General features: G+C 41.6%; 26 protein-coding genes and 1 pseudogene. 11 read left to right on the forward strand and 16 right to left on the reverse strand.

Annotated elements, in window-relative coordinates:
- Positions 1–455: 455 nt before the first annotated feature.
- Positions 456–2,525: a hypothetical protein gene (locus Q0791_RS11340; protein WP_299006221.1), complete on the forward strand. Its 2,070-nt coding sequence runs from the start codon at positions 456–458 to the stop codon at positions 2,523–2,525.
- Between the two features lie 123 nt (positions 2,526–2,648).
- Here Q0791_RS11340 and hda read toward each other — a convergent pair whose 3' ends face one another.
- The 3 genes from hda to Q0791_RS11355 form a co-directional block, all read right to left on the reverse strand.
- Entirely contained in the window at positions 2,649–3,359 is a 711-nt protein-coding gene (hda, locus tag Q0791_RS11345) for a DnaA inactivator Hda (protein WP_298773513.1), read from the reverse strand.
- Positions 3,360–3,415: 56 nt separating this feature from the next.
- Positions 3,416–4,705 carry a DUF2066 domain-containing protein gene (locus Q0791_RS11350; RefSeq protein WP_299006224.1) on the reverse strand — a complete coding sequence of 430 codons (1,290 nt, stop codon included), beginning with the start codon at positions 4,703–4,705 and terminating at the stop codon, positions 3,416–3,418.
- A 266-nt stretch (positions 4,706–4,971) separates the two neighbouring features.
- Positions 4,972–5,985: an endonuclease/exonuclease/phosphatase family protein gene (locus tag Q0791_RS11355; protein WP_299006227.1), complete on the reverse strand. Its 1,014-nt coding sequence runs from the start codon at positions 5,983–5,985 to the stop codon at positions 4,972–4,974.
- Between the two features lie 427 nt (positions 5,986–6,412).
- On the opposite strand from Q0791_RS11355, the gene Q0791_RS11360 reads away from it, so the two are divergent.
- Positions 6,413–6,790 carry a hypothetical protein gene (locus Q0791_RS11360; RefSeq protein ID WP_299006229.1) on the forward strand — a complete coding sequence of 126 codons (378 nt, stop codon included), beginning with the start codon at positions 6,413–6,415 and terminating at the stop codon, positions 6,788–6,790.
- Positions 6,791–7,166: 376 nt separating this feature from the next.
- Here Q0791_RS11360 and Q0791_RS11365 read toward each other — a convergent pair whose 3' ends face one another.
- The 8 genes and pseudogenes from Q0791_RS11365 to Q0791_RS11400 all read right to left on the reverse strand — a co-directional run bounded on the left by Q0791_RS11365 (position 7,167) and on the right by Q0791_RS11400 (position 22,660).
- Positions 7,167–8,069, reverse strand: coding sequence for a hypothetical protein (locus tag Q0791_RS11365; protein ID WP_299006232.1), 903 nt, complete (start codon positions 8,067–8,069; stop codon positions 7,167–7,169).
- A 232-nt stretch (positions 8,070–8,301) separates the two neighbouring features.
- Positions 8,302–10,986 carry a discoidin domain-containing protein gene (locus Q0791_RS11370; protein ID WP_299006234.1) on the reverse strand — a complete coding sequence of 895 codons (2,685 nt, stop codon included), beginning with the start codon at positions 10,984–10,986 and terminating at the stop codon, positions 8,302–8,304.
- A gap of 134 nt (positions 10,987–11,120) precedes the next feature.
- Positions 11,121–13,679 (reverse strand): exo 1,3/1,4-beta-D-glucan glucohydrolase, encoded by a 2,559-nt coding sequence (locus Q0791_RS11375; protein WP_299006237.1) that lies wholly within the window; start codon positions 13,677–13,679, stop codon positions 11,121–11,123.
- A complete protein-coding gene (locus Q0791_RS11380) occupies positions 13,676–14,944 on the reverse strand; it encodes a sugar MFS transporter (RefSeq protein WP_299006241.1) in 1,269 nt (422 codons plus the stop codon). The genes Q0791_RS11375 and Q0791_RS11380 overlap by 4 nt, the downstream gene beginning before the upstream one ends.
- Positions 14,945–15,061: 117 nt before the next feature.
- Positions 15,062–18,013 carry a TonB-dependent receptor gene (locus Q0791_RS11385; protein WP_299006244.1) on the reverse strand — a complete coding sequence of 984 codons (2,952 nt, stop codon included), beginning with the start codon at positions 18,011–18,013 and terminating at the stop codon, positions 15,062–15,064.
- A 207-nt stretch (positions 18,014–18,220) separates the two neighbouring features.
- Positions 18,221–20,362: pseudogene (locus Q0791_RS11390) on the reverse strand (glycoside hydrolase family 16 protein); the annotation flags it as partial.
- 289 nt (positions 20,363–20,651) lie between these two features.
- A complete protein-coding gene (locus Q0791_RS11395) occupies positions 20,652–21,500 on the reverse strand; it encodes a LytTR family DNA-binding domain-containing protein (RefSeq protein WP_299006248.1) in 849 nt (282 codons plus the stop codon).
- Positions 21,497–22,660, reverse strand: a complete 1,164-nt coding sequence (locus Q0791_RS11400) for a histidine kinase (protein ID WP_299006250.1) — start codon at positions 22,658–22,660, stop codon at positions 21,497–21,499. The genes Q0791_RS11395 and Q0791_RS11400 overlap by 4 nt, the downstream gene beginning before the upstream one ends.
- Before the next feature lie 349 nt (positions 22,661–23,009).
- On the opposite strand from Q0791_RS11400, the gene recC reads away from it, so the two are divergent.
- The 4 genes from recC (at position 23,010) to Q0791_RS11420 (ending at position 34,083) form a co-directional block, all read left to right on the forward strand.
- The gene (gene recC, locus Q0791_RS11405) at positions 23,010–26,882 is read left to right on the forward strand and encodes an exodeoxyribonuclease V subunit gamma (protein WP_299006252.1); all 3,873 of its coding nucleotides are present in this window, start codon (positions 23,010–23,012) and stop codon (positions 26,880–26,882) included.
- Complete coding sequence (gene recB / locus Q0791_RS11410) at positions 26,879–30,619, forward strand: exodeoxyribonuclease V subunit beta (protein ID WP_299006254.1); 3,741 nt, start codon at positions 26,879–26,881, stop codon at positions 30,617–30,619. Before recC ends, recB begins: the two co-directional genes overlap by 4 nt.
- A 44-nt stretch (positions 30,620–30,663) precedes the next feature.
- A complete protein-coding gene (gene recD / locus Q0791_RS11415) occupies positions 30,664–32,811 on the forward strand; it encodes an exodeoxyribonuclease V subunit alpha (RefSeq protein ID WP_299006275.1) in 2,148 nt (715 codons plus the stop codon).
- 231 nt (positions 32,812–33,042) lie between these two features.
- Complete coding sequence (locus tag Q0791_RS11420; protein ID WP_299006256.1) at positions 33,043–34,083, forward strand: D-alanine--D-alanine ligase; 1,041 nt, start codon at positions 33,043–33,045, stop codon at positions 34,081–34,083.
- Between the two features lie 79 nt (positions 34,084–34,162).
- Here Q0791_RS11420 and Q0791_RS11425 read toward each other — a convergent pair whose 3' ends face one another.
- The 4 genes from Q0791_RS11425 to Q0791_RS11440 all read right to left on the reverse strand — a co-directional run bounded on the left by Q0791_RS11425 (position 34,163) and on the right by Q0791_RS11440 (position 38,138).
- Positions 34,163–35,737, reverse strand: a complete 1,575-nt coding sequence (locus tag Q0791_RS11425; RefSeq protein ID WP_299006259.1) for a hypothetical protein — start codon at positions 35,735–35,737, stop codon at positions 34,163–34,165.
- 105 nt (positions 35,738–35,842) lie between these two features.
- Positions 35,843–36,388 (reverse strand): hypothetical protein, encoded by a 546-nt coding sequence (locus Q0791_RS11430; protein WP_299006261.1) that lies wholly within the window; start codon positions 36,386–36,388, stop codon positions 35,843–35,845.
- Positions 36,389–36,457: 69 nt separating this feature from the next.
- Positions 36,458–36,964, reverse strand: coding sequence for a hypothetical protein (locus Q0791_RS11435; RefSeq protein WP_299006263.1), 507 nt, complete (start codon positions 36,962–36,964; stop codon positions 36,458–36,460).
- Between the two features lie 58 nt (positions 36,965–37,022).
- Complete coding sequence (locus tag Q0791_RS11440) at positions 37,023–38,138, reverse strand: hypothetical protein (protein ID WP_299006264.1); 1,116 nt, start codon at positions 38,136–38,138, stop codon at positions 37,023–37,025.
- A gap of 226 nt (positions 38,139–38,364) precedes the next feature.
- On the opposite strand from Q0791_RS11440, the gene Q0791_RS11445 reads away from it, so the two are divergent.
- The 5 genes from Q0791_RS11445 (at position 38,365) to Q0791_RS11465 (ending at position 45,778) form a co-directional block, all read left to right on the forward strand.
- Positions 38,365–38,811, forward strand: coding sequence for an RpiB/LacA/LacB family sugar-phosphate isomerase (locus tag Q0791_RS11445; RefSeq protein ID WP_299006265.1), 447 nt, complete (start codon positions 38,365–38,367; stop codon positions 38,809–38,811).
- 339 nt (positions 38,812–39,150) lie between these two features.
- Complete coding sequence (locus Q0791_RS11450) at positions 39,151–39,831, forward strand: TIGR00153 family protein (protein WP_299006266.1); 681 nt, start codon at positions 39,151–39,153, stop codon at positions 39,829–39,831.
- Between the two features lie 23 nt (positions 39,832–39,854).
- Positions 39,855–41,123, forward strand: a complete 1,269-nt coding sequence (locus tag Q0791_RS11455) for an inorganic phosphate transporter (protein WP_299006268.1) — start codon at positions 39,855–39,857, stop codon at positions 41,121–41,123.
- Positions 41,124–41,958: 835 nt separating this feature from the next.
- A complete protein-coding gene (locus tag Q0791_RS11460) occupies positions 41,959–43,185 on the forward strand; it encodes an alpha-xenorhabdolysin family binary toxin subunit A (RefSeq protein WP_299006270.1) in 1,227 nt (408 codons plus the stop codon).
- Between the two features lie 169 nt (positions 43,186–43,354).
- Positions 43,355–45,778 carry a hypothetical protein gene (locus Q0791_RS11465; protein ID WP_299006271.1) on the forward strand — a complete coding sequence of 808 codons (2,424 nt, stop codon included), beginning with the start codon at positions 43,355–43,357 and terminating at the stop codon, positions 45,776–45,778.
- A 9-nt stretch (positions 45,779–45,787) separates the two neighbouring features.
- On the opposite strand, the gene Q0791_RS11470 is transcribed toward Q0791_RS11465, so the two are convergent.
- Positions 45,788–45,988, reverse strand: coding sequence for a hypothetical protein (locus Q0791_RS11470; protein WP_299006273.1), 201 nt, complete (start codon positions 45,986–45,988; stop codon positions 45,788–45,790).
- Positions 45,989–46,072: the final 84 nt, after the last annotated feature.

Here is a 46,072-nt window from a genome sequence, read left to right on the forward strand (position 1 = left end):
GGCCGGATATACGTATGCAGTTTTACCCATAGTTACTCAAAAGTATCACTTGTATTAAGTGAGGTGTCCATATATGTTTCCGTTTGAGCCTATAGGGACATATTCACGGCGCGTTATTTTTGTATTCGCACAAAAGACTGCGGCAGCAATCCCCTTTGGCCCTCTGTGAGTGGGAACTCACGATGTTCTATATAAGCGAAGCTTAATATTTAATCTCCCCGACTGTGAGTGGAAACTCACAACACTCTCCCCAACATTCCCAACTCCCCTTATTTATATTATTTTTATGCGACATTCTATGTTTCATTCTATGTCACAGCCTATGTTACAACCTATGTTACAACTTATGTTACATTACTGTAAAAACAGGTAGAATAGATTGTTTACCCTTACAACTGACAACTGACACTGACTCTTAATTCCTACTATCACCCTATAATAAGGAAAAACCACAAATGGAACGGATCTCTTTTTCTCGCCTGATGATGGGCTTAACCCTCACTTTCGCTATCACAGCCTGCGGCGGTGGGGGCGATGATCTCAATAATGACAGCGCCAATAATAACAGCAATAATCATCTCGATAACGACACGCCCACTGGCAATATTGGCGCCAGCCTTGCTGGATGTGACACCTTAAGCGGACAAGCAGCCAATGATATACAATGGACACTTGTCAACACAGATCCTGCACTGCAATTTCAAGTCGAACCTGACTATTATGCTGAGCAGTCAGGTGCCATTTTAGCGAAAATGCCAAACAACAGCGCCAACTACCAATATCACTGGCAACAGTTAAGCGGCGAGCCACTCACCTTACTCTCCCCCCATAGCCCTTTGTTAGCCTTTGAGCCCGCAAGCGAAGGCACTTATACGCTGCAAGTCAATGTCGTCGAAAAGTATCCTGCTCAAGATTCGACTCCTCAAACTTGGCAAGAAACCCTGAATATTAATGTCAGTGGAGTCAAAAACCTTAACGCACAAGTCAGAGTCAGCCATCAAGCCACGCAGGGGAGCTTAGTCAGCTTACGTCATCATTTAATGAGTGACACGGCTGCCATGACGAATTTAACTTGGTGTATAGCTGCGGGCCCAAATATCTTAGTTGACTTTACGCAAATCGACCGCCCTCTTTTTGCTGCCCCCAGTGTCACAAAGGATACTTTAAGCTCGCTACGCGCCATTGCCACTATTAATGGTGAGACGGTTATCGATGATGTCCATGTGCTGATCACCAAAGAAGAGGCCATCACCTCCCATTATTTTCCCTCTCCTTTAACACGCACTTTTGCCTATAATGCTAACTCTCCCTACGCGGCCACCTTGGAGCAATGTGTGTATAGCAACACGCTAACCCAGCCTTGTTTATTATCAAGCCTGCCGCTCATTGGCCAGCAAAGCAGCCAAAATGCCATGAAAGCAGCGATTAGCAATCGTTTACTGGTTTCCCACCAATGGATGGGAGATAACTTTATGCAATTTCTTGAGCAGATGGATCCACAAGGGGATTTTTTAACTTTATTACAGTCTGTGACCGCCATAGTGATCAGCAGCGATATTCGCCCCTCTTTTTATTGGGCGTTAACGGGCGCGATTTACTTAGATCCTGACAATTTATGGCTCACAGCGAATGAACGCGATACCATTAGTGAAGAGCCCGATTATCGCAGTCAGTTTGGTGAGTCGCTTAATTTCTTGATCCCTTGGCGATACGTCAAGAATAATGATTATGCTTCTGAATATTACTCTATCGCCAATAGAGGGGCACGCTCCCTTGATTCTCTCACTTCTGATCTTGCCTCTTTGCTATACCATGAACTCGCTCACGCTAATGACTATTTTCCTGTAGAACTCCATAGCCAATTACAAGGCCCCAGACTCATCGATGACTTTGAATGGATAAGCAATGCAGACTTATTGATTTCAACGAAACTGATGCAACAAAGTCCACTGACCAGTGAACCTCTGCTCGACTTAGCTAACGTGAGTTTTAGAGGGGAAGAGGCAAGCAGCACACAGCAAGCTTACACACCCAATGATGTCAGTGGCTTTTTTAGTCAAGATCATGCTAATGCTTATTATGCTTATAGCAGCCAACAAGAAGACATGGCCATGTTATTTGAAGAAGCCATGATGAGCTATCGTTTTGGCATTCAAAGAGACATTGCCGTTACCGATAAACCGGCTAACGCGACGGCCAATAATATCACCCTCAGTTGGGGACAACGTGGCCGCATTGGTGAAGAAAAAGTCTCTGAACGATTTGCGCTGATTGGCGCCTCTATTTTACCCACTATCGATGCGCAAGTGATCCAAAGTGCGCTACCTGCGCCCATTGAGTTAACCTCAGGATCCACTTGGGCACAAAGCTTAACGCAAACGCTCAATCCCTCGAACAAGCAAAATGAAAAAAATAAAGACAATGCCCTTGATAAACACGATCAGCTTATGGCAAAACCTAATAGCCCAATGATGGTAGACAAGCATCGCCCTCATCCCCCTTTAAAGCTCAGTGGTCAGCGTTAAGTTCAACATGACAAAGGCCATAGTTCATATTCTATGGCCTTTTTATATTTAAATGATTTGAAGATGTAAGCGCTAAACCGCTTGAGTCTCAAAGCTTATCAGTACAAAAAGCGACCTTACACACTACAGCCGCAACATTTCCTTAACAAAAGGAATGGTCAACTTTCTCTGGTGAATGAGTGACGCTTTATCGAGTCTATCCAATACATCAAATAAGGTTCTGAGATCCCGCGCGAGACGATTTAATAAAAACCGCCCCACATCATCGGGCAATTGTAAGCCTCGCATGGCAGAACGCCTTTGCAAGGCTGCAAGTTTTTCATCGTCCGCCATGGGCTGTAACTGATAATTGAGTCCCCACTGCATACGTGAAACTAAATCCGGTAATACAAACCCCGAATCGGTAGCAGAAACTTTTGCACTGACAATCAAAGCACTGTGATCTTGCTCGATAAGCCGATTATACAGATCAAAAATGGCTTCTTCCCACAGTGGATGACCAGCAATGGCATCCACATCATCGATACACACTAAGTCGATATTCTCTAACCCTTCTAACAGTGCTGTAGATATACTGGCATGGATCCCCAAAGGAATATAAAAGCTGCTGCGGCCTAAATCGTTTGCCTGAGCACAAGCAGCATGCATTAAATGGGTGCGACCTGATTTTTCTGGCCCCCAAACAAAAACGGCTTGTTTGGCTTTTCCTTGTGCACAATCTTGCAAGCTTTGGATCAGTTCATCATTACCTGCAGCCGGATAATAACTGTGAAAAGTTTCATCATCAGGCAGAGATACAGGCAATGACAATTGTAAAGGTGAACTTGACTTCACTCAGATAAGTCTCAATACGTTATTGTTTACTGACCCTATGTTAACATGCACAGCCACTAATGTCCTTTCCATTGATAAATCGTGGCGGCAACAGGCGCTGAAACCCCATTTTGACTCTCTGTTGGTGTTCCCGCTGACAGGGAAGTATCCATTCCTCTGCCTAGAGTCGCTCCCCTATTTGAAGACGCATAGCCACTATTGCTATCACTACCACTATCAGAATAAGCAGAATAAGAAGCGGTATTGTTCTCCAAGCTTGTATCACTCATGGCCGCCATTTTAGGCTCAGCCGCTTTAGAAAGCGGTGTTAATCTCGGCTCTAAATCCATCACACGAAATAAATCGGCTTGAGTACTAAAGAGCGAAAAATCATAAGTCACAGTGTCGCCTTTCATTTGCACCAGTTGCGCTGATTTGATCGCGCGTAACTGCTCTATATAGTGTTCTAGATCCACCATCTGTTTAATGGTATTCACACCAGAGAAGGTCACTTTTGTCATAAGTTGTGAACCCGAATCCACTGCCGCATACTGATCCACATAATATTCACTGACTTTAGCCATCATGGCACTAATGGCCGAATCCACATTCTGTGCATCACTGCTGATAGACACCAAAGGCGCACTTGACACCCCATCGCCCATTTTAGAATACAGGTTGAGTGTATAGTCCACTCCATTACTGCTGTTAGCAATCGATGCCATAATAAAGAAGTCAGCTTGATAACGACGGGACGCCTGTGCAACCGTATCAACGAACATGCCTCTCACATCGCTCACACTAATGCGCATTGAATCATCAAGATCCATCAAAGGAAAAAGAAAAGGCATGCCTCGATTATCGGCTTGACGAGAAAAATCACTTTTAATCTGACTAGTAGACTCATCACTGATAATTTGGCGTTGACCATTGTCATCATCGCTGACGAGCCAAATTAAAGTCAAAGGACGCTGTTTTCCCCAAACGGGTAAGTTGGCTTGCCTAAGCAAATCCACAATGCGGCGATTATCGAAATTCACCTTAAGGTATAATTGCCCTTCTTTTTCCTGATAACCATACTGTGTCATCAGAGCATTAGGATCATTATGTTTGGCCACAACTAATGGATTTTTAAGGGCACTTTGCAAACCGGAGTTTTTAAGCACTACATTATCAAAGGCTTGTTTAATGCCAACATTTCGCTGCTCGGTAGAGCGATTATCCACACTGACAAGGCTCTCATCCAATTGAGTGACTTCGGCAGCCGATAGACTAGAAGAAAAAATAACGAGAGTACTTAACAATAAAAGCGGTAACTTAACCATGACTTTCTGCGCTAGTTTTTTTTGCGCTAACTTACTATGCATTGGAATGTTCAGCATCTTTGGTGACTTAGCAATAACTCAAGAGTAGCAAAATTGTATCACAATAAAATGATTTTACCCCCTGTGTTCTTTATGCTTGTCAGTTATCATTAATAAAGTGCTTTTCTCCATCGCATCTTCCATCTTCTTACGAGTTCAGTTTTTTACCTAATTATTCCTATTTCACACTGCAGATGAATTAAAAAATGCCTACAACAGGATAAAGCATCGCACCTCTGGCATTAAGCTTGTTAAGCATTCAATCAGATCTAATCATTCTTAACCCAAGTAAAAGACGCATACATAGGTTCATGATCGCTAAGCTCAGTAAACTGAGTCAATTCATAATAATCACTTAAGGTTAAGGTATGGGTGTCACTGCGATTGGCATAACCAATTTGATCTGTATTTGCCCGCTCATGCTCACTGCAATAAGCGATACTGGTATCGTCTCCCTGAATCAAATCTTGGCAGGCCAGTCTTATGCCTGTTTGTGATAAGAAGTCTTCCCAAATTGCTTGATGTGCACTGGCTTGCGAATGATCGGCCCATTTAAGATTAAAATCCCCCGCCAATACTATGCTGGCATCGCTGGAGTACGCACTGATAAAGTCGGCCAATTGTTGCATTTGCCCACGTCTGGCCTCCATATCATAGTCACTGCGTCCGGCATCCATATGGGTATTATAAACATGGACTTCAAATCCTTGATTAACTTCCATTTTGGCCACAGTGAAGCCTTTCTCAGTTAAACAGTCGGGACTGGTATCAGTTAAATCACCATGACATGACACAAATTCTTCCGACTCAAAGCTTGATAATGAATAATCATCATCATCACGATTATTCATGTCAAAAGGAAACTTAGATAAACGTAATAAACCATCTCCATAAGAAATGATCCCCCCTCGCCAATGCTTAGAACGATATGGGTAATGAGTCACTTCGATACGTTCTTCATCTTTGAGGAAATCATGCTTATCCGGGCTGAACACTTCTTGTAATAGGACTATGTCATAGCTTGCAGTATTCAACTTTGATAACAAGGCTTTAAAATCACTTTTTGTATTACCACCAATACAATTGGGAAAACCATCTACATTATATGTCACCACATCAAACTGCCCTGATTGGGCATCATTGTAGCTGGGTGCACCTGCTTCTTGATAATCAAAGCCATTGGTACTTTTAGTGCCCAGAGGAGTAAATTCATAATCCCAACACAATGCAAATGCACTGTGACTCAGCATGGAAAGCATAGCGATAACAAAATACTTTTTCATTCATTATATCCTTTAATATTCCAGTGAAGATGAGTAACAAAATGACAGAAATGGTTTAAAAATATTATCGATATCTTTTTAAGCCACTTCATTAACTATTTTTAATAAAAGCATACTGACATGTGAACAAAAAGTTAAAAAGATCAAAATAAAGAACAGAGAATCCCATAAAAAATGCTAAAAGTGCCCTCTTAAAATAGATGCCCCCCTTTAATCGCCCAAATAACAACCAAAATCAAAAAGTAAACTTGTAATTTATGTAAAAGTAACATTAAATATTTAAACTCGTTCATTTGTTAATAGTTTGATGTGTTGAATGCAAAACAATTAAAAGTAAAAATCATCTGGCACTTTAATTGGACACTTTGTTTGGACACTTTGTTTGGAATAGTCAAAGTTGGCATGGTCAATTTCTAGGGAGGGATTTATGAAGTACTTCATTCTATTAGTTAGCGCACTTAGCCTATCAGCTTGTGTTTGTACAGATTCAAGGGATGCACCTGAAATCATAGCAAAAGCCTCTCCAATCGATTGCGATCACACACAATCAATACCAACACTTGCAGTAAAAGAACAAATTAAAGGCTGGGTTCTATTAGCTTATTCACTGGATAAAGAGGGTTTTCCTGTGAATATGGAAGTCATAGACTCTAATCCACAGGGGTATTTTGAAGAAGCCGCGCTGTCCACCTATTCCTCATGTCAGTTTGTCAAAACAGGGCATATTGAAGCCAATGAAAGACTCATGATGAACCTTAATTTTGATTATGCCACCTTACGGCCTTATGCCTCTATATACCCTTAACCTGAACTCGGGATAATGAGTGTCAAAAATGTGAGGTAACCCATTTAATATCAAAAGATTGAATGAAATTGGGTCATTCTTTATTTTCGAACTTGGCTTAATACTGCAATTTTTGTCGATATCAAGGCGTGATTTCGTACCTAATAGCAGGCTATTAGTAGAAAGCACAACACAGATAACGGCAGAAATAGTGCTATTAAGCGGCGCTGCTTATCCCGAATTCAGGTTATTTAAAAATACCGAAACATAGAGTAGGATGAGACGATAGTGCCTCATCCTTCTCACAGAACCCTAGGTACGGGCATCAAAGTAAAGGGACGCCCTTACTGTGCTAACCAACAAGGTTCACTCAATCTTATGTAAGATCAAAAAGCGATCAAGCCTTTCCCAATCTATGTTGAGCTAATATATCCTTGTATTGATCTAATATATTATCGGTTTTATTTATCTGTTCTTGATAGCCCCCTAAGCTGTTAGTTGGCGCTAAGCTTGATACAGAACTTGAAGCAGTGGAAGCCAAAGATGCGCTACTATCTGAATGTACTGTATTCATAGAATTTAACGAACTCATAGAACCCATAGAGCTCATCGATGCAGAGCTTAAAAACCTCTGTCTTAATCCACTGTGATTTGACAGTTCGGGGTGAATATCTCTATTAACTGAGTCGTTATTGTTATTATTGTTTGCCCCATATTCATTATCCGCTGCAGCATGATGATACTCAGTCACAGCAGCCCTGTAAGCAGGAGCAATATCTTCCTTAAGATCATCAATAAACTGCATTCTCTCATATTGAGCTGAAGTCATTAAATAATATCCCTGAGTCGAAAAGCTATACGTCTTTTCTTCATCAGACGCAAACTCACGCATACCGATTAACTTAAATGACAATTCGCTAGGGCCCTGCTGAGTCACAATCGCCTTTAATCTGGCGCTGTGTGCGATGATTTCATCAGGATTCTCACTATAGAGAGCCACATTTTCAAAAAAGGTCAGCGCATTATCGACAAACTTAGCATTTTCAGCAGGACTGGCGCACTTAGCAGGATTGTTTTCACGCTGAATTTGAAAGTCAACCATGCCTTTAAAGGCATCCATGGTTTCATGGTATGTTTCTGTACAAACCGCCAGCTTAGGGCAATGGGTCAATAAGAACTTATCAACAGATAACACCAATGATTGTAACGAGCGTTGAAGCGTATTCCCCGTCGCCCAATCCATCGCCATACCACTGATAAATGTGTCCCCAGCTGGGGACTGTACACTAGAAAAGCCCATAAAAATATCCTTTAAAATAATTAATTTAAAAAGATATTACGGGCTTTTTCCCTGCGCTTCTTCCTAAAAAAGAAAAACCTATCAAAAAGTGTTAATAGCAAATTTAGACATTCGTTTAGCAAGCAAGTTAAAATTCGATGAAATGTCATTAAAATGATTAAGTGAGCAAACATCAGCTGCTCACCCATGAGTATTGCACTTATTATATGAATTTAGTACTCAGAAACCTGCATTAATGAAGGCTCATTTCCCAAATCGAATAGCCATATTGGGTACTGCGCTCCGTCGCCTCCAGTGTTAAATATCGATAGTGTCCATTGATATCAATAATATCTCTTCGCGCCCCAGCGCTGAGATTTGAAAACACTTTCACTTCCTTCCAAGTCTCACCATCGAGACTCCCTAATAAACGATAGCTGGCCGCACTGGCCATTTCCCAGTCGATATATAAATAACTGATAAATTGCTCTGTGTGTAAATCCAGTTGCACACTCACCTCATCGAGGCCATGTTCACTTTCCCAGCGCGTATCCATATTCCCATCAAGGAGTAAATCCACACTCTGCAATTGTGAACTCGCGGTCACACTAGGTTGTGGCTCACCACCTGTTAATTCAAGTTCCCAAATCGAATACCCATATTGAGTACTGCGCTCAATAGCATTAATGCGAATAAATTGATATTCACCCGATAGCGTAAAAACATCACTGCGCTGCCCCATAACGCCATCATTAAAGTGCGCCAGTTCGGTCCAATTCAAATTATCAAGACTGCCTTCTATTTTATAGGCTTTCGCATTTGCCGTTTCCCAGTGTATCTTTAATTGATTGACTCGCTCAGCTTGACCTAAATCGAGACTGAGCCAAACATTGCTCTCTCCGTGAACACTCTCCCAGCGACTGCCCATGTTTGCATCTATGGCAAAAGCGGCGGGCTGCATTTCCGAGCTGGCGAAAATCTCAGCTTGTGCAATTAAATCCTTAGTGCCAGGCTCAGGCAGATCACTCACACCTTGAGTAAAATAAATATGATCAATTTCTATGTCACTCAGTTCATTGCCCACACCAAAAAGCTCAAATAATTGGATCACATTGCTTAAATCGACTTCACCACTAAAATCCGTCATCGGAATAGTCACTTCATGCCACTGACCATCACGGGAAAAACCATCAGGATCGCTGCCGGGCGTAAACGCAATCCATTTTTGGCCAATATCTTTCATACTGCCACTTTTCATACCAATAAAAAATGACGCCGAAGACGTCGTTTTCATGGAAAAATGAAGCAAGCTCGACTCACCGCTAAACTGTGATAAATCATAATAATGCTTTGCTGTAAATGACAGGCCATACCAACCTGCGCCTGTTGATTGATATGACAAGCCATTATCCCCCTCATAAGGCGTAGCAGGCATTGCCGCTAACGTGTCTTCCCATATGTACAGCTCCCCGTCTAAGCCCAGTTCAAATGTGGAATCACCACTTTGAGTATCACTATATAGCACTAAGGTATTGTCGGGTGCTTCCTTCGCGACACTAGGACTGAAATAAATATCATCAATGGCCAATTCAAATGCCGCTGTCGGTGCATCACCTTTTAACATAAAGGCTTGTGATAGAGTATTAAAATCAACACCTAACAAGCTCAATGGAATACTCACTAAATGCCACTGGCCATCTCGAATCAATCCAAAATCCGTTTCCCCGTCGATTAAATCAATCCACGCATCCCCAGCACCAGCACTTGCCAAACCGATACCAATAGTCCCCGTATGAGTGGTTTTCATTTGAAAGTGTAAATAGCCATTTTGATGATGCATCATATTTAAATTATCATGCAAATAAACGCCTAATCCATACCAGCTACCTGTACCGACTTCAAAATTAAGCACATCATTGCCTTCCGCTGGCGTGGACGCCTCGCTGGCCTGCATGTTATTCCAAACATAAAGCTCGGCATCGGTGCCAAAACGTAAATGACTATCAATATGCTCCCCTTCAGAAAAAATGCCCACATAGCCCGTTTGCGCACTTTGCTCAGCAAAATGGATTTGGGTTTGATATTCAGGGGAGTCATTATCATAAATGCGAATAGAATCTACCCACATCTTGGCAGGCATAGGTGCGGTAATATAAGCATTATCATAAATGTCGGGAAATATTCCTCCCACCGCCATGTTTAAAATCAAAAAATGCGGTTGATTAAACGCACTAAAAGCCGGCTCGCTACTGTCGATGCTGATCACTTCGTTGGCCTCATCATCAATCCAGATGCTGATATGCGTGGGTGTCCATGTCATGCCATAGGTATGATACCCTTGTAAATCGTCATCGAGTTCAAAGTCATCAAACAAACCTTTTATCTGGCCGTATGAAGCCGGCCCCGTGTATTCATTGGACTCATGCCACCAATGAAACGCCCCCGATAATTCCTCATTGACTTTGCCTTTTAACAGCGCCGAAGCCATCCCCGCTTCCAAAATATCTATCTCACCACAATGAGGCCAACCCACTTGTCCAAAATCACCACCTAACTGCCAAAAAGCGGGCCATAATCCCGCATTTAAATCCGGCAATTTAATGCGTGCTTCAATGGTGCCATATTGATAAGTCATCCTTCCTATGGTTTTAAGCCGAGCAGAATGAAATCCTCCCTGCCCATTTTCAGTCACTTGGATCACCAGCTTTCCATCTTCAATAAAGACATTATCAGTATCATCGGTATAAGTTTGCAATTCGCTATTCCCGAAACCACTGTTACCCACATCAAATGTCCAGATACTCTGATCTAATCTTGGCTGATCAAACTCCTCTTCCCATACTAAGGTTTTTGCCTGCACGCTTTGCGATAATGCTAAAATAAACAAGCTTACTTTTATTATGAACAGTACCGCTCTTGCCTTTGCATTCACTTTCATATGTTGGCCTCGAGTTAATCTTTTAAGGAATAATATACCGAGTCATTACTGAGCAATAACACGGCATATCTATGTTGACTTGACGACAAAACAAGGAATATTCCTGACATCACATCAGGTTAAGCAAACAGAAATTAAAACAAATTAACTGGTGAACTCACATCTTGGCTCAATAACCCTGAGGTCAACTGAATATCCCGAATAGACAGTGATATCGGCGCTGGTGAAACCAGTTCAAAGGGCGAAGTGATATCCGTTAATTCGACCCCTTTATCCAAAAAGTATTGTAAGTCAATCGACACATTCACCCATTCTCCAGACTGACGCTGAGCCAACTGCTGAGCAATATCAATGCTGGCGCGGCAAGGGGCCTGATTGTTATGCTTTGATTGACAATCCATCGATAAATAAAGTGGCCCAGTCACCTCACTGTCCTTTTTAATGATGAGGGTTAAAACCGATGGATGCGTCAATACCGCCGAAAGATCTTCTTTATTTCCTTGAGCACTGACAAACTTGATGCCCGCTTGTTGGCTGCCATCTAAGGTTAATCTAAACGCATCTTCTTGCACCCTATCATCGATGGTGCGGTAGCCAATGCCAGGTAGACGCTGACTATTGGACTGAATAGGTACTTTTTGCCCGTCAGAAATCAGTAACATTTTCCAAGGCGCCATGACTTTGCCCATAAACAGCGGCGTTCCTTGGGACAATTGCATATCGGCATCAAAGGTGTCATTTAAGGTATTGGCTAGAAAATGAGATTGCTCATAGGTTAATCCATACCCATAAGGAAATAAGGGCTGATAATTCGCATCGCCTTTATTCACCGTTTGCAGGGGATCATTGGGCCAAGAAAATGACAACTTACCCTTAAAATCCGACTGAATCGCCCCTTTTGCATCAGTCAGTAGCACATCACTAATGGCTTTCCCTTCCGTTCCTGGCAACCAAGCCGCAACAAAGGCATCACTGGCATTGATTTCAGCATTCACCCACATAGGTCTGCCGCTGATAAAAACCGATACCACAGGGATCCCTTGGGCTTTTAAACGCCTCAGTAATGACAGATCCCTTTTTGTCTCCAGTTGATAAGCAAGGTGATCACGATCCCCCACACCTTCGGCGTAAGGCGTCTCACCAAATACCACAATAGCCACATCCGGTTTTTGGGTGAACTCACCTTGTTCGTTGAGTTCAACACGCCCACCCGCGGCTCGAATTTGTTCAGCTAAGCCATCAAAAATGGAGCTACCACTGGGAAAGTCTTTGTTTTGATTATTGGTGCCCTGCCAAGTAATGCTCCATCCTCCTGCCTGCTTACCTATGTTATTCGCTCCATCCCCCGCCACCAGCACAGAAAGTTTCGGGGATAGTGGCAAAAGATCATGATTATTCTTAAGTAAAACCAAAGACTCTCTCACCGCTTGCTGAGCAAGCATGCGATGAGACTCACTGCCGATTAAGGCGGTTTTACCGGATAAAGGACGCTTAGCAGGACTCGGTTTATCAAATAAATTTGCCCTTAATTTAACCCGCAAAATACGTGAAACCGCATCATCAATACGCGCCATCGGAATGATCCCGCTTTTAACTTGTGCGACGGTATTTTCTAATAAAGGTTTCCATGTTTTTGTCGGAGCCATAAACACATCAAGCCCAGCGATAATAGCTTGTGGACAACTGGTATTGTCGCAGCCAGGGATTTGTCCATGACCATTCCAATCCCCTACCACAAAACCATCAAATCCCATTTGCTCTTTAAGCACTTGAGTTAATAAATACTCGCTGCCATGTATTTTATTGTTCTGCCAACTATTAAAAGAGGCCATGACGGTCTGCGCCCCTGCACTGAGTCCTCCCACATAGCCTTGTGCATGCACATCAAATAACACTTGTTCTGAAGCAATATTATTGCCTTGGTCATCCCCTTTAATCGTGCCACCATCCCCTAAAAAATGCTTCACTGTACTGATCACACGATCTTCAGTCAGAAAATCATCATTGAGACTGCCTTGTAGACCCGTCACAATAGCCGATGCATAACGCTTAACAATATCAGGATCTTCTGAGAAACCTTCATAAGTGCGCCCCCATCTATCGTCTCTCACTGTCGCCACTGTGGGCGCAAACACCCAATCTATACCTGTTATCATGACCTCTGTGGCAGTCACTTGCGCAATTTTTTTCATCAACTCAGGATTATTGGCCGCCCCCAAACCAATATTATGGGGAAACAAGGTGGCACCAATCACATTATTGTGACCATGTACGGCATCGGTTCCCCACATAGTCGGAATACGGCTACCATCTAATGAATCATCAATAGAGGCTTGATACATGGCTTCAGCCAAGTCGACCCATTGCTCAACACTGGCATGTTTATTATTTTGAGGAAAAGCGCCGCCACCATTTAAGTAAGATCCAAACCCATAACGGCGCATATCATTCACAGTAATGTCGCGTATCTCAGGTTGGATCATTTGCGCTACTTTCTGTTCAATACTCATCCCTTTCACAAGCTGAGTGACTTTTGCCTCTAACGCAGGATCAATATTAGCTTTGGCTACCTGTTGAGGCCAAATGGATAAATCATACTGCTCACTCGACACTTTTGAATTTGTATCAAGGACCGCAGTCGAGCAAGACATCAGCACACTCAAGCTCGATACCCATAATATCGGCTTTATCATGATAAACACTCCTTGGCCTGCCCATCGGCCGAAAGAGGCATAGGCTTAGCGCCTTTTGCGCCATAATAAAAAATAAAGCCATAACAAAAAATGGGAAGAATAAAGGCTAATTGCACCCCTATGGCATCGGCTAAGACACCTTGCAGCAATGGCACTATAGCGCCACCTACGATAGCCAAACATAACACTCCCGCGCCATGGCTAGTGGCATCCCCTAATTTGTTAATCGCCAAACTAAAAATGGTGGGAAACATGATAGAGTTGAACAATCCCACTGCGAGAATTGACCACATAGCGACAGCCCCATCAAACACTATGGCCAATGTCACCAGCAGAATAGCCATAGCCGCATTCGTGGCGAGCACTTTACTGGCTGAAATATATTGCATCACAAAGGCACCAATGAATCGCCCGACCATAGCGCCACCCCAGTAATAGGCTATAAAACGTGCGGCTTGTGATTCTTCAAGGCCTGCGATATTGGGATCGTTTAAAAAGTTAATGAGAAAACTGCCAATGGAGACCTCGGCGCCCACATACAGAAAAATCCCTATCGCCCCTAACTTCAAATGCCGAAATTCAAGGGCCTTTGACACAGAAATACTGCCAGAGGCACTTTTGCCTAAATCCGGTAATTTGAGAAAGGCAATAATGGCCGCTAACGCCAATAAAGTCACCGCAATGAGTAAATACGGCATTTTGACCGCGGAAGCATTCAATGTTTCCGCGCCACTTAAAATCAGCCAAGCTCCAAAAAAAGGCGCTACCGTCGTGCCCAATGCATTAAAGGCTTGTACCATAGTTAAACGAGCAGACGCCGTTTTAGCGTCTCCCAAAGCACTGACATAAGGATTCGCCGAGACTTGTAATATTGTGATCCCCGATGCCAGCACAAACAGCGCAAGTAAAAACAAGCCATACACTCCCACCTCTGCGGCGGGATAAAACAATGCACAACCACTACTAGCAAGTATTAATCCCGTAATAATGCCTTTTTTATATCCAATACGTCCCACTAATGCTCCCGCTGGCACAGACACGAGAAAATATGCGCCAAAAAAACAAAACTGCACTAACATGGCTTGGGTATAAGATAAGGCGAAACTGTCTCTTAAATACGGAATTAAAATATCATTTAAACACGTAATGGCGCCCCACATAAAAAAGAGCGACGTTAATGAAACCAGTGCAAATCGCTGTTTTCCTGATGATGTCCCTGCAGCGATGGCCTGGTTAGACTCAGAGGTTACCGATATTCCTGCCATAATAAAAAATCCTATCAATAATGGTTATTAGCTGCTAAGTAATGATTATCACTCAACAAAAATGTGCCTATCATTTCATTCATTGAAAAATTGAAAATAATTGAGCCATACTTAAGATCAATTGAAGCTATACCTCACTCCCAAGGCGTATCGGGGTCCATATTGCCGCGCAAATAAAAACTGTTCTTCATAGCGGCCATAGCCTTGCTCAGTTTCATCATTTAAGTTAATGCCTTCAAAAAATACGGTAAATTCGTCACTGATGTTATAATTCACTATCATGTCCCACTGACCATAGGCTTTTGAAAATTGAGGAGGATTATCAGAGGAGCCTTGGGATTGACCCACACCGAGTAAATATTTATCTCGCCAGGCATAGGCCACTTTAATAGACCAATCATATTTTTCGTAAAACATCTGAAAGTTGGCCGAGTCACCTAATCCCGTTAAGGGGGATTGCTGCTCAAGACTGGTGACATCAAATTCCACATCCCCGTCAACAAAAGTGCCATTCACTCCCACTCCAAAGCCACTTTCGCCAAAGAGATATTGAAAGGCCAACTCATAACCATCGACTTGCTTATCATCACTATTAAAAGGCTGAGTGATCCCCCAATTAATTAACGGATCCTCAGATGTGGGCTCAATGTAACCTTGGCTGTTAACCGATGCGCCATTGGTTATCATTTGGGCATAAATGGCCTCATTGGTGGCCACTTCCCCTCTGGCATTGATATCGGCCTCTGCTTGTTGCCACCTAGGCCCTTGATAAATATCATGCAGTCCATCGATAGTTATATTAACGGTTTGACTAGAAAGAAAATTTTTAACGTCTTTTTTGAAATACCCCACCGAAGCATAACTGCCTTCGGCAAAATAATACTCCAAACTTAAATCAAAATTGGTCGACTCATAAGGCTTCAAGTTGGCATTGCCTTCAGTGCCCTCTCGCGATCCAATTTTAGGGCTGCTTGAAAGCTGTCGACCTCCGGCTAAATCGGCTAAGGGCGCACGGGAAATGGTCTTTCCCCAAGAGGCTCTTGCCACTATGTCATCGGTAACATCCACTTTAATATCGATCATAGGTAAAAATACGTCGTATTCACCTTGAGCAATAAATTGGCTATCTCCCTCATATTGAGTATGCCATTCGCTCCCCCCTTGCCACCACACTGCTGTAGGAACATCTTGAAACACGCGGCTGGTGACTGTGGTTTCCTCATACCGCAACCCCATATTCACTTGAATAGGGAAGGCTCCCCATTCAAATTCCCAAAAGGATTGAATAAACACACTATCTGTGTCTTCATTGACTGCACTGCTGGTAAAGGTCCCTTTATCACGATAAGCCGATGTGGAAAAATAATCGTCACCTAATACATCGGCGGTTAGAAAAGCCTCAGAGCGGGCCACCACTTCATCAAAATCAAAGGTGTAGTAATAACTGGGAAGTAGATCGCTTCCACCACCGGCAAACGCATTAAGAAAATCATCGGTGTTATTTAAGGTAAACATGCCATCGGGAAACATTTCGGGCCAAGCGGGATTAAATAAAAAACCACCGATTAAACCGCTCCATGCGTCTGTGCCGCTGGTTTCTTGCAGGGTTCTCGCCATTCCCACTTGAACATAGACTAATGGAATATCAAAAGTATTTTCCCACGTCCCCGTTAACTGGAACTGCTCGACACTGGCATCCCCCGTACTGTGTAAAAATTGACTGAAATGCGAATCAATTTCTCCCGGAGCCAATGTCGTGGTGCCATTATTCCAATAAATCTGAGAATGAGGTACTTCACCACGGCGATAATCATACGTCTTAGTCTGTAATTGATCTGAGCCAAGAACTAAGGTGCCTGCACTGCCCATATCGGGATCGGCGCCATTATCGGTTTCACTTTTTGAGTCATGATAATCAAAAGCAAAACTCCAACTGTCACTGGCCGCCCAAGCGATATTTGCACCAAAGGATTGCTCTTTGACTTCTACCGTACTTCTAGCGGCACTGTATGATCCGTCATTACCACTGATTTCTGTAAACACCGCACTGCCATTAGCATCCAACTCATAGGCATTGATATTGCCACCGTAATCATTCCACATTCCCCAGCCGATGGAGTTACTGGTGAGTTTAGCCTGAGTACCGGTATAATCTAATGTCAAAATCAATTCATCTATAGGGGCATACTGAAACACGGTATAACCATTGGTTTTAGTACGCTCAAGATCATCGATACTGTAATTCATGTCCCTTGGAAAAAAATAATCCCCCACAGGGTTACCATCAGCATCTAACGGACGACCATCAATGGCCTTATCAGCCGCTAAGTCCGGCAGCGCCACATTGGCCTGCCAACCTTGAATATTGGCCTCTTGTTGCTGAAAGTCTCGCTTTTGATGAGTTAAGAAAAATGAAAAACCTATACTCTCATCATTAAAGGTATTGCTATAAAGTGCGCTATATTCTGGCGTAACATCATTCCCTGCTTCATTGGAAGTATCGTGAATCGCCTTGGCCGACACGGACAATTTTTGTCCTGGGCTAAATAACGGCTTCATGGTCACAATATTAACCGTTCCACCTAATCCTCCTGTTGGAATGCTGGCCTTTGCGGTCTTATACACTTCAATCATGTTCACGCCATCGGAAGATAAATTTTCAAGATTATAAGAACGTGTATTACCCGTCGTCGGCATTTGGCGTCCATTTAATGTGACTAAGTTAAATTCAGGCCCAAAACCACGAATGGTCAGTTGACTGCCCTCTCCATTAGCACGGCTCACTGTCACTCCAGTGATCCTTTGCAAAGATTCCGCTAAATTGGTATCGGGAAACTTACCAATGTCCTCAGCCGAAATCACATCCACCACACCTGATTCGGCCCGCTTGAGATCCATAGAGCGAATTAAACTACTGCGGATCCCTTGTACTTCAATCACCTCCATTGCAGGCTCATCGATAGCAAAATGATCACTTTCCTCAGCCCAACTGATTGAATGTACATTGACTGATAAAAGTAGCGACACCCATATTGCTAAGGGTTTTCGATTAAATGGGTTATTATTCATTTTAATTTTCCCTACATCACTTCCATTGATTTTGGTAGGCATCAGCCTTTTATTATTTTAAAAAGAGCCGTTAGTCATGCCTTATAAAAAGGCATTAACTGTCAGTAAACGACCATGCTCTTTTGTAGGTAAAAGCATCCCCTCTAATAAAAAATTATCGAGTTAAACGAGATGTTCTCATTACTTAATGGGCTCATCAGGAAGAATGATTTTAAGGTTATCAATACGATACACCGCGCCCTCACCTTGTCCCCAACTAGGGAAGATCAGCAGAACATCAATGGCACTCACATCGAGCCCAGCAGCAACTAACTCGTTTAATGAAAAAGTGTATGTCTGCCATTCGCCTGTTAATGGCAACTGGCCATCATTGCCTTTTTCAAGGGGCCACTCCACCTGATAAAGTGCGTCATGAGATTCAATCTTAAATAACCAAGCCGCCTCAGCGTTACTGGGCTGAGACACCACTTTCATATCAAATTGCACCACGCCTTCTTGAGCGATATGACTGGCATCATAAGGTGCGGCTTGCGCCCCTTTTTTGACAAAGTCACTTTTAGAAATGAATCCCATCACAGTCGGTATGTCTCCAATGACAAACTCTGCCACGGCGCCATGCTCAACATCATCTTCTTTCACCGCTGGCGTCGTGCCACCACAGCAATCCCACATAGGCCAACTGTCATTTTCACTGTCTTCAAAGACAATCAAAGGCGGCGTTTCAAACACAAGATTGTCGATTTGATAAACCGCCCCTTCACCTTGTCCCCATGCAGGAAAAATCATCACCACATCAATCGATGACACATCTAACCCCGCATCCATCAAGGTTTGTACAGGAAAGGTATAAGTCTGCCATTCGCCCACTTGGGGCCTATTGCCTTCCAGAGTGTTGCCTTCCAAACTGTCAAATAGTGCTAATTCAACCGCAGTGGAGATCTCTGTATCAGGGTGAGTACTTTCTAATTTAAGGTACCAAGTGGCCGATACATCTTGTGGTAGGGCGATGACTTTAAGATCAAAACGTAAATAGCCATCCACTAATAAAGGAGAAGCATCATAGGGGCTGGCCATTCCTTTAGGATCTGTAATAAAGGGATCTTTGGTAATAAAACCATTAACCGTCGGCTCAGCATTGACATAAAACTCCATGACATCACCGCGAAGCTCATCACTTACTAGCCTCGGTGTACCGCCACCGCAGCAGTCCCATGCAGGCCAATTAGGGTTCATCTCGCCATAAAAAATCCTTAAAAGCTCAGCATCCCCCATGGCGACAGGAATGGGCGCCAAACCTTCCACTAAGGCATCATTCAAATTGTCATAACCGCCTCGAACCGTTTCACATCCTTTACCTGTATTCAAGTTTTGATTGCATTGATAAACACGAATATAATCCACTTCTAGATGTTGCCCTTGAGCAAAGGCATCGGCATCAATGCCAAGAGCATTGACGTTTTCAGGCCAATTTCCTCCGACGGCTAAATTTAAAATCATATAAAAAGCTTGATCAAAAGGCGCAAGATCCCAATGGGTGGTAAGCTCGCCTGTGGAGGCATCATAATACTCACTGAACCAGCCTCGATGCACTAACCCTGCTGCTTCCCCCTTACTGTTATAGAAAACATCGGATTGTCGCTGAGTTGCATAAAGGTAATCATCCACATACCAGCGGATCTCCCCAGCTTGCCATTCGATGGCATATTCATGAAAATCATCGGCGGGGTTATTGGCCATGGCATAGTCTTTGCCTGAATACACATTATTTGGCCACTCTTTACCGTAATGCAATGAACCATAGATACGATTCTCGGCTCGTCCATCGTCATCTTTCACCTTAAGATTAACTGCCTCAACAATATCGATTTCACCGGATTTGGGCCAAGAGCCATACACTTCATCTGTTGGCAATAACCAAAAAGCCGGCCAAGAGCCTTGGCCACTAGGCAGCTTTGCGCGGATCTCATAACGCCCATAGGTAAAATCACCTTGATAACGACTCACTAAACGCGCTGATGTATATGGCTTTTCAGCTCCTTGCTCAGCAGGCTTTGCCACTATGTGTAAAATCCCATTCTCCACATAGGCATTCTCATCACTATCGGTGTAACATTGCTGCTCTTCATTACCTGAGCCTGAGCAATCTTGTTCCCGTGTCCATTTTTTTTCATCAATAGCAGCACCATCAAACTCATCATTCCACACCATTTCCCAATCATCGACGGGCTGCAAAGGCTGGGTAATATGGCTTTCATTTTCAGAACTCTCACTATCACCGCAAGCTGACACGCCTGCAAACAAAGAAAGCAAGACCCACAATGAGGCGATTTTTCTTATCGAGTTATTCATCATTTGCACCTAAGTTACTTACTATTATTTTTATTCATTTTCTAATACGTTAAATGCCATAACATACTTGCCATACTCAAAATAGGCTGAAAACAACTTATGCAATAGTTAATAAAAAGTTGCAAATAAAACTCGATATGGTGAAAGGTAATTGCGACGTAACGTTAACTAACACGTCAAAATGTGAGGTACAGAATGTGAGGTACAGATTTACTCTTACGAAAACGTAAAGCGATACAGTATCATTCTAAGCAGAATGAAAAAGCCTCGCTCATTATGCAAGCTAATTCTACATATCAAAAGGTAAGGCTTGTCTTGCTTCAATGCTCTCTTGCAAGGCAGCATTATAATGCCGGCTCACTTTTAAATTCACATAATCCCCTAACGCGACCAAACTTTCATTGTTACGTAAGGCACGAATGCTTTTTATGCAATGAATATTCACTAAGGTGGATTTATGGATCCGTTTAAACACCCTAGCATCTAATTGACTGACTAATTTTTTCATAGTGATCCTCACTATATGCGTTTCATGCTCAGTGTGAATACACATATAATCTCCTGCGGCGTCGATCCAACGGATCCGTTTAACAGGCAGAAAAATTTTCTCATTTTCACTATTTTTAATCACTAACTCATGACAAAAAGTCCGTGGCAAAGGTGAGTCAGACTCCAACCAAGTTTCTAACTCGGCAACAGCAATGCCTGAAGTTTCACCAAGGGCATTGAGTAATTTATATTTCTCTTTATTCTCCCTTTGACTCGTATAACGCTCGACAATCCTTGCCACCGTTTTTTGCAATCGACTTAAGTTCACAGGCTTTAATAAATAATCAATCGCATTGAGCTCAAAAGCCTCTAACGCATATTCACCATAGGCACTGACAAACACCACCATAGGCAATACATCAGACTGCAGTGCCTGCACCACTTCAATGCCATTAAGGCCGGGAAGGTGTAAATCCAGAAATAAAATATTCGGCGTCAGTGCATGGCACAGTTCAATGGCTTCATCGCCATCGGACGCTTCTGCCACAATACTGATCTCCGGCAGTTTCTTCAAACGTAATTTCAGCCCCTCACGAGCAAGGGGTTCATCATCAACAATTATGGCGCGTAAAGGAGAAGGTAATATCATAATAACAAAGGCCTAAAAGGCATATTCAGTGATACACAAGTACAATGATTATCAGGCTCTGATAATGCAATATGGAAATCTTCATCAAACAAGGCGTTTAAGCGAGACTCTGTATTGCTCAGTCCTACGCCTAATCCTCTTATTTTTTCGATACTTTGCATTCCATGATGATCTTCATCCCTTCTATCGACATAATTATTATTTAATTTTCCATCGTCTAATACTTTCAATATTAAGCGATGACCTTCTACCTTAGCGTTAATCATAATATTTCCATGGCCTTTTCTCGGCTCAATGGCAAATTTAACGGCATTTTCCACTAAAGGTTGTAATAACATGCTGGGCACTTGAGCCTGAAGGGCATTTTCATCAATATCAAATGTCAGCTGTAAACGTTCACCAAATCGCACTTTTTCAATAGAAAGGTAGGCTTCAAGCAAGGCCATTTCTTTTTTTAAGGTCGTTAATTCTTGCACATTTTTATCTAAGGTATAACGAAAAAACGTACAAAGTTTATCCAGCATCTCACAAGCTTTATCATTATCATTTTTTAAAATGAGTGTGGAGATGGCATTCATGGTATTAAACATGAAATGGGGATTTAATTGATAACGTAGCATTTGTAATTGCGCGTCTTTTGCCGCCGTTTGTGCTCGCAATAATAACTCATGCTTTTTCTGTAATTGATTATTATATAGAAGGGTAAAAAAGATCGCGGTCCAAACAAACAAAGTGGTTAATGAGAATAACAACCAACCACCAAATTCCAACATGTTCCAGTCTGCATTCCAAGCTTGATGATACACTACCATCTTATAACTACTCAGCTTGATAATGTTGTACACTCCGCCTAAACAAGCGGCGGCCATGAAACTGCAACTGAGGGAAATATTTAAAGGCAAATGGATGAGACGACGAATGAGTAACCACTGCAAATAAGAAAAAACAAAACCACTTAAGGTTTCTATCATTAAATTCAGCAATTGGCCTGATAAATTAAAGTCCACATCCTCAAATTGCGGCCTAATGATGGCGAAAAAAACCACTAATGCGTACCCCAACCACCCTGCTACTTGCAGAGTCCAAAATTGCTGACTCAACGTTAAAGGCGCTTTCACTGGGGATCGTATTCCAGAATAAGAGGCTACATCTTCCATCATAAAATCATATCCTTATAAAGAAGCAACCAGCTTAGCGTAAAACTCACCTTAAAATCAATAAAGCCTCTTTTCAGCGCCACTTTATGCAACCGAAATCACTTCAGCCAAGATCACCCAATTAATGCTAGATAGAAACCCACATCTTTTTCAGCAAAGACATTTTCATCTTGATGACATGTAAAAACCGATGCGCCACTAAGTTAAACCTTTATTGCTTCTTCAAAGCGGTATAAATCGTCAATTAATGAATGTGATATTCTCTATTGATGAAAAGTCGAAGTCATTTCAATGCATTTCAGTATAGAATAGAGTCATTATTCATATCGCACATCGAGGCCTAACTCCAACCATGCTCTATTTGATCCAATCTAACATGATGGAAGCCCTCTCTAAACAATTAGCCAATGAACTTGCCAGTCCTCTGCCGAGTCTATCCTGTTTACAACCTGAGCACATATTAGTGCAAAGTCCAGGTATGTCGACGTGGCTGCGATTAGAAATTGCTAAACATAATAATATTGCTGCGGTATTGGAGTTCCCTCTGCCTTCTAGCTTCATCTGGCAGTTATGCCACACTTTGCTTGAGAATGTGCCTAAAGAAAATGCCTTTACCAAAGCCGCCATGACATGGAAACTCATGGATTTGCTGCCTCGCTTATTAGACCGAGAAACCTTCAAGCCACTCAAGAATTATTTGGCGGACACACAAACATCACAGACTAAGCCCTCTGAACCATCCCATGAGGACACTTTAGATGCGCATTCTCAGGAACCGCTGAAGCTTTCCCAAGATCCACTGAGACTTTCTCAGGAGCCGCTGAAGCTCTCCCAAGATCCGCTGAGACTTTCTCAGGAGCCGCTGAAGCTCTATCAACTTTGTGGCCGTATCGCCGACATTTTCGATCAATATTTAGTCTACCGTCCCGACTGGATAGCGGCTTGGGAAAACAACGAAGCCCCGCTCTCACTCAGCGAGGAACAAGCATGGCAGCCGGAATTATGGCGTGCCCTCATCGATTTTAATGCCAATGAATTACAACAAAGTCAATATCACAGAGCCAACTTGCATCATGCGTTATTTACCGCCCTTGATGATCCCAACACTGATTTATCCGGCTTACCCCAGCGACTCTTTGTCTTTGGTATTTCATCCATGGCGCCGCAAACCTTAGAGGTGATCCATTATTTAGCCAAGCGCATTGATGTCATCATGTTAAGTCTCAGTCCCTGTCAGCATTACTGGGGCGATATTATCGATCCCAAATTGCGCGCACGAATGGCGCTAGAATATGCGGGTAAAAAACAGCTTGATGCCTTATGGGAAGATAAACTCGAAGTGGGCAATCCCATCTTGGCCAATAACGGCAAAATGGGCCGTGAATTACTGGATCTTATTCTCTCTCTGCCCGAGAGTCATACTCAATTTAATTTTGATTGCTTTATCGATCCCCTTACCTTAGGCACCTCAAATACAGAGAATAATCCACAATCTCTGCTTGCAGGCGTACAATCTGATATTTTAAACCTTGAAACCCGCGGCCAAAGTCTTGGCCCCGATGCCAGTTTATATTTAAGCATTGAGGGTCGACGTCCATTAGATCAAAACGATACTTCTATTACGCTAAGAAGCTGTCACAGCCCATTAAGAGAAGTCGAAACTTTACACGATCATTTATTGGAAATGCTCAGCCAAAACCCTAAGCTATCACCGAAAGATATCGTGATCATGATGCCCGATGTGGCCGCATACGCCCCTTATATCGACGCCGTTTTTGCCGCTAAACAAGGTGCTCATTATCTTCCTTATGCCATAGCTGATAGAGGCGCGGCGCAAGAATCACCGCTTATTAATAGTTTCTTGCATTTGCTAAATATCAATCAAAGTCGTTTCGCATTAACCGACATATTAGGCATTTTAGAAGTCCCTGCCGTATTAAGGCGCTTTGGGCTGGATAATGACGACCTCAATCTTATCAGGCAATGGCTAGAGCAAGCGAACATTCGCTGGGGCCGAGATGAAAAAAGCCGAATGAAGCAAGATCTGCCGCCTTTTAATCAAAATTCCTGGGCATTTGGTATTAAACGTTTGTTATTAGGCTACGCCTTTAGTGACGCATCGCCTTTATATCATGACACCCTCGCTGTAGAAGGCATAGAAGGTCAGTCAGCTCAAGCTTTAGGTCAATTATTAAATTTCATTGAAACCATAGACAAACATCAAGTGTTACTCGCCACCCCTTTGCCCATCACGCAAAGGCAAGCCCAACTGGATGAGATGTTAAATGATTTTTATGAGGTGGATGACGATGAAAGAGAGCAATTGCAAACCGTACGCGATGCCTTGTGTAAACTCTCCACAGAGCTCAATGATGCCCAGCACCAACAAGATATTGCCATTGAAATCTTACATACTTGGTTTAAACAAACCTTATCAGAATCCCGTGTCGGCCAACGTTACTTAGCGGGCAGTGTGAATTTTTGTACTTTAATGCCCATGCGATCTATTCCGTTTAAACTGGTCTGTCTATTGGGCATGAATGACGGCATTTATCCTAGGGTTCAGTATCCTGTAGGCTTTGATCTTGTTGCACATTTTGGCCCTCGAAAAGGGGATCGCTCTCGAAGACTCGATGACAGGTATTTATTTTTAGAAGCGCTATTATCCGCCAGAGAGCAATTATACATCAGCTATATCGGCCACAGTGAACGAGATAACTCTGAGCGTATTCCATCCATGTTAATCACGGAGCTCGTGGAATACTGTCAGCTTTGCTATCTGCCTGAAAAATTTAAGCATTTAGAAGACAGCAGCGTCTCACCAACAGATATTCAATCGATTGAACAGGCGATTGAACAACAATTATTACAAAAAATGCCACTGCAACCTTTTGACAATAAGCTCTATCAAGCTCAATCAAGTGACAGTGAACAAGCTATTCAGCAAAGTTATGCCGCTCAATGGTGCCCAGTGCAAGTCAAACAGCCTAATGGCAATGATAAAGACAATGATAAGAATAAACACAGCTCATCGCACAATGCCAAGTTCAGTGAACAACACTCTTCTCAATACCGGTCTTTTATTGGTAACAGCACACACACAGATCAAGAGACGACTGATACTTTATCTGACGCTTTATCTGGCTCTTTATTATCAAAGCAAAGCCAAACCAATATTGATGCCATAGAAAATGACACTCACACTCTCGATTTATCGGCTTTCATTCGATTTTATCGCAATCCGGCGCAATATTTCTTTAAACGTCGCTTAAAAGTTGATCTCAACCTCGATATTCAAATTGATCATAACGATGAGCCTTTTTCTTTAAATAACCTTGAACGGCATAAATTACAAACGACGATTCTTGAGGATACACTCGACAAAAACCTCAGCCGACCAGATCCACAATTTTACCAAAAACTCCAAGCCAGTGGCGATTTACCTTTATCGCCCTTTGATACCTTATTATTGAATGAGTACCAAAAAGACTTGTTGCCTCTCATCGATAGAATTTATTACTTACAAGGTAAAACAGCAAAAGATAAAGCGATAAACAACACGGATATATCAGCTAACGAAGCACAAGAAATTGCAACAGAAGACCAAGAAAAAACTCAAGATTGTGATATTCAATTACACTTTGACGCTCCCTTTGACATCCAACTCACAGGCCGAATCGATAACATTAGCGTTAAAGGCTTAGTCAATTATCGCCCTGGCACTGCTAAAGCCAAAGATCTTATTCGAGTCTATATCAGGCATTTATGCCTCAATGCCATGGGCGTAAATCGTCCCAGTTACTTACTCGATGCCGGTAAGTTTCATGTATTTGACAGCCTCACCAGTGCGGCAGCCTATCAAGAATTACACACTTGGATAGCGTTTTTTTACGCAGGTTTAGAACAACCCCTTGCCTTTATTCCTAATACTTCTTTTGCCTATGCAGAAGCAGATGGTGAACATGCCAATAAACTTGACGCCGCCGCATCAGCTTGGCTCAACGAACAAACACAATTTGGCGATGCCAGCGATCCCCACTTTCACAGGTTATATCACTTTCCTGAAGACTTTCAAGAACACACCTTTGGTCATATCAGCCAGACTTTGCTGTCGCCATTACTGAGCTTATATCAGTCAGGGCCTTTAAAGCAGCTCAGTGGACATGTGGAATCGATGTCCTTAAGTCATTCAAACACTTCCGCGTCTAAGGAGGGATCACTATGAGTACAATGAGTACAATGAGTTCAGAATCCACTTTTCACACTTTGTCACAACGCCTTGATGCGCTTACTTTACCTTTTAAGGACAGCCGATTAATAGAAGCCAGTGCGGGAACAGGTAAAACTTATACCATCTCAGGCCTTTATTTAAGGCTTCTTTTAGGCATAGGTGTTGATACGCCCCTAAGTTGCGAGCAAATTTTAGTGGTGACCTTTACCAATGCCGCGACAGCAGAATTAAGGGATAGGATCCGCAAACGAGTACACACTTGCTTTAAATGTTTTATGGGGCTAAAGGTTGAAGATGATTTTATTGTGCAATTATACATGCAAACTCCCCTTGATGAACGCGCCCTGTGTCTTAAACGCTTAGATTTAGCCTTAAAGTCTCTCGATGAAGCCGCCATTTTTACCATACACGGTTTTTGTCAGCGGATCTTAGCCGATCTCGCTTTTGAGTCCTCCCTTCTGTTTGAATCAGAGTTTACCTTAAATGACAGCGAGTTTTTGCACCATGCTGTGCGAGATTTTTGGCGTGAACAATGTTATGCCTTACCGGAAAATATTGCCGGGATCATTCAAAAAAGTATCAAAGATCCTGAAAGTTTAGGCAAGCAATTACGCGCACTATTAGGGGCGAACCTTGCCGTTGCCGCCCCTAAACCTATGGCTTTTGATAAATTAGCCCAGCGCCTCACTCAAAGCTTAAATCGCTTTTATGCGCAATGGCCACAAGAAAAAGATGCCCTTGAAGCTATGCTCCATGCGTTACCTTTAAATGGCACCCGTTTTGGTAAAGCGGCAGATGGTTACCCAAAGCTTGCAAAAATGCTAGATGAACTGGATAATTGGGTGGCATCCCCTCAAGGTCCGGCACCGATAAAAGTGCTATCTCAGCTGGCATTAAGTGAATTAAAACTCACCAAGAAACATCCTATTCCCACAACCAGTGAAGCCCCCTTATTGGCACATATTGAACAGCTTTATCAGCTTTTCAATGAATTAGTTCCCGCTTTTTTATATCAAGCAAGGCAAGGCATTTCACAGCGGTTTGTGCGACAAAAAACCGAGCGTAATCTCATGACGCCCGATGACTTATTGTTGACTTTAGCCCATGCACTAAAGCCCGACATGTCTTGTCATACTGTAAACAATGCCAAAGGCGCAAGCCCTGCTCAAAAAGTCGAACTTGAGCAAAATGACACAGATCTCACTCAAGCCCACCATTTGTTAGCCAAGCATATCGCCAAACGTTTTCCCGTGGCGCTTATTGATGAATTCCAAGATACAGATCCCCTGCAATTTACGATTTTCAGTCAAATTTATCACAAGGCGCACTCGAATAATCATATCGGTTTATTGATGATCGGCGATCCTAAACAAGCCATTTATGCTTTTCGCGGCGCCGATATTCACACTTATATTCATGCAAGAGAGCACACCAGTGAGCATTACTCTCTAGACACTAACTACCGCTCCAGTAAAGCTATGGTGGATGCCACTAATCGCCTTTTTAGCCATCAAAGTGATGCTTTCATGAGTCAGTCTATTCCTTTTGAAGCCGTGAGTGCCGCAGATAGCGAAGGCAAAAAGGTATTAATAGACACATATACACAAAATGATGAACAAAATCTGCAAGTCAAGCAGAGCAGTGCGCTGCGTATTCAACTGCTCAGTGAGGATCCTGAAAAAGGGTTAAACAAAGTCACCGCCAGAGAACAACTGGCTCAAGCCTGCGGTGAAGAAATCGCTCGATTACTCAATGGCGCTCAACGAGAGCTATGTTTAATTGAAAACCGTGCCTTAATCGCAAAAGATATCGCCATTCTCGTTAGAGATAGAAATGAAGCGGCAGTCATGAAAAAGGCACTAGAGCAACGCCAAATTGGCGCGGTTTTTCTCAGCCGAGACAGTGTTTATGACACCCTTGAAGCGCGAGAGATGGCCATTATTTTACAGGCTATGGCCTTACCTAAAAACGAACAAGCCTTGCGCAGCGCTATGGCCACTCAACTATTAGGCTACAGCTGTGAACAAATACACACTTTTAACCTTGATGAAGAAATCAGGCAAGTCTTATTAGAGCAATTTTTTCAACTGCATCAATTATGGAGTCAGCGAGGGATCATGCCCGCCCTGCTCTTTTTAGCCAGAGAAACCCAACTCATTGAACGCCTACTGAGCAGTGAAAACGGCGAACGTCGGCTCACAGACTTTAGACATTTAGCCGAATTATTACAGCAAAAATCAACAGAACTCGATGGATGTAATGCCCTGCTAAATTGGTATCAACAAACCTTAATCGACAATACAGAAGCAGAAGAAGCCCAGCTGAGATTAGAAAGCGAACAAAACTTAGTGCAAATTGTCACGATCCACAAAAGTAAGGGACTAGAATACCCAATCTGTTTTTTACCTTTTGTGAGTTTGCCACGTTCTAGCCGTAAACCCAGTACCATGCTTTACCATAAAGAGGGACAATTGGTCTGGGATTTACTGCAAACGGATGAAGGATTTGACGCCTATAAACACGAAGTGTTGAGTGAAGATCTTCGCTTACTCTATGTGGCATTAACTCGCCCTGTTTATCGATGCTATTTATTCATTGCCAACCAAAGCAAGTTTACTAAAAAAGACGGCATTAAAAGCCAGCTCCATGAAACAGCCATAGGTTACTTACTGGGCATTAAAGAGGCAAAATGTGAATATAGCGATTTACAATTTGCCGCCAAGACACTGACCTGTGAGTCAATCAGTGTTGAGGATATGAATGAATGTATTCCCTGCACCCCTTTTCAACCACTCAAGCAGGATGAAAATATAATATTGTCACCTAAAACGCTCACACGTCAATTATCCACCCCATGGCGTGTTGGCAGTTATTCAGGACTGGTTAAAAATATTGGCCATGAAAAAATACAGCCTGGCGCGGATGATGAAGGCTTTTCTTCCATCACTATCGACGAGGAAGAAACCAGTCTAATCAATCGATTTACCTTTGAGCGAGGGGCGAATGCGGGTAGCTTCATGCACTTAGTACTAGAGCTGATTGATTTTACACAGGCAGAGACAGAGCTGGCTTTGCATCTGCCTCAAGCTATGAGCCAATATGGTATCGATGAAACTTGGTTTGATATGCTTTATGACTGGTACCTTGATTTACTCAGCGCGCCACTTTCTCACCATACAGACTTATCATTATCACACCTGCCACCCGCGGCTAAACTCGTTGAAATGGAGTTTTATCTTCCCATTAATACCCTCAATGCAAATAAACTCAATGCCTTACTCACTGAATACGGTTATAGTGCGCAATTACAATTTGATGATCTTAAAGGCATGTTAAAAGGCTTTATTGATTTAACTTTTGAGTACCAAGGGCAATTTTTTATCGCCGATTATAAGTCAAATCATTTAGGGAACCAGTTTGAGCAGTACCATCACGACGCTATGGCCCAAGCCATTAATGATCATCGCTACGATCTTCAATACATCATCTATACCCTCGCCCTTCACCGATACCTCACATTGCGTCTTGCCCATTATGATTTTGACCAACACATGGGCGGCTGTTATTACTTATTTTTACGGGGCATGTCAAAAGATCACCCTTTGTCAGGAATTTTTTACGACAAGCCCCCTAAGGCTCTGATATTGGCACTGGACCAACTGTTTGAAGGCTTGAATAACCAAGCTTTACCCCAGCCAGCGCCTCCCGTTCAACAAGAATTACTGCTATGACGTTTACCCACATTTCAGCTACTCAACATGAGCAAACGCCACATATGATCATTGAAAAAGACGGTGTCACCACTTTTCAAGCTTTACCCCAATTATTAAAAAAATGGGAAGAAGAAGGCCGTTTAACACCCCTCGATAGGCATTTTGCATTAGAGCTAAGTCATATCCATCAAGAAACATCGCCTCTATTTGTATTGATCTGTGCCCTTTTAAGCCAGCATTTATCTCAGCAACATACTTGCTTACCTCTGTCTCAAATCGCCTTTGATAATCCCTTACAAGAGAAAGTCAGCCATTGCCAAATAACCGCTTCACTTGAAGAGGTTATCGAGACCTTGTCTCGTTTCTCTGCCATCACAACACCTCACACTCAAACAGATGAAAAAGAAACCCAAATAGCGAATCATTCTCAGCGCTTAAGTGCGCCATTAGTGTTAGACAATGGCTATTTGTATCTGCAGCGTTATTATCAATTTGAGACCCGAGTCAGTGATACCCTTTTACGGCTGGCAAGGGATGTCACTCACTCTCTTAGCATTCAAGAATATAAGCATATTGCAACCACTTTGGACTTACTCTACCCCAATGCTCCTCAGTCCCAAAAAACCGCTATGCATGATGGGCAATGCTCAAACGAACAAAAATCAAACGAGCAAAAATCAAATGAAAACAAATTTGACTGGCAAAAAATTGCCACCGCCACTGCATTAACCAAAACACTGGCGGTGATCACTGGCGGGCCAGGAACAGGTAAAACCACCACTGTGACTAAATTATTATTTTTACTTTGTTTACAGCAAATAAGAGCGAGCTCGAACACTTCGAAAAACTTAACAATCAAACTAGTGGCTCCCACAGGAAAAGCGGCGGCGCGTCTCAGTGAGTCAATAAAAGCCTCAAAATCAAGGCTAAGGGATGAAATCACTCAATGGACAACAGACAAAGCTCACACAGAGCGTCATCTCATCGCATTAAACCAAATTCCTGAAGAAGCGGCTACACTGCATCGTTTATTAGGCGTGATCCCCAATTCACATAAATTTAGATTTGATGAGCACAACCCATTAAGGCTAAATATTCTCATTGTTGATGAAGCCTCTATGGTTGATTTACCTATGATGTATAAGCTTTTACATGCACTGCCTCAGCATGCAAGGCTGATTTTATTGGGAGATCAAGATCAACTGGCCTCCGTTGAAGCAGGTGCCGTGCTCGCCGATATTTGTGCAGGCTTAGCCACGTCCAATGCGTATCACCATCAATGGCAAATGCGATATTCACAGGATCATGCACAAGTATTATCACAAGTATGCAATACCGATCTTACCGCCTTTATAGACAAGCGCGGTCAAACACAAACCACTCACATTGGTGATAGCTTATGCATGTTAATGCACAGTCACCGCTTTAAGGGCGATGCCGGTATTGGTCAGCTAGCCAGTGCAGTCAATCAAGCCAATAAGCAAAAAATTACACAGGTTTGGCAAAAAGGTTATTCAGAGCTGTGCTGGCTAGAACACCAAGTACATGCAAAAGGAAATTTTGGATTAAACGCCTTACTTGAGCAAAGCGTCAGTGCTTATGGCCATTATTTAACTATGGTTCGCAATCAGCTGCAGTCTTGTGAAACCATCATTCATTGTTTTAATCAATATCGTATTTTATGTGCCATGCGCAGTGGCGAATATGGCGTCGATGGGATCAATCAAAGTGTGACTCAGGCCCTTTGGCAAGCCAAGCTTATTCAACCAGTGCAAGAGTTTTATCCTGGAAGGCCGATTATCATTCAAAGTAACGATTATAATCTCGGCCTATTTAATGGCGATATCGGCTTAATTTTACCCGATAAAAATCGTCACAATAAGCTCATGGCTCACTTTATTCAAGCCGATGGTAGCTTACTCAGTGTATTGCCCGCCCGTTTGCCCCAACATGATACTTGTTATGCCATGACAGTACATAAAAGCCAAGGCAGTGAATTTAAACAAGTCGCCTTAGTGTTACCTGTATCACCCAGTCCCGCTCAGAAACAATTATTAACCAAGGAGCTCATTTATACTGGGATCACTCGCGCTAAAGCGCACTTTACTTGTTTAGGCAGTGAGAAAGTTTTTGAAACAGCCTGCCTGAAAGCCACTCAAAGGGCATCGGGGTTAGCCTTTAGGTTATGGAAAGAGCAAGCCCCCCAATAACAGTGTTAACAAGGGATTATATCGCTTGAGGGTATAGATCACTTTACATTCCAGCTGAGTATGTCATTTTATATTGATTTAGCTATAATGCCGCTTTATTTTACTCTTTGTCCTGCCGTTATTAGCGACAACATGATGAACAATAACACTCATCACAAACACTTTATGAGGTAACGGCCTTTCATTTAAGGATAAAGCTGCTTCCTACTCAACTCAAAATGAGGAAATGTTATGAAACGGATCAATCTACTACTGATTTGCGGTGGTGGTGGCGATGAGCATGCTATCTCATTACTTTCGGCTGACTTTTTTCAGCAAACCTTAGCTCAGTTACCTCAATTTAATGTCATTCGAGTTGAATTATTAGCACAAGGAAAATATCGCACACGCGATGGCAAAATGTGTGAAATCACCAATCACAAACAATTGCGCTTTCAAGAAGGACATAATGAAAACTGGCCCATCGATTATGTGATCCCCTGTATTCATGGTTACCCTGGCGAAACCGGTGATTTACAATCTTACCTTGATCTTATTCATTTGCCTTATTTTGGCTGTAATGCCGAGGCCAGCCGGCATTGCTTCAATAAAGTCACCGCAAAAATGTGGTTTAGCGCATTAGATATTCCCAATACCCCTTCACTGTTTTTAAGTGAATTAACGCCTAAGGCCATTGAGAAAGCCACTCAAGCTTTACACAATTGGGAAGCCATTTTTATTAAGGCCGCCTCACAAGGATCCTCTGTGGGTTGCTATAAAGTGGATGATGTCAACGAGCTTGCCGAGCGGTTAGCCGATGCCTTTCATTACTCAGACTATGTTATTGTTGAAAAAGCCATTCAAGCGCGGGAATTAGAAGTCGCCGTATTTGAGTATCAAGGTGAAGTCATCGCCACCTTGCCCGGTGAGATCATTTGCGCCGCCGATACCTTTTACACCTTTGATGAAAAGTACGATACTAACAGCCATGCCACTACTGAAGTGGTTGCAAAAGAACTATCGACTGACATAACCGATAGTATTCGCCGTTATGCCATTAAAGCTTTTAAGGGTCTAAAACTAAAACACTTGTCTCGAGTTGATTTCTTTTTAACTTCAAATAATGAAATATTACTCAATGAAATCAATACTTTCCCTGGACTCACTCCCATTTCCATGTTCCCTAAAATGCTGCAAAACCACGGACCCAGTTTTAGTGACTACTTAACGGATACCATTTTAAGTCAGCTTAAACTTCAAAAAGAAACACAAATAACACAATCGGCGAGCTAAACTGCTAGACGTTAGAGGCAATAATACCAAACGCCAGCTAAAACCAGCTGGCGATTTTCATTAACTTATTTCCATCGCATTATTCAATACAATTAATCCGTAACTTCCAATCATCGTTCTTTTTTTCTGCTCCAATAGCAATCGAAAGCGTACCCATTGTATTTTCATCGTAATCAACGACTCTAGGACCGACGGTACCACTAACATAACCCCTAGTCCAAAATATATTCTTACCCTTTTTATCATAAATACGAATTGCATTTCGCGCTGTAAAAGCAGTAAATTCAATCGATAGCTTACCTTTAAAATTCCTTCCAGGGTTATACGATCCCATCCAATTATTCCCTAATTCTTTATGAAATGCCTTACAACTGCCTGCTAAGGTTAATCGAGAAAAGGTAGTATTAATGTCTTTAACAATTTTATTTGTTATAACACGACCCTGCGTACTATTCCCTAAATAGATTTCTGACAATCCATGGCCTGAAGGATCAACAGACGTAAAATCATGTGTAACATTAGCGGGTAAGGGTTGTAAATGTGGTTCCGAAAAAGCGCGAATACCATTCATGATTACATCATTGCTATTGGTGGTATAAAGGCCATTATCCGCCACATAAATCGCTGGGGTCGCCACTCCAACCACACCTATGGCTTGAGCGTATTTAGATGTTGCTGAAGTGTTTGCAATTTTATTCCAAGCACGATTAGCATAAAAGTTCCCTTGGGAGTGGGGCAAGAGCACCACCTTATGATTTTGTTTGAGTAATGGTAGGTATTGCTCATTTAAGTGCCGATTTAGGTCCACATCGTTGACATAGTTATCTTCATCGATTCTTGCTAATGCTTCTTTCGCAAAACGCTCAAATACATACTTTTTAGGAGAAAGGAAGATATAAGCAAACTGCTGCCAAGCTTTTTTATCGGATAAACGATAATCTTGCTGAATATGTTGCATCGCCACTTCCGCTAATTGCTCTATATGATCCTCTTTTTGGTTCCAAGCATGATATACCATATCTACACCAATCCGCGGTCCAACTCTCGATCTCATATTTCCTAAATTAATTCTTACATCGACTAATGTATTATTCATTCCATTAACGTAAACTAAAGTTCTAAGTGGGATTTCATTACTGGCTAAGCTATCGCTTTCTATCTGCCGAAATGCGGTTTGATAAGAGTTAAACGTCATCCTATCAATGCCTGTCGAATCAACAAGTAGAGCGTCAGACAAATTAATACCTTGATCGGACAAAAAGGTAGCCATCAATGCCTTTTCCATTGCCTTTTTCGCAGCGATAGCCTCTAATGCTTGCACTTCTTCATAAGACTGAGTTACCGCTTTAGGAATGTGAAAAATTCTGTCCGGTTTAGTGTAAAACTGCGTCTTCTCGCCCGTTGTCAGATCGGTAAAAGTCACATCAAATACTGGTCCATCATCTGTGTTATCGTCCGCAAGCGCCACTCCAAATACATTTGACAGTACGAATAGCAATGTCGCGCACCTAATGAATCGCTTAAGCGATTTAATATTTGAGGTCTTTTCTTGGAAGGTTTCTTGAAAAAAAAAAACCATTTCCCCCCCCCCCATGCTTGATGTAAAGACTCTTTTTATCAACATACTCGTTTTTTCCATTATTGTTATTATCACAACGGATCCTTTTCTTCCCTTTGTGTCAGTCACTATTAATATTAACTATTTAAAAATATTATTTATTTTCACGGCGAATGATAGGCTCTGTTATACTGTTACACATCACTTTCTCATGCATTCTGGAAGGAACTCACTATTAAACCTGTTCAACTTTAACGCCATTAACTGTTCTTGATTATTAATATTTATCTCTGTTGGGTAATAGGTAACAAAAAAATCCAGTTGATAATCAGGTATCCAAAATTGATGCCCTTGAAAATGAACATAAAAATATAGACTATCCTCTCGAGTAATGGCGTACTTATGGCTTTGATATCGAATAACAGGCCCTAACAACGCTATATAAGTTGATTCTGTATCAATGAGTATTGACTCGTTGAAACTGATTGAGTGAATGTGTAAACCCACCATAGGAATAATGCCTATTTTAGCAATCTCCCCAGATTCCTTTATCTTATCCATTAATCCCTTATCGCTTATATTCATAACTGAAAAAGGTAAACTATCAGAAAAAACATATCTCAGCTTAGGGGCGCAATCTGGCTCATAGATTATTTTGCTACAGCCACTCACGAAGAACAGACTCAATAAAGCAAAGAGTAATAAACTATTAAACCTTAATCGACCTTGTTTCCTACTCAGTTTCATACTCAGTTCCATTAGCAGCTCACCACACATATAGCAGATATAAAGACCTCATCATCACAACCAATCACATCACTTTTGCATACACTCAGGGAGCACTTCAAGATCAAACCGATTTAAGTTCAACCGTATAAGCTTAAGCTCATTTTCAGTATGATTTTTTGTGGGATATCGAGCCGTAAAACCACGCAAGCTGTTCTCTGATAACCATGTTAAATGGCCTCCAATGTCGGCATAAAACCATAAACCATGGCTATCTCCGATCCGCAAATAAGGGGCTTGATATCGAATAACTGGCCCTAACAGCTGTACCGAGTTTGACATCACCTTGACAATCGAAAATTCCTCAGGATATTTATCATAAGGTTCAATCTCAAAACTCACTTTGGAGGCTAATCCTAATACCTGTACTTTGTTAGCCATAGCCTCTCTTTCTATATCCATCACCGCAAACAATGCGCTATCTGGAAAGCGATATGTCAGCTTAGGTGCACAATCGGCCTCATAAGTTATTTTGCTACAGCCACTCATCAAAAGGGCCACTAACAATAGCAATGCTGCCTTTATATTTATCTGCATCTCACTACCTTTAATTCCGCTTATTTTTTGTATTAAAATATATGGCCATGAGGTCAGGTTAATTTTCCGTGCAAGTTAAAGTCACTTTGAACTTAGCTATCTTTTTTTTGGTATTATCTGCAAGCAGTTTTAAATAACCATTATTATCATAACTATAATTATCTATCGTGAAAGTGTGATCTTCACTGGGCCCGATGCGAATACGCGCTTGCTCCTCACCAGCAAGAGAATATGAAAAATCAAATTTGTTTTTAAATTGTGTATGTTCAACATGCAAAGCAAGTTTGACATTCTCACCTAGTATTAAGCCTGTTTTTGTAAACCAACGTGCCGTCACTGTACCATTGAAAATCTTTGGCTCAGTAATAAAACAGCCTGAAACCGGTTCGACTCCACCACCATCTAAGACGCAATCCATACTATCTGCGTTCATGGTCTGCTGATTTAAAAAGCTTTGATTACCAATATACCGATTAAAACGCGCTTTTGAGTCTAAATGATGGGCCACTATTTTGGCATAGGCATCTTCACCCGCAGCGGTTGCCGACAAACACGCATAACCTTTTAACATCTCAACAAAATGACGACGTTTATCTAAATCATCGGTATCTAATAAAAACTTTCGAGTATAAAATGAGACATGCTCTAAATAGCCCTTCTCATTTCCGTTTGGAAAAAGTTTGGCTATTTCAACCGCAACATCATCGCGAATGCCATCATTATTCGTATCAATATTTCCTATGGTACCGTCATCAGGCGCCTCATAAATAATAACGCCATAACGCTGACCATTATTTTGCACAAGTAAGTCTTCCCAGCCATCACCCAGTATCAACTTAAAATCTTCTTTAGAATCGCCAGAAAAATAGCCATACTTCAATTGATATTCACTCTCAATGAGAGACACATCCATTAAATCACTAACAGTAAGTTCGGTAATTGTCCAACTGCCTTTATCACCTTCAAGCTTAAGTAATTTGTTGTCATGTGCTGCCGATAATTGCACATATAAACTCCCCTCTTCATCTTGATAGACTATCGACGGTTTTAAATGAATTGATGGAATAAAAAAAAGCATATCCCCCGAAATAATGGGTATCCAAGCCGTACTCCCATAAGCCAATAAGGGCAATTGTGAACTCCCAAGCAATAGCACTGACAGCATATATTTCATCACTATTTTTCTAACGAACCACCTAAGCAATATTCTCATTATTACGTTACTTACCCAGCACAAAAAAACACTATAAAAACAAGGGTGCGGATACTAAAACAAAATAAACCATTTTGATACACTTAATTACAAACATTAACCATTAAACTTAACTAAATTCCATCATAAGTATATTAAATATACTTTTTAGCTAAACTTATGAAAAATAATTACACTTAATGTCACAATGAAAATAGCCCTTTCCAGTGATGAACATGCGCCCCTTGTGGACTTTATCTCCAGCTACTTGAAAAACCAAGGACATGAAATAAGCTATTTTGGTCCACGAGAGGGAGAAAAAGCGGCCAATTGGCCTGATGTGACCCAAAAAGCCGCCACACAAGTCACCAATAAGCAGGTCGATTATGGCATTTGTTTATGCTGGACAGGCACGGGGGCCAGCATTGCCGCCAATAAAGTCAAAGGAGTCCGTGCAGCCTTATGTCATGATAGCGAAACAGCAAAAGGGGCTCGCCTTTGGAACCATGCTAATGTACTTGCTCTAAGCATTCGAAGCACTTCCATTCCCCTTGCTAAAGAAATATTACAAGCATGGTTTAATACACCTGTGAGTGATGATCATTGGAATAAAGCACAAATCGCGGCAATCGATACAATGGAAAAACATTTTTGATCTACGCTTCATAAACCAATCCCTTTTCCAGCAGAATAATGGGAAAGCCCCCAATTAAGGTTAACCCCTTCACATCTTTGCATCATGACTCAAACCTTTAATCATGCTCAATCAGTGCTCAACACAGTTAAAACACTGCACACTTGTTAACCAATAATATGTCGCAATGATTTAATGTTGCCATTTAAAGAAGCTGACTTACACTTTTATGTTGAAGCATTGTAATTAAGAGCAATAAAGCAACAATAAAGTGCACTGCATCATTTGAATTGGTTATTGCTTACGTTAACATGCCCTCGACTTTTCTTAAGTCGCATCATTAAAAATAGGTAAACGGCCATGCCAATCAACTCTATTTTAAACGTGTTTGCAAAATCGCCCATTGAGCCCCTTCAAGAGCACATCAATACCGTTCATGAATGCGCTTGTTTTTTGACTCCCTTTTTTAACGCTGTTATCTCCAATGACTGGAACTATGCTTCAAAAGTGAGAGAACAAATTCATTTAACCGAGAAGAAAGCGGATAGGTTAAAACGTAGAATACGTTTAACATTACCCAGTGGATTATTCTTGCCTGTTGAACGAAGCGATCTACTCGAACTCCTCATTCAACAAGATAGAATAGCCAATACAGCGAAAGACATTGCAGGTCGAGTGCTCGGCCGTCAACTCGTCTTTCCCAGCTCGATTCATTCCCCTTTCTTATCTTATCTTGATCGCAGCTTAGATGCCGTCACTATGGCAAAAGAGGCCATCAATGAACTTGAGGATCTCCTTGAAACGGGATTTACTGGTCGAGAGGTCAATCTTGTCGAAAAAATGATTAGAAAAATCGATGGTATTGAAGAAGACACTGACACATTGCAAGTGACTATTTGCAAGCAACTGTTTGACATTGAAGAAACACTTAACCCTATCGATGCCATGTTGTTATATAAGATCATTGAATGGGTAGGTGATTTAGCCGATTTCGCTGAAAACGTCGGTGCACGACTCGAACTCATGTTAGCACGAGTTTAATCAAATTTTATTGGAGCTGGAATATGCTTGATGTTTTTATAACAAATGGTCCATGGTTAATTGCCGCTGCGGCTATTTTTGGTTTCTTCATGGCATGGGGAATAGGCGCAAACGATGTTGCCAATGCCATGGGGACCTCTGTGGGCTCAAAAGCGATCACCATAAAACAAGCCATTATCATTGCTATGATTTTTGAATTTGCGGGATCCTATTTAGCGGGAGGCGAAGTGACCAATACCATTCGAAGCGGTATTATCAATCCCCACTACTTTATCAATATTCCTCAATATCTGGTTTATGGCATGCTGGCCTCTTTATTAGCAGCAGGGACTTGGTTAGTCTTAGCTTCAGCCTTAGGTTGGCCAGTGTCCACAACCCACTCTATTGTCGGCGCCATCATAGGTTTTGCTTCTTTTGGCGTGAGTCCTGATGCCGTCGAATGGGGGAAAATCAGCGGTATTGTGGGATCTTGGATCATTACTCCAGCTATTTCGGGTACATTGGCTTATCTTTTGTTTCAAAGTGTTCAAAAACTCATCTTTGATACTCGCGATCCCTTGAGAAATGCTAAACGTTTCGTTCCCTATTACATGGGGCTAGCGGCTTTTGTGCTCTCACTTGTCACCTTAAAAAAAGGCTTATCGCACATAGGGCTCAATATGACGAATGTCGAGTCCTATACTATTGCTTTCGCGATTGCGGTTTTAGTCAGTATTCTAGGCATGCTGATTATTAGCAGGTTGAAACTGGATCCTAAAGCCGATAAAGACAGCCACTTTGCTAATGTTGAACGGGTTTTTGCCATATTAATGATCATGACCGCCTGTTGTATGGCCTTTGCTCACGGCTCAAATGATGTCGCCAATGCTATTGGCCCTTTAGCAGCCATAGTCTCCATTGTAAATAGTGGCGGCGTGATTGCCAGCCAATCCCCATTAGTCTGGTGGATTTTACCTTTAGGTGGTTTAGGTATAGTGCTAGGACTGGCTATTTTTGGTCAAAGAGTCATGAAAACCATTGGCTCACATATCACTCATCTCACACCCAGTCGAGGTTTTGCCGCTGAGTTATCCGCCGCTTCAACCGTTGTCATCGCCTCTGGTACTGGGTTGCCTATCTCAACCACTCAAACCTTAGTTGGCGCCGTATTAGGCGTCGGTATGGCAAGAGGCATTGCGGCAATCAATATGGGCGTCGTGCGTAATATTGTGATATCTTGGATAGTGACCTTACCCGCTGGTGCCGCATTGTCCATTGTCTTTTTCTATATTATTAAAGCTATCTTTAATTAACTCGAACTCGCAAAAATTAACTTAGTTAAATAATCGCTACTGATAGAATAAGCCAGCTATAATAATGCTGGCTATTGCTCCCTTTATCACCTTCCTTTTGAGAAAATCACTCTCTATGACTTCTCATTCAGTGTTCATTTATTGTCCACACCAGATAAGAATTCACTAATAATCTAAATAAAAACAACAGGTCAGACCGCATTTAACAACAAATAAGAAACAATTACAAAACAAATAAAAAACATAAAGATCAATTTAAAAGCATATATAAATCATACAATTAAAAATAACACGCAAATATTTCACACTTTTAGAGCGCAAGTTTTACTTTAGTCTCATTTTTTTCCTTATTCCCTCCCAACAAGCGTTAATAAAAGGTTAATTATTCACATTGTTACTCTCATTTTTTATTAGCCATTAAAACGGATTGCAGGTATAAAATAATTAGGAAAACAATGGAGTCATAAAAAGGATCGTTTTTATCAATGAAAGTTTTTGTTCCCATTGCTATAAAAATTGCTATAAAAAGTGTATTCCTATTTTTTGTAAATACTTAAATACAACACTTACATAAAAAACTTAAATAAAAGACTTAATAAAAGAATAGAAGGAGTTTTAAACTAACTGAAATAATATTAAATACATCCAATAATAATAAAGATAATAATTAAACATAATTATATTCTAATAATAGGATTTATCTTATTGATGTTAGTGTCACTATTAAAATAAAAATGAGAAAAATTAAATTAATTAATTTTATTAAACATAAAAAATAATATTTATCGCTTCAACTATTACCCTGACTTTGTATGATTAAAAAGGAAATATAACAATGAAAAAAATGACTCAAAAAATAATCAAATCTGCTTTTGCACTTTCTTTAATCAGTGCCAGTGCCAGTGTCATGACATCAGTCTATGCCACAACTATCGATCCCATTGATTATGACACAGTGACTGGCACTAATGGCCAATTTATTGATTTAGAGTCTGATGCCTTTTTGCTTAAACAAGATGAGTGGTATACCATTCAAGCTTATGTAGAAGAAGCAATGCGCCTTCCGATTACGGAAGCATCCATGATTAATGCCTTTGCGATTCCCAGTAACGTGGAATTCACCACTTTTCAGCCCTTATTGGAAGAGTACGTTTCAGTTAACGCTACAGCCGATAATTGGAACCGCACACTCTACCCAAACATTGTTAGTTTAGCCCTTGAACTAAGCAACTACGCTGATATTCATGCCATGTTTATGCAGCCCTTACTCGATAGCTTAGTGACAATGAAAACCGCTGCAATGTCCGGTGATTTAGTCACAGCAGAAACACAGCGCGCCGTTTCCATTTCATTGCTCAATATTCTCAAATCATACGCTGTCACTCGAGAAGCAGATACCGCAAAAGCCGAGGTCGATTTACTTAATTTTGCCGCCGATATCGCCTTACAAAGCGGTCAACTTGACACCCTTAGAACTACCCATGCAGAGTACTTGCTCGATGATGGCAGTGATTTAAAAACACAGATTGCTGAAATTCAAGCCAGAGTCAATCAACTCAATGCCGAATATGATAAATACGTTACCATAGCCGCCACAACTGTGACTTACGCTTGGGTTCCTGTTTACGGCATTCTTGCCGCAGCCCCCGTAGCAGGCATTTATGGCGATAAAGCAGAGAAAGCACGCAAAGAAAGGAATCAATTAAAGGCTGACATTAAAGAGCTACAAGCGCAATTAACCTATAGAGAAAATATCTACGTCTCTTATCAAAAGTCTTACACTAGCATCATTGGAATGGAAGATAAAATTCGTGCCGCAATCCCTCATGTCAATAAATTGAAGGGCCACTGGCAAGGGATCAATGCCGATTTCGACGTCATGCTAGAACATATCGCATCAACAGAAGGTGAAGATGGGCTAGACAATGCGTTAGCATTAGTCGCCAGTATCACAGCCTCACTAACGGTTAGCCAAATTCAAACTGAATGGCAAGAAATCTCCGCTAAAGCAATGGAATTTGCTCAAAATGCCTACATTATCGTCGAAGATGAAGCCTTGTAATTTAGTCAAGGCCTATTAATTTAGATTATTTCAAATGCCGTATTTAAACATATATGTTCATTTAAATACGGCATTATAACATCAAATAATGATGCTCTTAAAAAGTCACCTTAAGTAAAAAATTAATTTACAACCAAAAATACATCAAGCCATATTGAAAGGAATGTCTATGTGCACCTTATTGTCCAGTCGCTTATTTAAGCGCAATAAATACTCAACGCACTTACTCTCAAGCACTGTGTTGACCACCAGCTTATTATTCAGTTTTCATTCTCATGCTAATAACTGGACTGATTTTCACGGATTAACTGAGCCGACAACTCTGCCTCAGCATATTTCAGAAAACACTTATGAGATCAGTGCAACCTCTATGATTGTTGCCGATTTACAGGTTAATTTGTCTGATGTCTTAAGCGATCCACGTATTGGCTCAGAAAAAACCACCAGCATTGTAATTGTTGCCGATACAATTACGGTACCCAATCACTTTGTTTTGTCTTTAAAAAATCAATCCTTATTTATTTTTGCTCGACAAATTAATGGCGAAGGCCATGGCACAATCACATTAGACAGTAGCATGCAGAGCAATGAAATGGTGGGAATATTCACTCAAGAATTAACCGCTAATTTAAGCACGCTCGCAATCCAATCTGATGGTCATTACGACCTGACCCCCATTCAAGCAAGCGATTTGGGTCAGGGCCAACTTATTACACAATTAGCAGGCCAACATCAAACACAAGATATTAGTGGCGACTTGAGTGGTTACCTTCAGCTTAATCTAAATGGTTATCAGACTGTTTTTGAAAAAACCTTTGATATGGCGGCTTCAATTTATGATCAAAACCCCAGCTTAAGTTTAAGCATGCTGTCATGGATAGAAAGTCACCTGAGATTATCCCCCACGGTATTAGAAAATAATCCTTTTCTTGCCAATCTATACCTACAGGCGGCCAACCTAAAACAATTTATCCAATATGCCAGTCAAAGTGATAATTATGTCCCCTATCTAGATAGCATGCTATACCAGAACACTTATTCCAGCTATTTAGACACAATGCAAGACTATCAGAGTCAATATGAACGTTTTGTGGATCAAGGCAAAACCACCAGTGCGAGAAAAGCTGACGCTGAGCTCATGCTTGATAATTTGAAAGATGCGGTTCAAGCTGAGGCGGCCATTGCCGAACAAGCTTTACTGAATATCTCGGAATTAGAAGACGCACTTGCCAACATTAAACAAACATTTTCAGCTCAAGAGTCCAGCGTTTTCTCTGCACGTTCAGCCTTTCTCATCGGCCTTGAAAATTGGAAAACGAAACAAGAACTGCAAGTCGCTTTAGAAGTCTTTACTGCGGTAAGCTCCATTGGTTCCGCCATGGCCGGCGCATTTGTGGGAAATGTTGAAGGGCTGAACTCGCTAGCTGCCGATATTCCAGATACAGCAATACAGTTAACCGAGCTAGCGCTTAAAATAAAGCTTGTTGCTGGCGTATTAGAAAAAGTCACCGGAGCGGTCAATGGTATGGCCAGCCTCACAACAACAGTCAAAAGAGATTTGCTCTATGATAAAGTGGCTGACAACTTTGAAAACCTAACCTTTACGATCCCTTCCCTCCATGAAAGCAATAATGCTTGGGAAGTATTATTAATTGATGTGCGTTCTCACCTTCGCTGGGCCAGTAGTCTCGGTGTTGTCGGTGCAACAGGTTACTTAGCCGAACTTGAAAAACTCATTGTTTACGGTAAATCCATTAACGCAGTACAAATTGATCTGGCTCAAGAACAATCTCGTCTCGTTGAATTATTAATTGCAGCCGAAGTCAATAAGAACCAAGTTGAACGTATTGAAAGCTTACTGGCAAATATTGAAGATGAACAAAGTACATTACTTGAACTTGAAACACTCTTTTACCGCAACTTAAATAGCCTGAAACGTCCCATGTTTGTTGCCCTCTCAAACTATGAGGCGGCCTTTCGTTATTGGGGCTTAAGAGAGAGTCAAGTCAGTCCCTCCTTAAATAAGGATTACTTAGCATACAAACTGGATTTGGCGACATTAAATAATGAATACAATCAAGCACTTAATAACTTCACACCTTCACCGCAAGATTTCGCTATTAGCCAAATAGAAATCACGGATCCACAGCAACTCGCCGATTTCGCCGCGGATGGTTCTTTAAGTGTCCATATTAATCAAGATCATAGTGCTTTTAGTTTATTTGACAGAGTGCGTTTAAGTACCATAAGAGTCGTATTGCAGGGCAGTCAACTCCCCATAGATACAAACTACTTTATTGATATTGAAAGTAATGGCGAATACCAAGATCGTTGGCAAGGCACAGAATATACCTTTAATGCTAACCCATTATATCGCCTATTTGGCTATGAACTACAGGCTGGTGACAGCAATAATGTTCAATATAGTCTGATCACTGATGGTAAAATTGCCGATCAATTCGCGTTTGCTTACTTCGAACCCACTCCCTTCTCGACTTGGTCATTTTCATTAAGAGAACCGAGTCATATTGATTTAAATCTCGTCGAGAGCATTCGACTTGAATTTATGGGAAATGCCATTCCTAAAAACTAAAAAACACCATCAAACAGTGTCATTATTGGCACTGTTCACTTCTTTACTCACATCGTCTCCCCGTGGATCCATTTCATTGGTCACAGGACTCAAAGTCGTCACAAAAGTCGCCTCCTGCTTTTGCTCATCGGGCACTGATGGAGTGGTTTGCTTACGCCATAAAATAAACAGGCTCAGTGGCGCTGTCATCACAATAATAAAAATAACCACACCATAATTAACCTGAACTCGGGATAAGAAATTGAACTAATAGCCCTCTTTGTGATCAGATCTTTCGACCAAGATTAATCAATC

Origin of the sequence: uncultured Shewanella sp. (genome assembly GCF_947495455.1) — a bacterium.
Taxonomy (GTDB): domain Bacteria; phylum Pseudomonadota; class Gammaproteobacteria; order Enterobacterales; family Shewanellaceae; genus Shewanella.

What these genes read in the sequence shown, in the direction of transcription:
- Q0791_RS11450 (WP_299006266.1), top strand. Translation starts at nt 39,151, where the DNA reads ATGCCAATCAACTCTATTTTAAACGTGTTTGCAAAATCGCCCATTGAG.
- Q0791_RS11350 (WP_299006224.1), bottom strand. Translation starts at nt 4,705, where the DNA reads ATGCATAGTAAGTTAGCGCAAAAAAAACTAGCGCAGAAAGTCATGGTT.
- Q0791_RS11460 (WP_299006270.1), top strand. Translation starts at nt 41,959, where the DNA reads ATGAAAAAAATGACTCAAAAAATAATCAAATCTGCTTTTGCACTTTCT.
- Q0791_RS11360 (WP_299006229.1), top strand. Translation starts at nt 6,413, where the DNA reads ATGAAGTACTTCATTCTATTAGTTAGCGCACTTAGCCTATCAGCTTGT.
- Q0791_RS11430 (WP_299006261.1), bottom strand. Translation starts at nt 36,388, where the DNA reads ATGAAACTGAGTAGGAAACAAGGTCGATTAAGGTTTAATAGTTTATTA.
- Q0791_RS11365 (WP_299006232.1), bottom strand. Translation starts at nt 8,069, where the DNA reads ATGGGCTTTTCTAGTGTACAGTCCCCAGCTGGGGACACATTTATCAGT.
- recB (WP_299006254.1), top strand. Translation starts at nt 26,879, where the DNA reads ATGAGTACAATGAGTACAATGAGTTCAGAATCCACTTTTCACACTTTG.
- Q0791_RS11340 (WP_299006221.1), top strand. Translation starts at nt 456, where the DNA reads ATGGAACGGATCTCTTTTTCTCGCCTGATGATGGGCTTAACCCTCACT.
- Q0791_RS11375 (WP_299006237.1), bottom strand. Translation starts at nt 13,679, where the DNA reads ATGATAAAGCCGATATTATGGGTATCGAGCTTGAGTGTGCTGATGTCT.
- Q0791_RS11395 (WP_299006248.1), bottom strand. Translation starts at nt 21,500, where the DNA reads ATGATATTACCTTCTCCTTTACGCGCCATAATTGTTGATGATGAACCC.
- Q0791_RS11400 (WP_299006250.1), bottom strand. Translation starts at nt 22,660, where the DNA reads ATGATGGAAGATGTAGCCTCTTATTCTGGAATACGATCCCCAGTGAAA.
- Q0791_RS11455 (WP_299006268.1), top strand. Translation starts at nt 39,855, where the DNA reads ATGCTTGATGTTTTTATAACAAATGGTCCATGGTTAATTGCCGCTGCG.
- Q0791_RS11355 (WP_299006227.1), bottom strand. Translation starts at nt 5,985, where the DNA reads ATGAAAAAGTATTTTGTTATCGCTATGCTTTCCATGCTGAGTCACAGT.
- Q0791_RS11385 (WP_299006244.1), bottom strand. Translation starts at nt 18,013, where the DNA reads ATGAATAATAACCCATTTAATCGAAAACCCTTAGCAATATGGGTGTCG.
- Q0791_RS11380 (WP_299006241.1), bottom strand. Translation starts at nt 14,944, where the DNA reads ATGGCAGGAATATCGGTAACCTCTGAGTCTAACCAGGCCATCGCTGCA.
- Q0791_RS11440 (WP_299006264.1), bottom strand. Translation starts at nt 38,138, where the DNA reads ATGAAATATATGCTGTCAGTGCTATTGCTTGGGAGTTCACAATTGCCC.
- Q0791_RS11420 (WP_299006256.1), top strand. Translation starts at nt 33,043, where the DNA reads ATGAAACGGATCAATCTACTACTGATTTGCGGTGGTGGTGGCGATGAG.
- Q0791_RS11465 (WP_299006271.1), top strand. Translation starts at nt 43,355, where the DNA reads ATGTGCACCTTATTGTCCAGTCGCTTATTTAAGCGCAATAAATACTCA.
- recC (WP_299006252.1), top strand. Translation starts at nt 23,010, where the DNA reads ATGCTCTATTTGATCCAATCTAACATGATGGAAGCCCTCTCTAAACAA.
- Q0791_RS11435 (WP_299006263.1), bottom strand. Translation starts at nt 36,964, where the DNA reads ATGCAGATAAATATAAAGGCAGCATTGCTATTGTTAGTGGCCCTTTTG.
- recD (WP_299006275.1), top strand. Translation starts at nt 30,664, where the DNA reads ATGATCATTGAAAAAGACGGTGTCACCACTTTTCAAGCTTTACCCCAA.
- Q0791_RS11445 (WP_299006265.1), top strand. Translation starts at nt 38,365, where the DNA reads ATGAAAATAGCCCTTTCCAGTGATGAACATGCGCCCCTTGTGGACTTT.
- Q0791_RS11370 (WP_299006234.1), bottom strand. Translation starts at nt 10,986, where the DNA reads ATGAAAGTGAATGCAAAGGCAAGAGCGGTACTGTTCATAATAAAAGTA.